Consider the following 57,671-nt stretch of genomic DNA (forward strand, 5'->3'; position numbering starts at 1 on the left):
AATAGTCGGGGTTCACACCACCGATGATCGTGGTCCGCGCGCGGGTCGAGGCTGCATAGTCCGCCACACCGAAGTGCAGGCTCTCATTGCGGCTCGAGGCCGCCGCGATTTCGCTGACATTCTGCATGCCCAGAGCGGTCTCGATGATATGCTCGAACCCGATGCGTTTCTTGTAACCCATCGCGTCTTCGATCTGCGTCACCATCATATCGACGGCATAGACATCTGCCGCTGTGCCGACTTTGGGGATCATGATCAGGTCCAGCCGCGCACCGGCTTGTTCGACTACATCCACAACGTCGCGATACATGTAATGCGTATCCAGCCCGTTGATGCGCACCGACATTGTCTTGCTGCCCCAGTCGATATCGTTCAGGGCTTGAATGATGTTCTTGCGGGCCTGCTCTTTCTCATCCGGGGCTACCGCGTCTTCGAGATCTAGGAAGATCACGTCCACATCCGAGTTCGCGGCTTTTTCGAACATGCTGGGCTGGCTGCCCGGCACGGCGAGTTCGCTGCGGTTCAGGCGCGCGGGGGCCTGTTCGATGGCATAAAAGCTCATGGGTTTTGCTCCTTTGAAGAAGGGTGCGTCAGATCACGCGGTCACGGGGTGGGCGACCAGCGAAGAAGTCGCCCAGATTGTCCAACACGCGAAAGCCCATGGCTTCGCGCGATTCTTTTGTTGCGCTGCCCAGATGCGGCAGCATCACCAAGTTGTCGCATTGCAACAGGTCAGGGTTGATGCGCGGCTCGCCGTCGAACACATCCAGCGCAGCGCCGCCGATCGTGTCGAACATCAGCGACTGTACCAAAGCACGCTCGTCCACCACCTCACCGCGCGCGGTGTTGATCAGGAAGGCGTCGGGTTTCATCAAGTCCAGCCTGCGCCCGTTGATCAGATGCCAGTTCGCGGCCCCGCCGGGGCAATGCAGCGAGACGAAATCGCACTGCGGTAACAGATCGTCCACTGTCTCGACCTGCGTGGCGTTGAATTGCTTCAGTACGTCTGGCGACACGGTGCTGCGGTTCTGTACGAGAATTTTCATGCCGAAACCGTGATGAGCGCGGCGGGCCATTTCCTGACCGATGCGGCCAAAGCCGATGATGCCCAGCGTCTTGCCGCTGACTTTGGTGCCGACCAAATGGGTCGGACGCCAGCCGGTCCAGCCGCCTGCGCGCAGCTCGCGCTCGCCCTCACCGGCGCGACGGGCGACCATCAGAAGCAGGGTCATGGCCAGATCGGCGGTGCATTTAGACAGAACATCGGGCGTGTTGGTGACCGTCATACCCAGATCACGGGCCGCCGGTTCACAGATATGACTGTACCCGACGCCGTAATTGGCCAAAATCTTGGTCTGAGCTGCGGTCACGTCCAGCGCCTCGGCGCTAAGCGTGTCGGTGACGGTGGGCAGAACCGCGTCGTATGTCTTCAACGCGTCGCGGAGTTCAGCCGGGGACATCGGATTGTCCCCGGTATTCAGCACGGCGTTGTAGTTTTCGGCCAGTTGCGCCTCGACGGCGGCAGGCCAGCGACGGGTGACAAGGACCGAAGGTTTGACCATCACGCGGCCTTTCCCATGACACGGGCGATAGTCTCGCCGATCACCGCGGGGTTTTCAGCAACCGTCACACCAGCCGCTGACAGGATTTCCACCTTCTCGCTGGCGCTTTCGCCAAAGGCCGAGATGATTGCACCAGCATGGCCCATGGTCCGGCCCTTGGGCGCGGTCAGGCCCGCGACATAGGCCACAACAGGCTTGGTGACGTGGTCACGGATGTATTCTGCCGCCTCAGCTTCCTGAGGGCCGCCGATCTCGCCGATCATGGCGATGACCTCGGTGTCTTCGTCCTGTTCGAACCGCTCAAGGATATCGCGGAAGGACGAGCCGTTGATCGGATCACCGCCGATGCCGACGCTGGTCGAGACACCGATGCCGCGCTCTTTCAACTGCGCTGCGGCCTCGTAACCCAGCGTGCCCGAACGTCCGATGATGCCCACAGTGCCCGGCAGATAGATATGGCCCGGCATGATGCCCAGCAACGCCTTACCGGGGCTGATGGTACCGGCACAGTTCGGACCGGTCAGCACCATGCGCTTGTCCTTAGGATAGCGGTACATGTAGCGTTTTACGCGGATCATGTCCTGCGCGGGGATGCCGTCGGTGATGCAGACGCAATAGCGAATACCGGCATCTGCGGCCTCCATGATCGAATCCGCCGCGAACGGAGGGGGCACGAAGACAAGGCTAGCCTCGGCGCCAGTGGCCGCAACCGCCTGTTTGACGGTGTCGAATACGGGTACGCCTTCGACGGCCTCTCCGCCTTTGCCGGGAACAACGCCGCCAACGACGTTGGTGCCATATTGCACCATATCCCTGGTATGCAGGCGCGCCATGCGTCCGGTGATGCCCTGAACGATAACGCGGGTGTCGCGGTCCAGAAGAATGCTCATTACACAGCCCTCATCTTGGTGTTTTGGGACAGATCGTTGCGCCATGCACCCACAGCGCGTTCAGCGGCTTCCATAAGGGTTGTCGCGCGGATGATTGGCAGGCCCGATTTGGCCAGGATTTTCTGACCTTCCTCGACATTGGTGCCCGCCAGACGCACGATGACCGGCAGGTCGATTTCCAACTCGCGCAGCGCCTGTACTACGCCCTCGGCCACCCAGTCACAGCGGTTGATGCCTGCGAAGATATTGACCAGCACCGCCTGAACGTTGTCATCGGACAGTACCAGTCGGAACGCTTTGGCCACCCGCTCGGGCGAAGCACCGCCACCGATGTCCAGAAAGTTCGCAGGTTCACCCCCAGCCAGCTTAATGGTGTCCATCGTGGCCATGGCCAAACCGGCACCGTTCACGATACAGCCGATATTGCCGTCCAGTCCGACATAAGACAGTCCGCGATCCGCCGCGCGGCTTTCGCGCGGGTCTTCCTGACTTTTGTCTCGCAATTCAGCAACCTGCGGATGGCGAAACAGAGCATTGTCGTCAAAGCTCATCTTCGCGTCCAGCGCCAGCACACGGTCGTCACCAGTGATGACCAGCGGGTTGATCTCGACCATAGTCGCGTCCAGCTCGCTGAACGCAGCATAGCAACCCTGCAGGGTACGGACCATGTGTTGAATTAGGCGAGGTTCCAGCCCCAGATTAAACGCTATTTCGCGGGCCTGAAACTCCTGCAGTCCAACGGCAGGTTCAACGATTGAGCGGACGATACTGTCGGGGCGCTCAGATGAGATTTCTTCGATCTCCATCCCACCTTCCGAAGAGGCCACGATCATCACCCGCTGACTGGACCGATCCAGCACAAAGCCCAGATAAATCTCGCGATCAATCGGTACGGCGGCCTCCACATAGACGCGGTAGATGCCTTTGCCCTCGGGGCCGGTCTGGTGCGTCACCAGCTTGCGGCCAAACATCTCGTCACAAGCCTCGTATATTTCGCTTTCCGAGTTGCACAGCTTTACACCTCCGGCCTTTCCACGCCCGCCGGCATGGACTTGCGCCTTAATGACCCACTTGTCACCACCCAACTCACGCGCGCGATATGCCGCTTGCTCGGGGCTGTAGGCCAAAGCCCCCGAAGGGACCTCGACGCCGAAATTCGAAAGAAGTTCTTTCGCCTGATATTCATGGATATCCATCTGCATTCCCTCCCGTTATGCAGCGATAGATGTGCCGTAGCGACTTTCCAAAAGTGCTTCGATGGCTTCGAAATCAACCGAGCCGCCCATCTCGCGGATGGCCTGGGCGAACAGCCTGACGATGCGACTGACCGATTGGTGGGTTAGCTGGTTCAGGATGCCGATACGGACTTGAACCGGGGCGCTGAGCGTGGGCCAGATGCCAAAGCCACGGGCGCGGCAGTTCTGTACCAACTCCATCTCACGACCCGCCAGCTCTGCGGGCAGGTTCAGCACCACAAGGCTGGGCATGTCCGATGTGACCTGGCAACCCATCGCGGTGACGGCGTCGCGCAGGACGGCCTCATGCGTGCGATAGGAATGCGCACGTTTGGCCAACCCTTCCTGCAGAGTCAGGCGTAGCGATTCATGGAAGGCGGCGACCGCATAGCCCGAATGGGTACGGTGATAGGTGCCCTTTTCCACGTCTTGCCCGTCAACGATGCCCCAGTGGCGTGCTTCGAAAATCGGGTTGTGGACGTATGTATAGGCGCCGGAAGTCTTCAGCGCGTCGATATAGGCGTCGGTGAAGCTGACCGGCGCATAGGTCAGCGGTAGGCAGCACAGCCCTTTTTGCGGGCACGAGGCCCATCCCGCGACACCCGGATAGTCATCGATGCTGAAATCCGCGATACCCAACGACGATACGGCATCGATCAAACCCATCACATCGTGGCGTTCACAGGCGTCCGAGAAGCCACGCAGGTCGTTGACCCGACCCGACCCGGTTTCCCAATGCGCCATGAAGGCCCACTTCGGTTTGTGCGTGGCCAACACCTCTTCGACCATCTCGCCTGTGACGGGCTGGCCATGAGGAACCTCAATAACGGCGACACTCGCAGCTTGTGGGTCCAGAGGGTTGGTCGCGTGCTCTTCCGGTGTTGCAGCCTTGATCCGCAGAGTCATCGCATCGATGCCCGAGAAGGTGCCATTGGTGAAGGCCACAACCTTGTCACCCGGCATCACCGCCGAGAACATGGTGTCCAGCCCACTCCATCCGGTGCCAGCAACCGCGAAGGTATGGGTGTTGGCGGTGCCCCAGATCAGACGCAGCATGTGCTTGCATTCGATCATGCCACGCAGCACGTCGCTCTGCATGTGGTCGGCAACGCCGGCGCTGGCAAACGCCTGCAAAACACGTGCGTCGGTGTTTCCCGGTCCTGGGCCAGCGGCCAGCGTCTCGGGGATGTCGAGCGTTGGATAAATCTGAAACGTCATGTGCTCCTCCTGTGCGTCGGGTGTGTTCGATACCGCCGATCGCCTTGACCCAGAGGAAAACTGAAACTTGCGCCGGGGCACAACGTAACTTACTACAGCTTTAGCATATCTTGTTAGGCGGGTATTAACCTACCCATTTTGGTAAATATGCCAATGTATACTGAAAGCATCCCCACCAAAATAGGTAGGTTTAGATAAAATCAGACGGGAAAACAATGTCCGACACATCTCAACGCCCCATTGATGTCATGCTGGCCAACAACAACCCTTTGGTGCTGTCGGCCATGTCCGAGATCTTCGAGCGCGACCCGCGATTCTCTCTGGTGGCCACTTCAGCGACCGCCGAGGGATTTCTGGGCACAGTCATGCGGGTGCCGGTTCAGGTGGGGATCGTGTCCTGGGAACTTCCTGCTTTGGGCGCGGCAAAACTGATTGAGGTTCTGCGCGAACAGACCAACGCGCCACGCTTTGTGGTCTATGGGGACGAGGCTGGGGACGTACCGCGTCAGGCTATGCAGGCCGGGGCCGCAGGGTTCGCGCCGCGTTCGGGCGAGGTCGAAGGCTTGCTGGAAACCTGTGTCGATGTCGCTAAGGGCAAAATGGTATTTCCCTATATCGACGTGCGCAAAATGCATCAAAACCCGTTGCAGACTCTGTCGCGCAAGGAACTCGCTATCCTTGAGGCACTGGCGCAGGGCATGTCCAACAAGGAATTGTCGAAAGAGCTGCAGATTTCGACCAACACGGTGAAGTTCCATCTGTCGAACATATACGACAAGCTGTCGATCAAGAACCGCGCGCAGGCGATTGCCTTCTATTACGCTTCAAAACTGGACAACGGAAACTCGTGAGCTTCGAAACCTCGTGGCGTCCGTTGCTAAGGTTTAGATTGTTAAGCGGCTGGTTCAGCGAATTGATGAAACGGACAGATTCCGGGTATGATTTGACCTTTGCGGATCATATGCGTCACTTACCTTTCGTCGAGCGTTACCCCCGCTGATTTGAGCGCGCTGCTCCAGCCGATCTGAGGTTGAGCTTATGAATGACATTTGGGCCATGGACATCGCGTCGGACCGGCTGGCGTAGATCAGGGGCAAACCAGCGGGCTATGCCTACTATGAGGCGTTGTCGCTGTGCACTGAATTTCTGGACGCAGATATACGCTGATGCTCTAGCCCAGATTTTGTGCCCGTAATTCTCGGATATACACGGGACACCAAATTTCTATTAGGCCGCCCAAGGGCAGCGATTCAGTTGGGGGACCCGAACCTGATCGCAACCCTCGTTGCCTTCGTTCTGTAGTAAACTCGGTTCGAACACGGCTTCGAACTCAGAGCCTTTCACCCTGACTTGACTGGTCGAAAAAAAAAGAACTTTTCCATAGTCTTTGCGACCCGACCACCGTGAGCGGATACATCAACGGGCAGTAATAATCGCCTTCGGTTGTCTTTCGAGCATTCTTTCCCGATGTTGCGCTGAATATTTCAATCATGCGCCCTGCGCATTGCCTGCCATCCGCCGCGGCAAATGATCTTGTGCATCAACTAGTTTCAACGATTGAACGCATCAATTAACAATTTTGATAAGCAACATGCCATTGCTACCACTCGACCTCTGACGCAATTAGTTAAAAAAACCGGCTAGGAATAAGAACAAAGCTTTGACGTCGTCAATCTGGATTTGACTAGGGCTTCGGCAAAAGTGACGGCACATGCAACGCCATCTACCACCGGCAGGCCGAACTCTTCGGACAGTTGTGACATCAGATCTGTCATGCCAGCGCAGCCCAGAACAATCGCTTCCGCTCGGTCTTCTTCGATTGCGGCGCGTATCTCTGCCCGTATTATGTCGATGGTCTTTGGGTCGTTTTCCTCCAGCTTCAAAACCGGTACATCCGAAGCCCGAACCCTGACACATCTGCGATCTAAGCCGTATCGCAACAAGTTTGCCTCTAGCCCTGCTAGAGATCGGGACAAAGTGCTGATGACGCTAAATTTTGGACTGATCATGGACGCCGCGTGGCAGGCCGCCTCCCCAACGCCGATGACTTGCGCCGAAGTGACGCAGCGCACGGCGTCGACTCCGGTATCATCGAAACAAGCAACAACAATTGCGTCCGCATCAGCATGCGCCTTCACGACCTCCAGAAGACCGGGAACACAGGTAGAGACATCCAGATAGCCCTGAATGCTGGCGGGGCCTTCTTGCGAATTGGCGGCAATGATCGTGGTTTCGGAATGCGCAGCGGCCCGTGCAGCTTCTTCGATCTTTCGCGTCATGGAGGCGGTGGTGTTGGGATTTACAACAAGCAGTTTCACAGCGTCCTCACACTTCTCCGCCCAGATAGGCGGCTTTGATCCGGGGATCGGTGAGCGAAGAAACCAGAAAACGACTTGCTGCAATTATCCATGTCGAAATTTGAATAAAACCACGGCGCGCTTCACCCCGCTGATTGATCCGCCCGGTCAGACGCTGGATTCCGAAAAATGTAAATCTTTTTCACATCCCCCCCTTGCAACCACCTACCCCCCCTCCCATCTTGGTAATGTGAAAAGCATTTACATCCTAACTGGAGAGAGCACATGACCGCATTGTCCGACCACGCCGTTCCCCAAAATCCGGGATGGCTGCACCGAAGCGAAGCCTGGCTTGATAGCAAGGGCAAAGGCGCCTGGATCGCCGCAATGGTCCTTGGCTTTATCTTCTTCTGGCCCATCGGCCTGGCCTTTCTTGCCTATATGATCTGGAGCAAACGCATGTTCAGCAAATCCTGCAGCCGCCGTTCGTCGTGGAACAGCCACATGAGCGCCATGAAACCTTCGGGCAACAGCGCGTTCGACGCCTACAAGGCCGACACACTGGCGCGTTTGGAGCGTGAACAGAAAGACTTTGAGGCGTTCCTGCACCGCCTGCGTGAAGCCAAGGACAAGGCCGAGTTCGACGAGTTCATGGATGAACGCGCCCGCGATAATCGTGATGACGAAAACGGCGAACAACCTGCCTAATCGTGGCTTGCCCTGTCCCCCCATCGGGACAGGGTGTTTCTGCACAATACCCGGATTACAGTCTATGTCTCATCTGCCTGACCCCGACAGCCAACCCGAATTCTACCAATCCGTAGCGACCAAGCGCTTTTTCGCGTGGCTGTTCGACATCGCCTTTATCTCATTGCTCTGTACAGTTGCGATTCTGCTGACCTTTGGCATGGGCTTCTTCATATTGGCGCTGATCTACGCAGTCATCAGCTTTGTCTATCGCGTCGTTACCATCGCCAACGGCTCGGCCACACTGGGGATGCGCTTCATGGGGATAGAGTTGCGTGACGCCTTTGGCGCCCGAATGGATACGGGGAAAGCCATTGCACATACGGCAGGTTACTTTGTCAGCATGGCGATCCCGGTACTACAGATCATTTCGGTCATCATGATGATGACCAGCGCCCGCTGTCAGGGCCTGACCGATGCCTTCCTCGGCACCGTGATGATCAACCAGCGCGCCTAAAAACACCTGAGTGAAACACTTGGCTGCGTCAAAAACCGTTGCTATCATCGGTTCCGAGGAAATGCGGGACCTTCATGCGACACACGCTGCCAATTGCGCCACAATTCTATGTGACGGCACCCCAGCCCTGCCCTTACCTTGAGGGCAGGATGGAGCGCAAACTGTTCACCGCCCTACAGGGGGAAGGTGCGGATCAATTGAACAATTGCCTTTCACAACAAGGATTTCGCCGCTCGCAGAACGTTTTGTATCGCCCGTCCTGCACCGACTGCGCCGCCTGTCTGTCTGCCCGTATCGATGTGTCAGCCTTTCAGCCAAGCAAAAGCCAAAAACGGGCCCACAAGCGCAATTCCTACTTGATCCGACGTGCAACATCGCCCTGGGCAACGGATGAACAGTTCGACCTGTTCCGTCGGTATCTGGACGCGCGCCATGCGGATGGCGGCATGGCCGATATGGATGTCTTCGAATTCGCCGCGATGATCGAGGAAACCCCGATCCGCAGCCGAGTCGTAGAATATGCCGATCCCGAAACCGGCGAGCTGATCGCCGTCAGTTTGACCGATGTACTGGATGACGGGCTGAGCATGGTTTACTCATTCTACGATCCAGAGTTCCAGCAAAGCTCGCTGGGCACTTACATGATTCTCGACCATATCGAGATCGCGCGCGAGGCTGGGTTGCCCTATATTTATCTGGGCTATTGGGTGCCCGGCAGCCCCAAGATGGGGTACAAGGCCAAATTCGCGGGCTTGCAGGTCTATATGCAGGGTGAATGGCAGCGAATTAAAAATCCCGAGCAGTGTGACCATACGGCCCACCACCCCCTTTCGTCGGCCCCGATTGCCGAGCAGGTGGCCAACATCCAACTGCCTGACCGCCACCCCACCAAAGGTTAATCTATCATGCGTCAGAGCCTTCATGCGGTGACGCTGGTCGTCCCGGATTATGACGCAGCGATCGCGTTCTACACCAAAGTGCTGTGCTTTACTCTGACGCAGGATATTGATCTGGGCGATGGTAAACGCTGGGTGCGGATCACGCCTCCGGGCTCGGATGGTGCTTCGTTGTTGCTGGCCAAGGCGGTGGGCGCGGAACAGATCGCATCGGTCGGCAATCAAACCGGTGGGCGCGTTGGCTTTTTCCTCGAAACAGATGATTTCTACCGCGATCACGCAGCGATGCTGGAAGCAGGCGTAGGGTTTGAAGAGCGCCCGCGCCATGAACCCTATGGAATTGTCGCCGTCTGGCGGGATCCTTTCGGAAATCGTTGGGATTTGATCGAATTTTCAGCACCTGTATCGACAAAATAAATACATTTTTTTCATCACGTTAAACTACCTTCCGCCATGCTGCGCCCAATTGTTAAGCAATCTTAATCGACCTTCCCCCGCCCGTGTGATTGAAAGTTGACGCAAGGTCACCAAATTAGCCGCACTTCTAAACGTCCAGCCCAAACCTGAAACCCGTAGCTCAATCAGACGCTGACCGGGCTGGCTTTATTGTCGCTACGGCAGGCCTCCCACCCTGTCGCAGAGGTTCTGAAGGAGGGGGAAAATGACATATGCCGCACGCCGACTGGTTTCGGCCACGCTGACGACCCAGATCCTGGTCGCGCTCGCCTTGGGCTCGATCTTTGGTCTGGTCTTGAACTATCTCGATATCGCTGCGCTCAACGCAACACTTGTGCAGGGTGTGCTGTCCATGTTTGGGCAAATGTTCCTTAATGCACTTCAGATGCTTGTTGTGCCGCTGGTTGTGTTCTCACTGCTGTGCGGCGTTGTCGGCATTGGCGATGTCAAATTGCTGGGCCGTGTCGGAGGGCTGACCTTCGTTACCTATCTGGCCACCACCGCCTTGGCCGTGACAACTGCCTTGATCTTTGCGGGCCTCATTGGGCCGGGCACAGGATTCACGAGCCTGCATCTGGCCGGTGACAGCGTAAGCGTCGCCAACCCACAGACCACTTGGGAAATACTGGCAAACATCATTCCCAAGAACCCGATCAACGCGTTGGCCAATGGTGAGATGCTGCAGATCATCTTCTACGTAATGGTCGTTGGTATTGCAGTGCTAATGATGGGCAGCCGCGCCAAGGCCTTTGTGGAAGGCTGCGAGTTCATGAATGAACTGGCGATGAAGATCGTCAATATCGTCATGGCCTTCGCCCCCATCGGCGTCTTCAGCCTGATTGCCAAAACCTTTGCGATGGAGGGCTTTGGCTTATTCGGACCGGTGATCGGCTATCTGACCACGATCAGCCTGACGCTGGTATTCCATCTGTGTGTCACGTTGATGGCGCTGCTGTATTTTACGACCGGGCTGAGCCCTCGGGTATTCCTGCGCAAGATGCGCTCGGCGCAGGTGTTTGCGTTCTCGACCTCAAGCTCGAACGCGACAATTCCGGCCAGCTTACAATGCGTGACTCAGAGAGTCGGCGTTGACCGTTCCGTGGCGTCGTTCGGTATTCCCCTAGGGGCGACGATCAACATGGATGGCACCGCAATCATGCATGGAGTGGCGACCGTTTTTCTGGCTAATGCCTATGGCATTGATCTGGGGCTAAGCGGTTATCTGACCGTGATTTCAATCTCGGTTCTGGCCTCAATCGGCACGGCAGGTGTGCCCGGTGTGGGGATAGTGATGCTGGCGATGGTTCTGAACCAGTTGGGTATGCCGCTGGAAGGCATCGGCATCATTCTGGCCGTCGACCGGATCCTCGATATGATGCGGACGGTTGTGAATGTCACTGGCGATGCGGTGGTGACCACCATTGTCGGGCAAACGGTCGGCAAGCTGGACAAGGCCACGTTCGACAATCCCAATGCCGGATTTGTCGAGACCACAGACCTTGCAATCGATCATGCCACTGAAGCGGAGTTCGAAAGGCTGACACACCCACAGCCGAATTCCTGAAAAACAAACGGAGGCCCTAATGGGCCTCCGTATTCGTCAGTCTAAGCGACAGATCAGTTCGGGATCAGGTCAGGAACGATGGTTACAATCGACGGGAAGAACCACAGGATTGCGATGCCCACAACCTGAATGATCACGAACGGTATGATGCCGCGATAGATGTGGCCAGTGGTGACCTCTTTCGGCGCAACACCCCTGAGATAGAACAGCGCAAATCCGAACGGAGGCGTCAGGAACGAGGTCTGCAGGTTCACCGCTACCATGATGGTCACCCATTTCGGATCAAACGATCCGCCATAGATCACGGGGCCCACGATCGGGATCACGATGTAGATGATCTCAAGGAAATCCAGCACAAAGCCAAGAATGAACAGCACCAGCATCACGATCAGGAAGACCGTGAATTCATTATCAAAGCTGCGCAGGAACTGCTGGATATAGTGCTCTCCACCAAAGGAAATCACCACCAGGTTCAGCAGTTGCGATCCGATCAGGATGGTGAAGACCATCGACGTCACCTTCGCTGTCTCACGCACCACCGGTGTCAGAACCCCGCTTGAGAACAGCACCCAGCAGCCGTAGATCAAGCCGAACAGCGCATAGAGGTAGGCCGAATAGGCGATGATGAACGCGATCCAGCTTTCAACCGAAACATTGCCCTGATTGATGCGCAGATCAAAGTTCACTCCCATCACCAGTGCGATGATCACTGCGAAGGTTGACCAGATGATCACTTTGCCCGACCGGTTCTGATCCTGAAGTTTCCGATAGGCCGCTAGCATGATCGCTCCACCCGCCCCCAGTGCCGCAGCCGGCGTAGGGTTGGTGACACCGCCAAGGATCGAACCCAACACCGCGATGATCAGCACCAGCGGTGGGAAGACCACACGGATCAGATCATTGGTCGCGCAACGGGCGGCAGCTTCTTTGCACCCATGCATTGCGAGCGCAAAAGGTATGGCGAGTATCAGGAACGTAGCCCCGGACGAAGTCGTTGGCGCGATCAGCAACACGTCGACCAACAGCATCAGCAACAGGCCAATCGCTCCGACGATCAGAGGCTGCGGCGCTTGCGACGGTGCGATTCCGCGACCCAGCACCAGTGTCAGACCCAGCAGTACCACAATCACGGCGACACCGTTGCCAATTGGCGCTGCAGCGGCGATCTTGGCCTCTTGCGCAGCAGCCAGTTCCTCTTCGCTCAGACGCTGCGCTTCGGACGAACCACCTGCTTCGTCAATCGCTTCCTGCTCGGCCACGGCCTGATCCCAGGCTGATTGCCCATGCAGTTCGATCATCGAAGCCTTACACTCTTCGGACACGTTCGTGCGCAGCGAGGCGCCCTGCCCGATATCCGTAAATGCCGAGACCGAGATGTTCTGGCTGCCAATCACTCCCGCGCTTCCCAAAAGCACCGCGCCAACAATCAGAGCAACCGGAGCACCCAGCAGCCAGGTCAGCCCTTCCGAGCGCGTGATGGTTTCACCCGAGCCTCCCGACAATTCAACAGCCGGGGCCTTTTCCGGGTTCAACAGCGCATAGCCAAAGGCATAGAGCGCATAGAGCAGCGCCAACATGATCCCAGGCAACAGTGCCGCCTGGAACAATGTGCCTACCGAAACAACCGCTGGTTCACCCAGATAGGTCAGCGCGTCGGTGCACCCGGCTTCAACCGCGCGCGTTTCCTGCGCGGTCGAATAGAGGTCACCAGCCAGTGTACCCAGCAGAACGATCACGATGGAGGGTGGAATGATCTGCCCCAACGTACCCGAGGCCGCGATCACACCTGTCGCCAATTCCGGCGAATAGTTGTTCCGCAGCATGGTCGGCAGGGCCAACAGTCCCATGGTAACAACGGTCGCGCCGACGATACCGGTCGAGGCAGCAAGGAACGCGCCCACGACCACAATCGAGACCGCAAGGCCACCGGGCAGCGGGCCAAAGACGCGCGCCATCGTGGTCAGCAGGTCGTTTGCAATTTTTGAACGCTCCAGCGTGATGCCCATCAGAACGAACATCAGCACCGCCAGCAGTGTCTCGATCGACTGCCCGGCCAGAACACGTTCGTTCATGCGGTTCACGATGAAGGAAACATTCCGGTCCAGCGCGGTTTCCCAGCCTTGTACAAAGACCGGCTCGGCGATCCTTGGCAAATCCGGGTATCGGAACACGGATATCACGTCAGGTTTGACGCCAGAATTCACCACGTCGCGGTAGGCTTGCGAGCCGGTGTCGATCGCCTGGTGGATCAACAGTCCGGCACTATCCAATGCAGCGATAATCCCGAACGAAATCACCCCGGCCCCACCGATGGCAAAGGCCACGGGGAAACCCGAAAGAATGCCTCCGAAGAGGCAGAAAAATACGATAATGAGGCCTATCTCGACGCCATCAAGTCCGAATAGCATTGTCTGGTTCTCCGTCCCTAATGCGCGCCTTCGTAGGCTTCTTCACCCTCGCCAAGGCTGTCCTTGTCGAGGTATTTTCCTTCACTTTCCGGCCCTTCCACGTATTCCAGATACGAGCGATACAGGAACGCAATCGCGTGCAGGAACACCATGGCGGCAAAGGCCACCAGCAGGATTTTGAACAGGAAGTAGGCGTTGAACCCGTTAGGACTAAACCCGATGGTTTCCACGTTCCAACGCAGCGCTCGGGACTTGGCCACAAGCCTATCCAGCGTGTCACTGGCCGAGGGTTTCGGCACGATCAGGTGCCGCCACATGAAGTACCATCCATACATCCAGGTCAGAACGGCCATGGGCATCATGAAAAGAACCGCCCCGCACATATCAACGACGCGCTTGGCCTTGTGACTGATGCCTGCATAAATCAGGTCAACGCGCACATGGCCGCCCTGCACGAATGTGTAGGTGCAGCAAAGGCACACAACCATGGCGTTGTAGAGTTTAAGTTCTTCGGCGAACCAACTGATATCCATTTGAAAAGGGATACCCAGCCCAAAGGACATATCCGGCCGTGTGAACACCCGCTGCATGAAGACGATAACGATCTGCTGAATTACCATCAGCAATCCCGCCCACGCAAAGAAGCGGCCAGTGGTATTGGCGAAGCCCTCGAGCCCGCGCACCATTCCCCACATGAAGTTCCGATAGTAAAGACCAATGGCCGTCAGCACCAGAAACAGCGCGAAGATCACGAAGAAGAACTCGACAGACCCGCCATAATAAACAAAGCGCATGATTGCTTCTTTGTTCGACCAGTCCAGCCAGAGCTGCGGATGCGTGATGGCGTATCCGAAATTATAGAAGGCTTCGGCAATGTTCTGAATGAACCAGACCAGTCCATTCCACAGGGCGCCGAAGAACGAGATACCGTTTTCGTCCTGCATGTTGTCCCCAGGTCGCATCGGTTGCACGTTTGGTTATGACGGCATGTCCGGGCCGCTTATGTGCAACAGGAAAGGCTCCCCCGATGACGGGGGAACCGATTGCATTGAGCGGATTGCTTAGCCGCGTACGCGGTCACGCTGCGAGGTGTAGACACCCGACGACAGGTTGTTCCATGCCGACGATGCTGCCATCGACTCCATAGCGCTGTCGTGAATGCGCTTGAACAGCTCATCACCCATGTTTTCGTCCAGAACTTCTTGGCTGGCTGCGCCAAACGCGTCCCAAACGCTGTCCGGGAATTCCATGACCTTGACACCACCGGCCTGCAGACGCTGCAGCGCTGCACCGTTGTTGGCCAGGAATTGTGCCAGGTTCCACTGGTGGCACTCGGCAGCTGCGATCTCGATGATCTTCTGCTGCGCGGCGGACAGGCTGTCATAAACCTCGCGGTTGGTGGCCAGCGACAGACCCGCACCCGGCTCATGGAAGCCCGCAGTGTAGTAGGTTTTGGTGATTTCCTGGAAGCCCGCTTTTTCGTCAGCCCAGGGACCGATCCACTCGGTTCCGTCAATAGCACCGGACGACAGCGCCTGATACACTTCCGACCCCGGAATGTTCTGAACGGATGCGCCCAGTTTGCCCAGCGCCTTGCCACCCAGACCCGGCATGCGGAATTTCAGGCCGTTAAAGTCTTCGGGGCTGTTGATCTCTTTCGAGTACCAGCCACCTGCCTGCGCGCCAGTGTTACCGGCCAGGAAGGATTTCAGGCCGAAGATTTCGCCCAGTTCATCATGCAGCTCCATGCCGCCGGCATGGTAGTACCAGTTCACCAGTTCCTGTGCGGTCATGCCGAACGGAACAGCGGTGAAGAATGCATAGCCCGGGTGCTGACCCACAAAGTAGTAGTCTGCCGCGTGGTACATATCGGCCTGACCGGACGATACCGCGTCAAACACCTCAAAGGCACCAACCAGTTCACCGGCGGCTTTGATTTCAACGTTCAGGTCGCCATCCGACATTGTGGTAATGCTGTCGGCGCAACGCTGCGCGCTGTCGAACACACCTGCGAGGCCACGGCCCCACGAGGTGACCATAGTCAGCGTGCGCTTGCCTTGCGCATAGGCGGGCGCTGCCAGCGTGGTGGCTGCAGCGGCCGAGCCGCCCAGTGCTGATGTTTTCAGAAACTTACGACGATCCATATGAGTGATCCTCCCCTTCATATTCATTCCCCGGGTGATGCCGGGTCGATCGTTTCTAGTGCGCGTTAGCCTAGTTCCACACACATGAATGTGAATACCTACTACTACGTAGCCAGTCGGGTTTTTCCACATTCAAAAGCACAAATCCGGTTGATTTTACCCGCTCACGCCCAAATCACTGTGGCCGAGCACTGTGTTCTTCCAAATTTTTTGCAATTTCCCGGCAGCTTGCGTATCGATTCGAACATGGGAGGAATCCGGAACCTAATCTCGCTAACCTATGCGCAAAAACTGTCGCTGGTTGCCGCAATCCCGCTGATCGCAGCGGTTGCGGCCATTGCAATGGTGGTCGCTTATGAATCGCGCGCGACCGCCGAGAGTGAGATACAGGCGCTCGAGCGCCGCCTGATCGAAGCCAAAAAAGAAGAGCTGCGTAATTACGTGACCCAGGCGCGGAACGGGTTTGCCTATATTTACGGTCGCGCCTCCCCGGATGACGAAATCGCAAAAAACCTCGTGACCCAGATTCTGTCGGCGATGATTTACGGCAAGGACGGGTTCTTCTTTGTCTATGACTATGACGGCAACAACCTCGTCAGCCCGCGCCAGACCGAATTCATCAATCGCAACTGGGCCGATCTGACCGACAGCGATGGCACCCCGATTGTGGATGAGTTTATCACGCTCGCCCGACAGGGTGCAGGCTGGCACAGCTTTATGTGGCAAAAACCATCGACCGGTGAAGAGGCTCAGATGATCGCCTATGTTGTTGGCCTGCAGGACTGGCGCTGGGTGGTGGGCACGGGTGTGTTCATCGATGACATCGTCGCCACCGTCGCCAATGCCCGTGCTGAGGTTGAGGCGCGCGTGCAGCGCACCTTCCTTTATATCGGAGGCATTGTTCTGGCCGCTGTTCTGATCGTCTTTGCCTCGGGCATGTTGCTGAACTTCCGCGAACGGCGGCTGGCTGATGCCAAGCTTAAAGAACTGACACAGCGGGTACTGGACGCTCAGGAAGAAGAGCGCGGGCGCGTCGCCCGCGAATTGCATGACGGCATCAGCCAGATTCTGGTTGGCGTACGCTATGCACTGGACAACGCCCGACGACGTCTGATCCGCGGGAATGACGAGTCGGCGCAGGAACCATTGCAAACAGGTATCGACAATCTGGCAACCGCCATCACCGAGGTTCGCCGCATCAGCCGCGACCTGCGTCCGGGTGTTCTGGATGATCTGGGGCTTGGGCCAGCGCTCAAGGCTTTGACCGACGATTTCAGTGAACGCACGGGTATCGAAACCGATTTCTCAACCGTGGTGTTCCGAAACCGATTGGATCAAGACAGCAAGATTGCCCTCTACCGTATTGCGCAGGAAGCCCTGACCAATATCGAGCGCCACTCGGGAGCAACCCGTGTTACCATTGACCTGCGGGGTCATAAGAAAGGCGCCACGATGCGGATTACAGACAATGGTCGCGGGTTGCGGAACGAACCAGGCCATGTCAGCACCGGGATCGGGCTACGCAACATGCAGGAACGGATCGAACAGCTTGACGGCACTCTACGCATCCTCTCATCGCGCGGCGGGCGCAGCGGCACCGTGATTGAGGTCAGCTTGCCGCTCAGTCATATGCTGCCACCACAGGAAGACCCAACGCCAAAACGAAAGGCCGGTATCTGATGTCCGACTCAATCATCCGGGTCCTTATTGTCGACGATCACCCCATGGTCGCCGAAGGCATTCAGTCTCTGCTGGAAAGCTATGATGAGATCGAAGTTGTCGGCACACTTTCCAACGGACAAGAAGCTGTCGATCGAGCAACCCACCTGCAGCCGGACGTGATCCTGATGGATCTCAATATGCCCGGCTTGAGCGGGTTGAACGCCACCGAGATCATTTTAGAGCGCCTGCCCAAAACCCGCGTTCTGATCCTGTCGATGCATGACAGTCCCGAATACATCTCAACCGCGCTCAGCCACGGCGCCAAAGGCTATATCCTCAAGGACGTTCCCACCGAAGAGATCAAGCAAGCCATCGATGCCGTGATGCGGGGCGAGCGGTATCTTTGTACCGGGGCCAGCGGCTCGCTGGAGCCCAAGGACGGCAACACGCGCGAGGCGCTGACCGGCCGGGAACAGACAATCCTGCTGGAATTGGCGCAAGGTAAATCCAACAAAGAGGTGGCACTGGCGCTGGACATTTCGGTGCGCACGGTTGAGACGCATCGCAAGAACATCAAGCGCAAACTTGGCATCTCCTCCACCGCCGGCTTGACCCGCTATGCCCTGGAGCATGGCGTCCTGCAGGGCACCAGCCCCGGGCTATGACCGCAGCGCGAAACGCGCTGCCCGGCCCAACCGAAGGAGGTGTGCCAACGGCACATTGAAGTCGGGCGGGAGCACTACCCGCTGCCGCGTTCACTGATATCTTCACCAAAGAACACCAAAGTCCCGTCTTCATCGAGGACATGAAATTCGCGCTGCTGATAGGGCTGATCGAATGGCGGGCGCACCCGCCCTTCAGGCAGCTCCTCCAACCCGGGGCGCAGGCTTTCGAACAGGCTGTCGATTCCTTTGACGTCAACATAGAACGACTGCTCATCACCCAATGCGCGCCCATCCTGACGCGGTGGACATTCCAATAATCGGATCGCCACAGGATCACGGCGCAAAAAGGCATAATTGTCCTGCCTGAATGTGCAGGAAAACCCAAGCCGCCGAGTGTAGAACTCAATCTGCGCGTCCAAAGAAGAACAAAGGACAAATGGTGTAAGTTGTAATATCTGCATCAAAACAGCCCTCTTCCAACCTCGGGCCCGAGACTAGCACAAATCAGTCAAGCAGTTGATCACCCCGCAACCCTTCACGCTCATAATGATGCGGCAGCACACGGCCATAGAGTTGACGGGTCCGCTCCACCCCACCACACATGCCTTCGGTTTCGACAAACGAAAAGATACCAACATAGCGTTTCCGTTGTCCTTCAACCGGCGCTACCCGGTGCAAGGCATAGCGCCCCTTGAATATCTGCAGGTCGCCCGGTTGCAGTTCCAGTTGGTGTACGCCCCTCCTGCTGCCATCCAAAATCGCAGCGACGCCTTTGAAATTCTCGTCTTCACTGGTCCGCAGATTGGGTGCGTATTCGAATGCACCGCCCTCCTCGCCATTCTGGATTGCCAGCGTTACGGTGTAATTATTGGTGTCAAAATGCCACGGAAAGCCGCCTCCCTTCTCGACCACATTGATGATCACATCCGCCAACGGGTCATCATATCGGAAGAACCGATCCTCCGGCTCGTTCAAAGCCATGCGGATGAAAGGCATGAAACCTTCATACTCATAAATACGCCGCAGCGGGCTTGTGACAGGGAAGTTGTCAGCCGGAACAAAGGCGTTGGATCGGTCATAAAACCGTCGGATTGGATGACCGATCCCGTAACTGGGATCATCCTGCGTAAAATAGGCATTCGTGCGATTGAACGAGCGATGCGCTTTGGGAGCGACGTGATCGGCCTCAGCGATCAGTTTCCCTAGGCCATCTTTATGCACAAAGCCGGGGAGGACCGCACATCCATCAACTTCCAGATCCCGCCTCAGGTCCGCGATCAGCTGCCTGTACCCGTATGAATCAGGCCGATCGATCGGATAGCGCCCCAGATCCACAAGATCGTGCAGCATGTCTGACCTCCCGATTTAGCGCTGTTTTCACCAGCCTGCCTCAGCATCGGGCGCTGCTCTGGTCTGTTTCAGACATGGGCCTGACGCAATCAGACCACTGTTGATCACCCGATCGCCCACCAATTTGCGGCGAATTTTCGTGGATATTTCTCGACCTGCGTCATTTTGCGCAACAAAATATCAAATCCCACAAGCCCAGACTTACAATATTTTTGTATTTGCCTGTTGACGCCCCTTCCCCTCAACCATAATGTCCCTGCACGCAAAGAAGGAGCCTCTGGCGATGAAAGCGCTAGTCGTAATCGTAGGAAACACGCGCATGGGCCGGTAACGGTAAACCATAATCGAACCCATGCGCCTCCGAAAATCTCGGGGGCTTTTTTTTGGCAACACGCAAGACACATGTCGCGAACGGAGCAAAGCAGATGACACGTGAGATGACCGGCGCAAAGATGGTGGTTCAGGCCCTCAAGGATCAGGGCGTGGACACGGTATTCGGATACCCAGGTGGCGCCGTCCTACCGATCTATGACGAGATCTTTCTGCAAAATGACATCCGTCACATTCTGGTACGGCATGAGCAAGGTGCGGTACATGCTGCCGAAGGCTATGCCCGCTCGACCGGCAAGCCGGGCGTTGCCTTGGTCACATCCGGTCCTGGTGCGACCAATGCCGTGACCGGCCTGACCGATGCGTTATTGGATTCAATCCCGATCGTCGTTCTGACCGGGCAGGTTCCGACCTTCATGATTGGCTCTGACGCCTTTCAGGAAGCAGACACTGTGGGCATTACCCGCCCCTGCACCAAGCACAATTGGCTGGTGAAGGATACGGACTCGCTGGCGGCAACTATGCACGAAGCCTTCCACGTGGCCACTTCCGGTCGCCCCGGCCCCGTGCTCGTTGACATTCCGAAGGACGTTCAGTTCGCCTCGGGTGAATACACGACGCCAAAACCGTCGACCTCTCACTATCAGCCAGTATTGAAGGGCGATCTGGAAGAAATCACGGAGCTTGTTGCAGCAATCGAGACCGCTAAGAAGCCAGTGTTCTACACCGGCGGCGGCGTCATCAACTCGGGCCCGGCTGCCAGCCAGCTGCTGCGCGAACTGGTGGACGCAACCGGCTTTCCGATCACATCGACCCTGATGGGGCTTGGGGCCTATCCGGCCTCGGGCGAAAACTGGATCGGCATGCTTGGGATGCATGGGCTCTACGAGGCCAACATGGCGATGCATGATTGCGATCTGATGATAAACATCGGCGCGCGATTTGATGACCGTATCACCGGCCGGATCGATGCGTTCTCGCCGAACTCGATCAAAGCCCATGTAGATATCGACCCTTCGTCGATCAACAAAGTTATCCGCGTCGACATCCCAATAGTTGGCGATGTTGCCCACGTGCTTGAGGATATTCTGAAAGTCTGGAAAGCACGCGGTCGAAAAACAGACGCTGCAAACATCAAACAGTGGCAAGACCAGATCAATGAATGGCGCAAGGTCAACTGCCTTGCCTTCACAAACAGCGAGAAGACCATCAAGCCGCAATACGCGCTGCAACGGCTTGAAGAGCTGACGAAAAAGTACGACCGCTATGTCACGACCGAGGTTGGGCAACACCAGATGTGGGCGGCGCAATACCTGGGCTTTGAGGACCCCAACCGCTGGATGACATCAGGCGGGCTGGGCACCATGGGTTACGGCTTCCCCGCCTCAATCGGTGTGCAAATGGCACATCCCGATGCGCTGGTCATCAACGTGGCTGGTGAGGCCTCGTGGCTGATGAACATGCAGGAAATGGGCACGGCCGCGCAGTACCGGCTGCCCGTGAAGCAGTTTATCCTAAATAACGAGCGGCTGGGAATGGTACGACAGTGGCAAGAACTGCTGCACGGCGAACGCTATTCGCATTCGTGGTCCGAGGCCTTGCCCGATTTCGTTAAACTCGCAGAAGCTTTCGGCGCAAAGGGTATTCTGTGTTCCGACCCAGCCGATCTGGACGACGCGATCATCGAGATGATCAATTACGACGGTCCGGTCATCTTCGACTGCGTGGTCGAAAAGCACGAGAATTGCTTCCCGATGATCCCGTCGGGCAAGGCCCACAATGAGATGCTGCTGGGCGAAGCCGAAACGCAGGGCGTTATCCAAGCTGGTGGAGCTGTGCTTGTTTGAGCACCGCTTTGCCACATCTAAGTCAAATGCCGGAGCTAAGGTCGCCGCACGTGACATGAAAAAGGGTTAGATCATGCGTGATCTCAGCAGTCAGTTCTCAGCCAGAGCTTCGAGCCCGGAAGAGAATTTGTCGATATTCACCGGCCGTCGCGGTTGGCAAGTGGGGCTCATGGTTCCACTCTTCGTTCTAGCGTTGATATTGTTCTGGGTCGGCACAGGCTGGTATGCCGTTGTTGATCAAGGAAAAATGGCGTTATCCGTTGATTTCAAGGTGTTCTGGGCTGCAGGTCACCTCGCGCATTTAGGCGAACCGCTTGCGGCATTTGATATCGACAGATTGTCGGAAATACACGAAGCGTCCAAGGAAGACGATTGGATGCCTTGGTCTTATCCTCCCTCATTCCTTGTCGCACTCCAACCACTCGGGGCATTGTCGTTTTCTCCGGCTTGGGCGATTTTCACAGCGATTTCAATTGTCGCGATGTTTCTTGCTGTGCGGCCATTTTCCTGCGGAATCGTACCGGTTTGGTTTGCTTTTGCACTCTCCCCCGCCATGTTGCCAAACTTGTATATGGGGCAGACCACAACCCTTTGGGCAGCAGGCCTTCTGGCCGCACTAGCGGCGCTAAAGAACGACCGCTTCGTACTAGCAGGGTTCTTTATTGGATTGCTGACGCTTAAACCCCAACTCGGCCTGCTCATACCGCTTGCGCTTTTGGCAAGCGGTGCGTGGAAGACGATCATATCAGCAACGGTCACGACGGTGGTCTTGTCCGTTCTGGCCACTCTGGTCGTTGGCGTCGAATATTGGACCGAAATGCGCAACATGATGGGCGTTCACTTTGAAGAGATACGAAGCTCAATCCATCTGAATAAGGTCATGCTTAGCCCTTATTCCTTGCTGGCCAGCATCGGTGTGCCAGAAACGCTCGCGCTTGCAATGCAATGGACTTTGACAGTGTTGTCTGGAATTGCAGTCTTCGTTGCTTGGCGCAACCCAAGGGTAGGTTTTGACTTGCGGGTAGCGGTGCTCTTTCTAGGTATTTCTATGTCCACACCATACTTCTGGTTCTATGAATCCGGGCTGCTTGCAATCGTTGCATTGTTCCTGCTTCGAGCTGGCGTGCTGACAACTTCTCCATGGCGTCTGATACTGGCCGCCGCAATGTGGATCGGTATCGGACCAGCAACACATATGGTGCTTTTCAAGATGACCGAGATATTGTCTTTGCGCCTCGTGTTTGCCCCGATCCTAATACTGGCTTGCGTAGTTTGCCTCCAAGCGCTGATCTCTGCGCTACGAAAGCCCGAAGAAACTTATGTCCAAGATGAGGTCTATCAATGACTCCGCTAAACATCGTCAAAGGCTCCACCCGCCATTCTGCATATAACCTACGCCCAACATTCTCGGACGTGCAGGAACAACACACGATCGCGGTGCTGGTTGAAAACGAACCGGGGGTTCTGGCCCGCGTAATTGGTCTGTTCTCGGGTCGTGGCTATAATATTGAAAGTCTAACGGTTGCCGAGGTTGACCATACCGGGCATCTCAGCCGAATTACCATCGTCACCACCGGCACCCCGCAAGTGATCGAGCAGATCAAGGCGCAGCTTGGACGCATCGTGTCGGTCCGTGACGTGCATGATCTGACAGTCGAAGGTGCTTCGGTCGAGCGCGAGCTGGCGATCATAAAGGTTGTCGGTGAAGGCGACAAACGGGTCGAAGCCCTGCGACTGGCCGACATTTTCCGGGCCAATGTCGTCGATAGTACGCTGAATTCGTTCATCTTCGAGATCACCGGTGCACCGGACAAGATCGATGCCTTTGCCGATCTGATGCGCCCTCTTGGCTTGATTGAAATCGCCCGTACCGGAGTTGCAGCCCTGTTGCGCGGTGACTAAGCCCCATTTCCGCCCTGGGACTGAATTCATTCTTGGGGCGGCGGCCTGCTTGGCCATTGTGCCCTGCTAATCTCAAAAAGGTATAATGCGTTCATCATATATGAGCAACAGCATGAAAAAGATCATGCAAATAGGCTGAAAGCCTATTGATTTTGCTTATCATCAGACTAGCCTGTGACGCGTAGCGAGGAGCTTAGCAGCGCCCGTTGGGGTCAACTTGACGATTTCTGAATACTGCGCAGCCGCTGTGCCGCCGCAAACCTGTTTTTGCTGAAGATACAAACGGAAATCTGGGACAGAAGTGACCGACATCAATCGCAGCCCCGCAGAATTGCGCAGCATGTTCGGAGCCAACCTCAGGCAGCTCGCAAACAGTTATCGGTCGGTTTCAGAGCTTTGCCGCCAATTGGGTATCAATCGAACTCAGTTTAATCGCTATCTGTCAGGTGAAAGTTTTCCCAGGCCGGATGTGCTGGACCGGATGTGTCGATTCTTCGATATCGACGCGCGTATCCTGCTGAAACCTTTGGATGAAATAGAACCGGTCGCCGCTCATCCCGCATCAGAAATCATCGATCGATTTCTCGTCACCGGGTCAGAAAAAACTATGGCGACCGGATTTTATCACGCCGCTGAGGCCTCACCAAACCGACGCGAACCAACACTTCACCGGCTACTGTTTATGCGCCGCATTAGGCATTGCACCTTGCTGCGCAGCTATGAACCCTTGTCGCATATGCCGAAATGCTCCGCGCCCATGCGTGAGGTTCAGGGCATCGTTTCTCACATCGGCGGACAAGTCTGCGCATTGATGTCCCGGCCCGGCGCACAGGATTGCAGAATGATGGTTCTGAACCTTCCGCCTGAATGGGCACCTCAGGAATGGTCGGGTTATGTGTATCGGTTGGCCGGTGGCAGTGGATCCGATGTAAGACGGCTTACGCTGCATCACCTTGGGCATGATTTGTCCGCAGCACTGCAATCGGCCCGAAAGGCGCACAATTCATCAGGGCCTGACTTAAACGGACAGATTTAAGAGGGTGTCGGCTGAGCAACCCCGGACGGATCGTTGTCCAAGATCAAGCGATAAAGATGCCAGCTGGCATGCCCCAGCAAAGGCAGGACGATAAACAGGCCCAGGAACCAAGGGATCATCGCCAAAAAAGTGATGATCGCGATGAAGGCCCCCCACGCCAGCATCACACCCATGTTCGCTTTGACATAGGCAAAGCTGGTGATCATCGCGGTCACAAAATCCAGCTCACGATCCAGCAGCATAGGAATCGACAGCACGGTGATCATGTACAGAATGATTGCAAATACGGCCCCGACCAGTGTGCCCAGTACCAACATGCTCAGCCCATTCGGGGTCAGGAACACCTCAAATGATGTTGAAATATTGGTCATCGTCGACAGCCCCATGAACAGCGCAAAGATCATGTGGCCCAGAAAGAACCAGAACAGAAAGATCACCACGATAATGGCGCAGATCGACGGCAGTTGCCTTCGGCTTTGCTGTATGACCACGCCGAATATCGCACCGGGATTCAACGGCTCGCCCAGTTCCAACCGGTGCGAGACCTCATATAATCCCACGGCAGCAAACGGCCCGATCAGGGGAAAGCCGATCGCGGCCAAAACCAGCCAGAACGACGTTCCCGTCTGCAGCGTGACCCACGCCATCAGCCACCCGGCCAGCACGTAGAAGCCTGCGAACAGAAGTCCGAAAAGCGGCGCGCGGCGATAATCCTGCCAAGCTCGGCGTAACGCTTCTTTCAGCATCGCGGTATCAACGGGTTTCAGCGTCGGCACACCAAAGGGTTTGTCCATTCTTGTTTTCTCCTCCCGGGCGGTTGTTCTACATGGCGGGTCGTTTCTGAGGCCAAAGCGTTGCAGAATGATATGCCGCCCCAGTCGACAAGATCCGCGCATCTGCACCACGCGGACCGAACAGCTGCATTCCCATCGGCAGCCCTTGTGCTCCAAAACCGACAGGCGCACCCAGACAGGGCAACCCCAAAAGGCTGACGGGTGTCACGACCTGCATCCAGCGATGGTAGGTATCCATCCCCTGCCCCTTGATTTCGGTTGGGTACGGCGTTTCGAGCTCGAACGGCCAGACCTGCGCTGCGGGCAACACCAAGGCGTCATAGTCTTCGAAAAGCTCCACCGCCCGCTTGTGCCAGTCAGACCGGTTCACACTGGCCCGGTGCACATCCATCGCGCTGAGCGCCAGGCCGCGCTCCAACTCCCATTGCGCGGTATCTTTGAGTGATGATTTCTTCTTGGCCAAAGGCTCCAACCCTGCGGCCACTGACCAGGAGCGCAGAGTAATCCAACTGTCCCAGATCAGGTCCGCGTCAAACGGTGGTGCAAGCGCCTCAACGCGCGCACCGCGTTCTTCGAAAACGTGCAACGCATCGCGGCATAGCGCGAGGATACCCTCTTCGCACGGAAACGCCCCGCCCCAGTCGCCCAACCAGCCTATGCGCATCCCTGTCAGATCAGCCGCTTGAACGGGCGACACGCGCTCGACCTCTGTGCTCAATGGCATCCTTGGATCGGGGCCGGATATGACGTCAAGCAATAGCCCGATGTCTTCAGGGCTGCGCGCCATAGGCCCCAGAGTTGAAAGCTGATGCAGATAACCGTCCCCCACTGGCTCAGACGGAACGCGCCCCCAACTTGGCCTGAACCCGTATACGTTGTTCCATGCGGCCGGGTTGCGCAGGCTGCCCATCATGTCCGAGCCGTCCGCCAGCGCCAGCATTCCCGTCGCCAACGCCACTGCTGCACCGCCCGACGAACCTCCACAGGTTTTCGTGGGATCATAGGGGTTGCGGGTTGCACCATAGACAGGATTGAACGTATGCGAACCCAGTCCGAATTCCGGCGTGTTGGTCTTACCGATCAGAATTGCCCCAGCAGCCCTTAGCCGGGCGGCCAGCAGATCGTCAGTTTGCGGCATATGATCCTTGAACAATGGCGAACCCTGCGTCGAAGTTATCCCTGCCACATTTACCAGATCTTTCACCGCTATCGGCAACCCGTGCAGCGCGCCGCGAGGTGACGCGGCATCCGCCGCCCGCGCCTCGGCCATCAAAGCGTCTTCATCCCGCAGCGCGACAATCGCGTTTACCTCACCGTTCACCTGGGCGATCCGATCCAGCGTCGCGCGCATCAGTTCTGCAGCTGAAAGCTGTCGGCGGGACAAGGCGTCAAGAATGTCCGTCGCGGATGCTCTGGTCAAATCCATGCGGGTTGGTCCTTTGGCTGCTCGTCATCAGCCTAGCGACGTGCTCGGACCATTTAAAGCCACTGTTTAAATGTATCTTTTTAGAATTTCGCGAAGAAGAGCGGCGCAAGAGCGCGCATCATCTGATCCTGAGGTCGATCCGCAAATTGCTGTCGCGGCCCAGCACATTCATCAGACCAAAGACGATCATCACCAGACTAAGCACCAGCCACAACCCGCCCCACATCATGGTGGTTCCGCCGAATTCTTCAGCCAGCATATATGCATCTGATCGCAATCCCGCGCGTCGGATCGTGTCATCGAAAATGTCAAACGGAACGTAGATCATGCTGGTCAGCCCGATGACCCGTAAAATCAGATCACACAGGTTGCGGTTCAGGAACCACGCGGTGGCCAGCATCACCGCTCCACAGCCCGCGCTGAACGCCATGGCAAACGGTTCCCGGATATACAGGAGCGCAACAATCAGCATGACTCCCCCAAAGAGACCAAGCGCAGCCCGATCGGCATTGGTGCGCAGGGCGATCATCAGCAGGCCCATCCCAAGCATCAAGGACCCAAGATATCCCGCTGACAGACTGACAAACCGATTGCCTCCTAGGCCAATAACCAGACCACCTTGTTGTGGAGAGACCGACAAACTTTCAACCGAACCACCGGTCAGTATAATGGCACCTGCATGCGAAAGCTCATGCAGGAACACAACCAGGATTTTCAACGGAAGCACCAGCATCGTGTTCCAGAACACAAACACCAACGCGACAATTGCGATCAATTGCCAGTGGCCCTTGATCAGGTTCACAGCCGAGGTCAGGGACTGCCGCAATTAGCCGTCGCCCTGTGCCTCGGACCGGCTTTTGCCCGAGACATTCAGGGCCAGTGTCGCCGCCATGAAACCATCCAGATCACCATCCAGCACACCCTTGGTGTCCGATGTCTCGTGATTGGTCCGCAAGTCTTTGACCATCTGATAGGGCTGCAGCACGTAAGACCGGATCTGGTTGCCCCAGCCCGCATCACCCTTGGCTTCGTGGGCAGCGTTGATCTCGGCGTTTCTGCGATCCAGCTCTTGCTGGTACAGCCGTGATTTCAGCGCTTTCATGGCAATATCGCGGTTCTGGTGCTGCGATTTCTCGGAACTGGTGACCACGATTCCGGTCGGAATATGCGTAATCCGAACCGCCGAGTCCGTCGTGTTCACGTGCTGACCACCCGCGCCCGAGGACCGGTAGGTATCAACGCGGATATCCGATGGGTTCACCTCGATCTCGATATTGTCGTCCACCACAGGATAAACCCAGACCGAACTGAACGAGGTATGCCGCTTGGCCGCCGAGTCGAACGGAGAGATACGCACCAAACGGTGCACACCGCTTTCCGATTTCAGCCAGCCATAGGCATTGTGGCCAGTGATCTTGTAGGCGGCGGACTTGATCCCCGCCTCTTCCCCCGCTGTCTCGGATTGCAGTTCGACCGTATAGCCCTTTTTCTCGGCCCAGCGGACATACATCCGCGCCAACATCGAGGCCCAGTCGCAGCTTTCCGTACCGCCCGCGCCCGAGTTGATCTCAAGGAAGGTATCATTGCCGTCCGCTTCGCCATCAAGCAGCGCCTCAAGCTCTTTCTTTGCGGCCTTGGTCTGCAGCTTTTTGATCGCTTCTTCGGCGTCGGTCACGACCTCTTCGTCCTCTTCCATCTCGCCCAGTTCGATCAGCTCAATATTGTCGCTGAGATCGGTCTTGATAGATTCGTAGGTCTCGATGGCATCGACCAGCAACTGCCGCTCGCGCATCAATTTCTGCGCGTTCTCGGGATTGTCCCACAGGTTCGGATCTTCAACACGCGCGTTGAATTCCTCCAACCGGTGCGGCGCTGTTTCATAGTCCATGCGCTGCGCCAGCAGCTCCAGCGACTTTTCGATTTCCGCCACAATATTCTGGGTTTCGGCGCGCATGGTCAGGTCCCAACTTGCTCAATCAGGTGTGCGTGATAGCAAGAGGTGCGAGGCACCACAAGACGACTGAGCCGGGAAACTTGGGCGGATCAGTAAAGCCCGCCGCCCTGCAGATCGCCCTGGCTGGCATTGGGGCCAACCGTGATCGTATCCCCGGTTGAGGTGGTCACCTGACGGCCCGAACTTGCCTCTTCAAACAACGGCAGGTCAGATCCCATCGCGAAGCCACCGTCATAGACGCGATCGATAAAACCATCCACGCCATCACGGAAATACTCGGCGACCACATATTCTCCACTCGCGTCTTCTGGCAGGCGCGCGCCGCTGAACCGGTCAATCTTGATGAAATGGCCACCCGGAGGCACCTCGAACGGGCCACCGCCGTATTTCTCGACTGCTTTTTCCATAAAGCTTTGGAACACAGGACCGCACAAGGTGCCGCCGTAGGCTCCTCGGCCCATAGGGCGCGGGCGGTCATAACCGATGTAGCAACCGGCCACGATATTTGAGGTGAAACCGATGAACCACGCATCCTTGGATTCGTTCGTGGTGCCGGTCTTGCCCGCTGTGGGCACGGGCAGGTTCACAACACGTGATGCAGTGCCGCGATCAACCACGCCCTTCATCATCGACGTCAATTGGTAGGCGGTGATGGCATCCATGACCTGGCTGCGATCGGTGAGGATCGTGGGCGATTCATCAGGCTCAAGCCAGCTAGAGTTACAATCGACGCACTGGCGATCGTCATGGCGATAGATGGTCTTGCCAAACCGGTCCTGAATACGGTCGACCAGTGTGGGTTCAACCCGCTCGCCACCATTGGCGAACATCGCATAGGCAGCGACCATTTTGTACAGCGTAGTCTCTTCAGACCCTAGCGAGTTCGCAAGGAACGCACCCATCCGGTCATAAACGCCAAACCGCTCGGCATAGCCTGCGACCACGGGCATTGTGACTTCTTGCGCCAGACGGATGGTCATCAGGTTCCGCGACTGTTCGATCCCGGTACGCAAGGGCGTTGGACCGTAAAACTTGTTCGTCGAGTTCTTGGGTCGCCACAGTCCCTGCGGTGTATTCACTTCAATCGGCGCATCCACAACGATCGTTGCGGGGCTGTATCCGCTGTCTAGCGCCGCTGCATAAACGAACGGTTTGAAGCTCGACCCGGGTTGGCGCTGTGCCTGAGTGGCGCGGTTAAACACGGTATCCTGATACGAGAACCCGCCCTGCATCGCCAGAACACGGCCCGAATTCACGTCCATCGCGACAAAGCCGCCCTGCACTTCTGGCACCTGACGGGCAGACCACTGCCCCTCTTCGCCAGCCATTACCAGAATGACATCGCCGCGTTTGAAATTGTCCTGGAAATTGCCCTGCATCCACTTGATGTCTTCGCGCGGGACGGTGCCATCTGCTGGGCCATCTTCGATCCCGACGGTCAGGGATTGGTCGGCCACGTTCAGAACAACGGCAGGATACCACTGCGTCGGCAGCACCACGTCGCGGGGGATTTCCATGATCGCCAGCGCCTCGCGCCACTGTGCTTCATCCGCCAGCTTCTCCTCGGCGATGACCTCGCCTGTGCCGCGCCACCGCCCACGAGAGCGGTCGTATTTCTGCAGCGCCGTGCGCAGGGCTTTCGCCGCTTCGACCTGCATTTCCTCATCCACCGAGGCGCGTACGGTGAAACCGCCAGTGAAAAACTCACCCTCGCCAAAATCCTCGCTCAACTGGCGACGGATTTCGTCGGTGAAATAGTCACGCGGCGGCAGTGCAGTGCGGAAGCTCTCAAAATCGCCGTTCTGAACCGAACGCAAAGGCATCTCGACTTCGGTCTCATAGGTGGCCTGATCGATATAGCCGTTCTGTTGCATCTCGCGCAGCACATAGTTGCGGCGGTTCAGCAAACGTTCTTTCTGCCGCACAGGATGGTAGTCCGATGGTGCCTTGGGCATCGCCGCCAGCATCGCGGCCTCATGCGGGGCCAGTTCCTGCAGAGTTTTGTTGAAATAGGTCTGCGCAGCAGCGGTCACACCATAAGAGTTCTGACCCAGAAAGATCTCGTTCATATACAGCTCGAGGATCTGTTCCTTGTCCAAGGTATCCTCAAGCCGGGTGGCGAGGATAATTTCCTTGATCTTGCGCTCGGCCCGGCGGTCGCCGGACAGCAGGAAGTTCTTCATCACCTGCTGTGTAATCGTTGATGCACCACGTACGGTTTCGCCCTTGGTGCGCACGGCCTCGACCCCGGCAGCAATGATACCCCGCGGGTCATAGCCCTGATGGGTATAGAAATTCTTGTCTTCCGCCGAGATAAACGCTTGTTTTACCAGATCGGGAATTTCCTCGGACGGCGTGAACAGGCGGCGCTCCTGTGCAAATTCGTCGATCAGCTGGCCCTCACCCGAGTAAATCCGGCTGATCGTCGGTGGTTTGTATTGCGCCAATGACTCGTGGCTGGGCAGGTCTCGGCCATACATCCAGAACACCGCGCCAACGACCAGCGCGGCCATAAAAATACCTAAGGTCACGAGACTGAAAATTGCCCCGAAGAACGAAAGAATGAACCGGATCACGTTACTGCCTTTTACTCGCGATGACGCCTATATAGTGTCGCCCCCGCGCAGGGTCAAAACACGAAAGGCTACAATGGCTGTTTTGCGCCGCTGCGTCATTGTCCGATCAGAGATCGCTTCACCAGATCGTCCCGACGCCAGTTCTCAAGCCCCTGCACAAGCCCATGCGCCATGGATGCGCGCCAGTTCGGATCAGAGATGTTCTTGAAATCGCGCGGGCTGGACAAAAAACCCAACTCAACCAGAACCGATGGGATATCTGCTGCCTTCAACACCGAAAACGACGAAGAACGTAGCGGACGACGATTCATCGGGCCTCCCTGCTGCGTCATTCCATCCACCAGCGAGCGCGCCAGTGCGCTACTGCGTGGCACGGTCTCTTGCCGAGCCAGATCCAGCAACACATCAGCGACCTGATCGTCCGCACCGCTGAGATCAATGCCTGCGATCAAATCACTCCGGTCATGCCGTTCGGCCAGCTTTTGACTGGCAACGTCTGAAGCTTCCTCTGAAAGAGTGTAGACGACCGACCCATGCGCCAGCCCTTCGGAAAGCGAATCCGCGTGCAGTGAGATAAACACGTCGGCCCCGGCCTGATGTGCCAGCGAGATACGGCGTTCGAGCGAGACGAATTGATCGTCAACACGCGTCATCACCACTTCGAAACCGCCGGTACGCAGCAGCGCCTCTCGCAGCTCTCGCGCGAACGTTAGCATCAGTGTTTTCTCATTTGTATCAGCGAATTCTGCCCCGGGATCAATGCCGCCATGCCCGGGATCCAGCATGACCCGTACCGCCCGCACACCGTCGCGCCGTGGCAGTGCCGGTGTCACTGCGGGTTCCGGCAAATCCCAGCCGGGCTGACGGGGGGCACCTGCGCTGGCTGCAAAACTGTCAAAATCAGTGCCTTTTAGGTGCAGCGATAGTTGAGCAGTGCCCGTCGCCTGATCAACCCGCAGATCAGCTGTTTCCACCGCCAGCGGAGCGCCCAGCTCCAACACCAGACGCGACCAACCGGGCACGTATGCCCCGAATTGAACACCGCTGATCCGGCTGGTTTGTAGGAAGGTCTCGCGGTTCAGGCCAGACCAGTCGACCTCTTGGAAATCCAGAACCACGCGGTATGGATCGCGCAGCGTGAACACGCGGTATGGCACGCCTTGAGTCAGCCCAAGTTCGACCCTTACGCCGGTATTACCATCATCGACGATGCCGCTCTGGTCCGGAAGGACGCGTGCGAGCGCGCTGAAGTCCTGCGCGACAGCGACACCGTTCAACGCCCAGATCAGGGCGATTGCGTAGAAAATCCTGCTCATGGCCTCAAGTTATCCCGAGATCGTTTGAGGCAGAGCCTATCGCATGACGCCGCCTTTGTGAACGCTTTAGGCCGATTGCGGGATCGCACCCCGCTTGGCCATAAAACGTTGTAGCCGATCCAGCCCATCCTGAATGTCTTCGGTCGATCGCGCATAGGAAAATCGCAGCGTCGTATGCCCGCGCACTGGGTCGAAATCCAGCCCCGGCGTCACGGCAACCCCGGCTTTGTCGAGAATCTCGGCTGCAAATGCCCGGCTGTCATCGGTCAAGTCTGAGACATCCGCGTAAACATAAAACGCCCCATCCGGCGGTGCGATATTGGTAAAACCGGCCTTGGGCAACCCGTCCAGCATCAACAGACGATTGCGGCGGTATACATCCAGATTTGCCTGCAATTCGTCGTTACAATCTATAGCTGCCAATGCGGCCACCTGACTGGCGTGAGGCGCGCAGATGAACATGTTCTGGGCAATCCGCTCAACCACCCGTACCTGATCCTCGGGCACAACCATCCAGCCAACGCGCCAGCCGGTCATCGAAAAATATTTGGAGAATGAGTTTATCACATAGCACTCATCCGTCAGCTCGAGCGCAGTGACGGCTTTGGCCTCGTATTCCAGCCCGTGATAAATCTCGTCACTGATGAACGATGCACCCTGCGCGTGCGCCGCATCGATCAGCGCCTGCATCGCCGCATGATCCAGCATTGTCCCAGTCGGGTTGGCAGGCGAGGCAACCATCAATCCCTGCAAATCAAGCCCCGTGAAATCGGCGGGCACCGGCTGCAGCCGGTTTTCCGGTGCTGTCGGCAAGTCTACCGGCACCAAACCCAATGCTTTCAGGATTTGCCTATATGAGGGATATCCCGGGGCACCAATCCCCACCCGATCACCGCTGTCGAACAGAGCGGTAAAGGCGAGCAAAAACCCGCCCGATGATCCCGGTGTGATGACCACCCGTTCTGGATTGAGATCAACGCCATACCATTCACCATACATCTGCGCGATCCGCTGACGAAGAGCGGGCAAACCCAAAGCCACCGTATACCCAAGCGGCCCTTGTTCCATGGCCTTCGCCAATGCTTCGGTTGCCCCTTTGGGTGCGCCGGTCCCCGGTTGACCTACTTCCATGTGAACGACATGCCGCCCGGCTTCTTCCGCCTTGCGCGCGGCCTCCATCACGTCCATCACGATGAAGGGATCGACCCCGGAACGGGTTGAGTTTCTCATGGCCATCTCCCATGTTGCAGCCATGGCTTTTGAACGCTTATCCCGGCTGGCGTCAATCCCGGCCGTGTTGCTGCTGGCAGTGACATGGTCGATCAGCGCCATGCAGGCCAGCGCGCAAAGCCTTATCCGCGATCCCGACATTGAACACGGGCTGCAAGAGCTCGCCTTTCCGATCCTGCGGGCCGCTGGCCTGAACACCAACCGGGTGCGCGTACTGATCGTCAATGATGGTACGTTCAATGCCTTCGTGATCGATTACAACACGATCTATATCAACTATGGCTTGATCCTGAGCGTCGATACGCCCGAGATGCTGCAAGCGGTGATCGCACACGAGGCCGCGCACATCGCCAACGGCCACCTGGCCAGACGCTCAGAGAACCTGCGAGCGGCACAACGTAACGCGCAGCTTGGGACGCTTTTAGCGCTTGCAGCCGCAGCCGCAGGTGGCGGAGAAGCTGCAGCAGGAATTGCAGCGGGCACACAAGCCTCGGCGCTGCGCAGCTTTCTGGGCCATACGCGGGCCGAAGAAGCCTCGGCGGATCGAAGTGCTGCCAGCTATTTGCGTTGGGCGGGAGTATCTCCGCGCGGGATGGTCAACCTGCACCGTAAGTTCGCGGGGCAAGAGCTGTTGAACCCCGTCAATCAAGACCCCTACATGCGCTCACACCCAACCAGCCGCGAACGTTTGCGCGCCGCCGAGGCCTTTCTGAACGAATTCGGCGACAAGGCAGAGCAAAACGCAAATGCCGATTACTGGTTTGCGCGGATCAAAGGTAAGTTGTCAGCCTTTCTTCGATCCCCGGCCTGGACCATGCGTCGCGCGGGCGAAGAAAAAGATCGTGACATACGCCTGATGCGCGAGGCATCGGCCCATCATCAAAATCGCGATCTCGCCCGTGCCCGCGCCGCAATCGATGGTGCGCTGGAGATTCGCCCTGACGATCCGTTTTTTTATGAATTGAAGGGCCAGATTCTATTGGAGAACCGGCGCGTGCCCGAAGCTGTGGATGCCTACGGTGCAGCCGTTGATATGGCGCCCAACAATGCCCTGATCCTCGCCGGTTACGGACGTGCTTTGCTGGCGGATGGCAAGACGAAGAAAGCCCTGCAAGTGCTTGAAAAGGCGCGCGCACGCGACTATCGCAATGCCCGGCTGATGCAGGATCTGGGTTCTGCCTATTCGCAGGTGGGCAACAACGGAATGGCGTCTGCGGTGACTGCAGAACGCTATGCGCTGCAGGGCCGACTTGATGATGCGGGCATACATGCTAAACGGGCTGTTGCACAGCTCCCCGAAGGCTCTCCGGGTTGGCAAAGGGCACAGGATGTGTTGATTGCCTCGGAGCGCGCAAAGAAGAAGAAAAAGAGGAAACGGAAATGATCCTGAGACATGCTGCACCGGCCCTATTGGGTCTTTCCCTGATCACTGGTCCTGCGCAGGCGCTGGAATTGAACGCGATGAGCGACGCCGAGAAGGCCGAGTTTGGCGCACAAGTGCGCGAATACCTTCTGGAAAACCCCGAAGTGATCCTCGAGGCGATCAACATCCTTGAGGAACGCAATGCCGTTGCCGAGGCTCAGGCTGACAAGGAGCTCGTCGCGGCCAACGCTGACGAGCTTTTTAATGACGGTTACAGCTGGGTCGGTGGCAATCCGGACGGCGATATTACTCTGGTCGAGTTCATGGACTACCGTTGCGGTTACTGCCGGCGCGCCGTGCCCGAAGTGGCCACCCTGCTGGCCGAGGACGGCAATATCCGTCTTGTGATTAAGGAATTGCCGATCCTGGGCGATGCCTCTGTAGCGTCATCCCGCTTTGCCATCGCAACAAAACAGGTAGCCGGAGACGATGCCTATAAGCAGGTCCATGACGCTCTGCTGGAATTCAGCGGCGAGCCCTCAGAGGTGACCCTGCGCCGGATTTCAGATGGGCTGGGTCTGGACAGCGACGCGATCATCGCGGCAATGAACAGCGATGAGGTCACCGAAGAAATCGCAAAAACCCGCGATCTGGCGCAAAAGCTGCGGATTTCAGGCACACCGTCCTTTGTTCTGGGCACCGAAATGATGCGCGGGTACCTGCCCGCAGACCAAATGCTCCAGATCGCAAATGGAGTTCGGGCAGAACAGGGTTAAGTCATCACTGTAGGTTTCCAGCATGGATCGACGGAACCTCTTACTCACTGGAGGCGCGCTGAGTTTTATGGGCCTGTCTAAGCAAACCCTCGCTCAGCGCACCTCAAACTTCTTTGTACCGGCGGAAGAAGCGCCCCACGAACGCACATTTATGCAATGGCCGGTCAGCCGCAAAGTTTACCGTGACCAGATCTTTCTGGATATGGTGCAACAAACCATCGCGGAAATCGCGAACGCCATTTCCGCCTTTGAACCCGTGACAATGCTTGCGGCGGCAAAGCACCATGCGGATGCGCGTCAAAAACTTTCCTCATCAGTCGAGCTCTGGGATGTTCCAACCGAAGATTTGTGGTGCCGCGACGCAGGTCCAATCTTCGTGATCGACAATCGAGGCGGGATTGCGGTCACTCGTATCCAGTTCAATGGCTGGGGCCGGAAACAGGTGCACAAACACGATGCGCAAATCGCCAGTAAGGTTGCCGATCACCTCGGCCTGCCCCTGCTTCCGTCCGGCTTGAGGGGCGAGGCCGGTGGTGTAGAACAAGACGGGCATGGGTTGATCATGGCCCATGAAAGCTCGTGGGTGAATGAGAACCGCAATCCAGACCTGTCACGCAACGAAATTGAATCCCGATTACTGGCAGCCTATGGGGCTGACCGCATGGTCTGGTCTGATGGGGTCTGGGGCGAGGATATCACCGATTACCACATCGACAGTCTGGCGCGCTTCACCGGCCCTGGGCGCGTTTTGATCAACCTGCCAGACGAGCCGGATATGGATGATCCGTTTCATGTCGCGGCCCTTGATACTCATGACCGTCTCGTCGCCGAAGGATTGCAGGTTGAGGTGATCCCTGAACCCAATAGGCGCCGAGTTAACGATCCCGAATTCGTGGCGTCTTATGCGAATTACTATGCTTGTAATGGCGGCATCGTGATGGCCCAGTTCGGAGACCGCGAAACCGATGAGATTGCACAGATGGCCCTGGCTCGTCACTACCCCGGGCGCGAGATCATTGCATTGAATGTCGACGTATTGGGCGAGCTGGGCGGCGGCATTCACTGCGCAACACAGCAAATGCCTGTTGCATAGGCCTTGTTACTCAGCAGCTTCAGCTGCCGCATCCAACTCTGCTGCCTTCTTTTCGACCTCTTCAACGATGTGATCAATCATCTGGTCGTTTGACATCTTGTGGCTGGCTTTGCCTGCCAGATAGACCATGCCCGAGCCTGCCCCGCCACCGGTGAAACCGACATCGGTCATCAGCGCCTCACCCGGACCGTTCACGACACAGCCGATGATCGACAGGCTCATGGGTGTCTTGATGTGTTCCAAGCGATGCTCCAACGCCTCAACCGTTTTGATTACGTCAAATCCCTGTCGCGCGCAGGAGGGGCATGAGATGATGTTCACGCCGCGATGGCGCAGGCCCAGAGATTTCAGGATCTCATAGCCGACCTTGACCTCTTCCACCGGATCAGCAGACAGGCTGACGCGGATCGTGTCGCCAATGCCCATCCACAGCAGATTGCCCAGACCGATGGCCGATTTGATGGTGCCGCTGACCAGCCCTCCGGCCTCGGTGATGCCCAGATGGATGGGCGCATCCGTCGCCTCGGCAATGCCCTGATAAGCCGCGGCTGACAGGAATACGTCGCTGGCTTTCACACTGATCTTGAAATTGTGAAAGTCGTTGTCTTCGAGAATACGGATATGCTCCAACCCGCTCTCGACCATCGCTTCGGGGCACGGCTCGCCGTATTTCTCAAGCAGGTGCTTTTCCAGGCTCCCTGCGTTCACCCCGATCCGGATCGAGCAATTGTGGTCTCGCGCGGCTTTGATGACCTCTTTCACCCGTTTTTCATCGCCGATATTGCCCGGATTGATCCGCAGACAGGCCGCACCGGCCTCGGCGGATTCGATTCCGCGACGGTAGTGGAAATGAATATCAGCCACGATAGGAACAGGGCTTTCGCGCACGATCTCTTTCAGCGCTTTTGACGAGGCCTCATCCGGGACCGAGACCCGCACGATATCCGCCCCCGCCTCTGCTGCCGCCTGCACCTGTGCCACGGTCGCAGCCACGTCGGTGGTCAGCGTGTTGGTCATGGTCTGCACGGCAATCGGTGCGTCACCTCCGACGGGCACATTGCCAACCATGATCTGGCGGGATTTGCGGCGATAGATATTGCGCCAGGGGCGCACGTGATTGAGCGACATGAGGATCGATCCGGATCAGCCTGAATTGACCCTTAGATAGTTCGCCATCCCTTGGGGAGCAATGCCAAGATCACTCGGCGGGCGCTTCTGCCGCCTCGGTCTGCAGCTCGGCCACCAGTTGCTTGAGTGCGCTGTTCTGATCGGCCTCAAGATCGGCAACTGCGAAGGTTTCTGCAACGGCATCTTTTGACAGAACAACACCTTTGGCCACCGTACCCGGCGCGCCCACAGGACCAAAATGTTCGCCATTCATCGAGAAATAGACCGACCCCGCGGCTCCTGCTCGCAGTTGCGGGGGTTCCTCGGTGAGCGGCACCTCGAACGTGCTGCCCTGCTCAACGGTGCCCAGAGTTCCTTCGAAAATCACGCTGCCATCGGCTGCCGTGACACGCATCCAAGCGGGGTTCACGGCCACGATCTTCAGCGTTGTATCCAGCTTTTCAACCACTTGAGGCAAGGCCGGGCGTTCAACCGTATGCACTTCGGTCACTTTGATTTGCGGAGGTTCAGGCGCGCGGAACGTTCCGACACTGCGCGGATCAAGGGTGGAAATCGGCGCATCCCGCGCCACCAGCACCGGCACATCAAGCGCCTGCGGACGATACAGACGATCCAGCGCTTCAGAGCTTGGCACCTCGGCGCTGGCCAGTTCGGTTCCCTCGGGCCGGGCCTGCGCGGCATCCAGCGGATCAAGGTCTGTAAGCACGACGGGGGCCTGCTCAACCGGGCTGACCTGCACCTGCTGAATGCGGTTCAGAACCGACCAGCCCCCATAACCGATGCCGCCAATGACGGCCAACAGCACCAGCGTCGATCCAATAGCACGCGGTTCAATCTGGCTGACTACGGATTCGCGGCCCGGAATATAAGGCGTACTGGGCGAGACAAACGGATCACGTCCCATCGGCCCGCGTGAGGGCAAACCACCTTGCGCTTTTTTGACCACCGACGCCTCGGCCGACATGCCATGCGCAACCTCGAAACCGCTTTCCTGACAGAAGGTCGCAAAAGTCTCATCGGGGTTCATGCCCAGATAGCGGGCATATGAACGCACATACCCGGCGATGAAGCCGGGTGTGTCAAAGGCATCGGGATCTGCATTTTCGATGGCGGCGATGTAGTTGGCTTTGATTCGCAGTTCACGCTGCACATCCAGAAGCGACTTGCCCATCGTTGCACGTTCGCCGCGCATGACATCGCCAAGCCGTACCTCATAGTCATCAAAACCCTTGGGTCTGACGTCCATGTCTTCTTCGGAATCGCGCTGTGATCTGCGCCCAATCATTCCTGCTGCCCCATCTTTGCCTGTCGCGTGTTACGCGCAAACGTCGAATCGCCCCTATAACGATTCGTCCGCTTCTTTTGTTAGCGTAAGCTTAACACGCAGCAAACTCGTTGCACACTTTAGCGTGAGGTTAACCAGCAAGTTCGGCGCGATTTAGCGCACAATGTGACCAAAGTTCGTCCATCGCCTGCACCAGACGGTTCATTTCGTCGGGTCCATGCACCGGAGATGGCGTAAACCGCAGACGTTCGGTGCCGCGCGGAACGGTCGGGAAATTGATTGGCTGCACATAGATACCATAGTCATCCAGCAGCATATCGCTCAACTTCTTGGTGTGGACGGGGTTGCCAACGATCACCGGCACAATGTGGCTGCCGTGATCAATCAGAGGCATGCCAAGCCCTTTCAGCCTCAGCTTAAGAATGCTGGCCTGGGTCTGGTGCTGCTCGCGCAGTTCAGGCGCGCGCTTGAGATAGGCCACCGAGGCTGCCGCCCCTGCCGCAACCGCAGGTGGCAGCGAGGTAGTGAAGATGAAGCCCGGCGCATAGGACCGGATGGCGTCACACATCTTGGCACTCGCCGCGATGTAGCCGCCCATGACACCATAGGCTTTGGCAAGCGTTCCGTTGATGATGTCAATGCGATGCGCCAACCGATCACGCTCGGTTACGCCCCCGCCGCGGGGGCCGTACATGCCAACCGCGTGAACCTCATCAATATAGGTCAAAGCACCGAATTCATCGGCCAGATCGCAAATCTCTTCAATGGGTCCGAAATCGCCATCCATCGAATAGACCGACTCAAACGCGATCAGCTTGGGGGCTGCAGGGTCATCAGCCTCCAGCAACTCACGCAGATGTGCCACGTCATTGTGGCGGAAGATGCGTTTGGCACCCCCGTTGCGGCGCACGCCTTCGATCATCGACGCATGGTTCAGTGCATCGGAATATATAATCAGGCCGGGGAACAGTTTTGGCAGAGTGCTGAGTGTCGCGTCATTGGCGATATAGGCACTGGTGAATAGCAGTGCGGCTTCTTTGCCGTGCAAGTCCGCCAATTCAGCTTCCAGCCGTTTGTGATAGACTGTCGTGCCTGAAATGTTGCGCGTCCCGCCCGAGCCTGCGCCTGCGGCCTCCACCGCCTCGTGCATGGCCTCCAAAACAACAGGATTCTGACCCATGCCCAAATAATCATTGCCACACCACACGGTGATGTTCTGCTGCGAACCATCGGGACAAGTCCGTACCGCATGCGGAAAATGACCGTTCCGACGTTCAATATCGATAAAGGTCCGATAACGTCCTTCGTCATGCAGCCTGGCAATCGCTGTATCGATCTGAGCAGTATAGTCCAACGGACCCTCCTTGGATGCCCGGTTATTATAGCCCCGGGCGACTTTTTTCGCCACTTCACAAGCCGGGCTGGAAGTATGGCGTCGCGTTCATCTGTCCAACTGGCCTACAGCCGAACAGCCGAACCCAACTTTGATTTGCATCAAATAACGCCAAACGCCTAAACCGACAAGCAAAGTTACGACCACAAGACGCGAGGAAACGCCGCAGGCCTTTTCCCCAGATCCAGCACAGAAACCTGCTGGACGGTACCGCCCATGCTGATAGGCTCTGCCCAATTTCAAGACCTTCCCAGGAGACCCCTATGTCGCTTGACGCTGTACTGAGCCGGATCGATACCGATCTGACCACCTCCATCGACCGCCTGATGGAGTTTCTGCGCATTCCCTCCATCTCGACTGACCCGGCCTTCAAGGACCAAGTCGACCAGGCTGCCGATTGGCTGGTGGCGGATCTGAAAAGTATCGGTATTGCAGCCGAAAAGCGCGAAACTCCGGGACATCCCATGGTCGTTGGCCATGTCGGTGAGGACAGCGGTGGGCCGCATGTTCTGTTCTATGGGCACTATGATGTGCAACCTGTCGATCCGCTGGAGCTGTGGACACGCGATCCTTTCGATCCGGCTTTGGAAGACACTCCACACGGACAGGTGATACGCGGGCGCGGCGCTTCTGACGACAAAGGCCAACTGATGACCTTCGTCGAGGCCTGCCGCGCCTGGAAAGCAGTGCATGGCACCCTGCCCTGCCGCATCACGTTTTTCTTCGAAGGTGAGGAAGAATCCGGGTCGCCCTCGCTCGTGCCATTTCTCAAAGCAAACAAATCCGAGCTTCAGGCGGATCTCGCGTTGGTCTGTGATACTTCGATGGTGTCGCGGGGGGTGCCTTCGATAGCGTCGCAATTGCGCGGCATGCTCAAGGATGAATTCACAATCATCGGTCCCCGCATCGACCTGCATTCGGGCCACTATGGCGGGCCGGGTCTGAACCCGCTGCGGGAACTGTCGCGCATCGTCGCATCCTTCTATGATGAAGAAACCGGCCGCGTCGCAGTCGAAGGTTTTTACGAAGGCGTACACGAAGTCCCGGCCGAGCAGTTGCGCCAATGGGAGAATTGCGGGTTCGATGAAACGGAATACCTGAATTCGGTTGGCTATACCGAGCCGCACGGTGAAACAGGCTATTCCACGCTGGAACAACAATGGGCGCGACCCACGCTCGAAGTGAATGGCCTTTGGGGAGGTTACAACGGCGCGGGCTCCAAAACCGTTATCCCGTCCGAGGCACATTGCAAGATCACCTGCCGCCTGGTCGGCGACATGGACCCGGACGCGCTCCGCAAAAGGATCCGCAAACATGTCGAAGAGCGCCTGTCTACGGATGCTAAAGTGGTCTGGGACAGTGATCTCGAAGGCTCGCCTGCTTCCGTGATGAACCTTAGCCGCCCAGAATTCGAAGCGGCCCGCGGAGCACTTTCGGACGAGTGGAATCGCGAGGCCGTTTTCACCGGGATGGGCGGATCAATCCCGGTGGTTGGATATTTCAATACAGTGTTGGGGCTGGATTCGATGCTGGTTGGGTATGCCAATGACGATGATGCCATCCACTCGCCGAACGAGAAATACGACGTCAAAAGCTTCCACAAAGGCATCCGCTCGTGGGCCCGTATATTGGAAGCAATAAATAAATGAGGATCCTTTGCGAGGCTCTGCCTCGCGCTCCGAGGTATTTTCGGCCAGATGAAGTACGGATCCCCTGCTTCATCTGGCTATAAATATCTCGGGGGAGTCGCGGCTTGCCGCGGCTGGGGCAGAGCCCCCTGGCCTTACATGTGGATCACGCGTCCATAGGCATCCAGCACGCTTTCATGCATCATTTCAGACAGCGTCGGATGCGGGAAGACGGTGTTCATCAGGTCTTCTTCAGTGGTTTCCAACTGGCGACCGACCACATAGCCCTGAATAAGCTCTGTGACTTCGGCACCGATCATGTGTGCACCCAGCAGTTCCCCAGTCTTGGCATCGAAGACGGTCTTGATCAGTCCCTCGGGCTCACCAAGCGCGATGGCCTTGCCGTTGCCGATGAACGGGAAGCGTCCGACCTTGATGTCAAAGCCCAGCTCTTTGGCCTTGGCTTCGCTATACCCAACCGAAGCGACCTGAGGCTGGCAATAAGTGCAGCCCGCGATGCTTTCAGGCTTGACCGGATGTGCGTGTTTGCCCGCGATCAGCTCAGCTACCATCACGCCTTCGTGGCTGGCTTTGTGTGCCAGCCAGGGCGCCCCGGCGATATCACCTATAGCGTAAAGCCCGTCTACCCCAGTGCGGCAGTATTCATCGGTGACCACGTGCGTGCGGTCGATCTTCACACCTAAGGCTTCAAGCCCGAGGTTTTCCACATTGCCGACGATGCCCACGGCTGAGATCACCGTGTCAAAATCGTGTTTCTCAACCTTGCCTTTCACCTCGATATGCGCAGTCACCTTGCCCTTGGCGCGGTCCAATTGTTTAACCATCGCCTTTTCCATGATGGTCATGCCCTGCTTGGTGAAAGCTTTCTTGGCAAATGCACTGATCTCGGCATCTTCGACAGGCAGCACTCGATCCATCACCTCGACCACGGTCGTGTCCGCGCCCAAAGTGTTATAGAAGCTGGCGAATTCGATCCCGATCGCACCCGAGCCGATGACCAGCAGTTTCTTGGGCATCCGCGGCGGTTGCAGCGCGTGTTTGTACGTCCAGACCAGATCGCCATCCGCTTCAAGGCCCGGCAGTTCGCGCGCCCGGGCACCGGTGGCCAGAACGATATTCTTCGCGGTTAGGTCTTCCGTGCCTTTGTCTGTTTTGACGCTGACCTTGCCCTTGGCGGGGATCGATGCCTCACCCATGACAACAGCGACTTTGTTCTTTTTCAGCAGATGACCTATGCCGCCGGACAACTGCGCGGCAACACCGCGCGAGCGCTTCACAACCGCATCCAGATCGTAGCCGACCTTGTCTGCTTTCAAGCCAAAATCCTTGGCACGCGCCATCAGGTGAAACACTTCCGATGATCGCAGTAGTGCCTTTGTCGGGATACAGCCCCAGTTCAGGCAGATACCACCCAGATGTTCGCGCTCGACGACAGCGGTCTTCAGGCCCAGTTGCGCCGCGCGAATAGCGGCTACATAGCCACCGGGGCCAGCCCCGATTACGATCAGATCATAAGATTGTGCAGCCATGTTTCCCTCTCGGCACAGGTCAGTTCAAAAAACTAGTTTACCGTTAAACTATTTTTTACAACGCATCAACATCAGAGCCCGCGACATATGTGACGCGGGGTCAAATCAGGTATTTGGAGCTGAATTCAGCCTATACCCACGTTACCGCAAAGGCTAGAACTGACGAATATGTACTACCAGTTTTTGACCTTCCCGATTTTCGAAAGGCGTATCATGGCTAAAACGCTCAAAGATTTACTGCTCGCTCTTTTGAACGCGACATTGATATTGTTGGCTTTATGCCTGTTTCTGGGGTGGAAACTTGCGCAGTCTGTCGATCAGATTCGGGTCGGGTTTGCTGAGAACCTGCAGGTCGTGGCGCCGCTACGAGATCAGGCGCAGGGAATTCGTGGGGAACTGGCCGCGTTGCGCAGCGATCTTGCAACCCTTAGCAGTCAGGGCACGCAACTCGATGCGGTCACGCGCCAACAGCTGAATGCGGCATTGCGACGTTTGGGTGATCTGGAGGGGAAGCTGGAAGCCACTCAGGCCCGATTGGCGGGCCTGGTCGAAAAACCAGAAGACTTGATCGACTATGCCATCACGACATCCGCCGACACTGTCACCGACCGCCTTCTGATCCTAAAAGGCTGTGAGCCCACGACCTAGGTCGCGGCCTGCAACTCGCGCACAGTCGAACCATATCCGCCATTACTGACATATGCGGCTTCGTGTTCAGTGGTCGCGCGTTCCAGCGCATCGTTTCGATACGGGAAACGACCGAACTTGCGGATCACTTCACGATGAGCGCGCGCATGAAGCAGATTGCTCTCGCCGCCTTCCGGCATCCGTTCGATCATAAGGCGCACACAGCGCTCCTGATCGCACAGATTTTCCGAATGCATCATCGGCAAATAAAAGAACTGCCGCGCCGGTTCGTCGATCTTAAGATCCCAGCCTTTGTCGACCGCGCATTTCGCTGCAGCCAGTGCTGCCCGATCCGATGCAAAGGCCTGTTTGCTTCCTCGGAACATGTTGCGAGGCAACTGATCCATAAGAATAATATAGGCCAGCGAACCGCTAGGATAGGTCAGCCAAAGCGAGAATTTACCCTCACACGCGGCTTCCCATGTTGAAAGAAATTTATCCCGGATCCGCGCATCCAGCGCTTCATCCTGCAGGTACCACCCCTCGGGGCCAACCTCATCTAACCAAAAACTCAATACTTCTTCAGGACTTACCATTGCCCTAGACTCCGTAATTGCCCTCCCCAGGACGTAACGTCATTAAAATCACTTTTACAGATTTGTGACAGTAACATATTGCAACACAAAAGTCACATTTCCGGCGCTCAGGCGGGTTCTTGCGTATCCTGCTCGTCCTGGGCTGCCTCAATGGCGACCTCTTGCGCAACTTCCAGAGCAACGGGCGAAGATGTCGGGTAAATCGGGGCAATCGATCCGGTTTCATCCACGGGTTTGTAGACGCGCTGGGTCATACGATAGGCCGCATAGGCGGCCATGATGAACATCAGCGCCGCGATGAACAGGAAAAAGCCTTGTGGGCCGAGCACGCCAGCCCCCATTAGCCAACCGGTGATAATTGGACCTGCGATAGCGCCCAAGCCGTTAATAAAAACCAGGCCGCCCGAAGCCGCCGACATATCGTCATACTCCAAGTAGTCATTGGTATACGCGATCAACAGAGAATAGAGCGGGCTTGTCATGCCGCCGATGATAAAGGCAGCTACGAGAAGCATGGTGAAAGTGACGCCCAGTATCATGCCTATCAAGGCGCCTACCCCACCAACAGCGGCCACCAGCATGATCAGCAGACGGCGGTCCATTCTGTCGGACATCCAGCCCAACGGATATTGCAGGACTACGGCGCCGATATAAAACACCGCTACGAAGGTCGAAATCTCGACCAGACTCAATCCAACCTGAGCGCCATAAACGGCGCTCATCCCGAATTGCGCTGAAAATATCCCGCCAAGCAAGAACATGCCGACGCAGCCCAGCGGCGATGTTTCCATCAGCTGGCGCAATGTCATCGGTTTGGTGGTATCGAACGCCGGGGTCGGAGAAATGGACAGCAGGATAGGCGCAAATGAGATCGAAACCAATATAGAAGCGATGACAAAGGTCTCATATCCTGCCGGGTCGCCGACCAGCAACAAGGCCTGGGCACTCACCACACCTGTCATCTGCACCATCATATAAAGCGACAGCGCCTGCCCTCGGTTCTCGTTGTTTGCGGCATTGTTCAGCCAGCTTTCCGCGGTCACATACACGCCCGAAAAACAGAACCCGATAATCACGCGGCCAATCGACCATGCAATTGGATCGGTCAGCATCGGATACATGATCATGACAGCCGAGATGAACGAGGCCAGCGCCGCAAACACGCGCACGTGCCCCACGCGGCGGATCATTTCAGGTGCCAGACGCGAGCCGCCAAGGAACCCAAGGAAATAGGCCGACATCACAAAGGACATCTCGAAGGTCGAGAATCCCTCGATTTCTCCACGCACCCCCAGCAACGTGCCTTGCAGGCCATTGCCGACCATCAGCAACCCCATTCCCAGAAGAAGCGCCCAAGCGCTGGAAAGAACCTGAAGCATTCTGCCTATCCAAAATTGCTGGTGTGTTTTGTCCGCTTTGCCGTCAATGACGAAGCACGTCGCGCTTGTCTACGACATTGTAAGGGCGCAGATGGCCAAGATACGACTATGGTATCAGCAGAGACGCGTCGCCGTATGAGAAAAAGCGATATTCTTCTGCGATAGCGTGGTCATAGACCGACTTGACCAGATCCTGCCCAATCAACGCCGAAACCAGCATCAGCAATGTGGATTTCGGCAGGTGGAAATTGGTCATCAGCGCATCAGTGACGTGAAATTCAAAACCTGGGTATATGAAGATATCGGTCTCGCCTTCCCACGGCGCGATCCGGCCGCGTCGTGCTGCGCTTTCGATCAGTCGAAGGGCAGTTGTGCCCACCGGGATAACGCGCCCGCCCGCTTCTTTGGTCGCCGCAATCTCGGCAGCGGCCTGCGCGCTGACCCGTCCCCATTCGGCGTGCATCTTGTGGGTGGTCACGTCTTCCACTTTGACCGGCAGAAATGTGCCTGCCCCCACATGCAGTGTGACATGCGTGAATTCGACACCGCGCTCCGATAGCGCCTGCAAAAGCGCATCATCAAAATGCAAGGACGCGGTTGGGGCCGCTACGGCTCCGGAGTTTCGCGCCCACACAGTTTGGTAGTCGGTCTTGTCCTGTTCATCCGCTGCACGTTTCGCTGCGATGTAGGGAGGCAACGGCATCGCGCCCGCCTGCTCCAACGCTTGATCGAAATCCTCTCCGGTCAGGTTGAAGCGCAGATAGGCTTGGCCATCGGCAACTCGGTCCAGGGTTGCGCTCAGATCGTCGGAGAATACGATCTCTTCGCCCGGTTTGATCTTCTTAAGCGGCTTGATCAGCGCGGCCCAACAACCATCAGATTGCGGGTCCAGCAACGTTGCCTCAATCGCGGCAGATACCGGCCCTTGCGCGCTGTCACGGTGGCGGCGACCGCTGAGGCGAGCGGGAATGACGCGGGTGTCGTTCAGCACCAGACGGTCCCCGGGCTGCAATATGTCCGGCAGATCGAACACGTGCCGGTCCTGAACAGCATCACCCTGCGCAAGCAGCAGTCGCGCTGACGAGCGCGGGCTGACGGGACGCGTGGCAATCAGGTGTTCGGGCAGGTGGAAGTCAAAGTCGCTGAGTTTCATGGCCGCGCCATACATCGGCCCGACAGATTCGGCCACAGCTCAGATCAGCGATCCTCACCACGTGTCTGGAAGGCGGGATTGGGTTCGCCAGATCGATCCGGTGTGGCATTCGGGCCATCCGAGACCGTTGGCGCAGGCTCGCGCAACAGGTTGCGCAGAAACAGAGGTGCGAGACCAGACAGAGGATTGACCGAAACTTGCGGGTCGGACAGCGGTCCGGACAGAGTGTAGTTGAAGGCAAAGATACCTTCCCCCTTTTTGGTCAGAACGCTGCCAATAGCATTGACCAGATAGATCGGTGAAATCGCGCCGCGCAGGTTCAGCATCCCGGCTACAGTGTCGACCGTACCATCAAAGGACAGCCCCATTGATGGACCTACGGCACTACCGCTCAGCACCTTCACCTCGGTCGGAGTGATACGCATTTTGCTGTCGATGGCTGCGAAGAAAATACCTTGCCCCGCCATTTCATCCAGCAACCCCACCAGACTGATCGCGTTCAATATCGCTGCCATGGCCGGGGCGTCCGTGATCCGCGTATTTTTGATTTTCAGGTCGACGTCATAATTTCCAGGCTCTGCGATCGGATCCAGTTGCAATTGCATTGTTCCACCGCGTGCCTGCGTCAGAACCCCCGCTGATCTCAGAACCGCCCCTGCATCGTCCGAGGTTAGACCAACCGCAGATCGGGACGCGCGCGGGGTGACCTGACCGCGGATCGCTGCACCGCCATTGACTTGCGACGCAAAGCTGCCGGTCAATCCGCCAGTGGTTTGAAACGAGCCAGTCAACCCGGTCAACGCAACGGATTCAGTGACTTGTAGTCGGTCCAGCTTCACATCCAGCTTTGGCCCGGGCCCAGCAGCACCACCGCTGCTACCTCCCTCACCGATGGTGGATTTTCCCAGATCAAGCACGCCGCCCAACACACGGATATCTGGCAGCGCGGCACCACGCCCAATCAATTCCGCCGGAACTGCAAGCCAGTCGCCCAGTTCGAACGTGCTGAACCGGACCCTTTCGAACCCGCCATCCCGGAACGAGATCGCTGCAGTTGTCCGCAAACCAGCAGCGTTGATCCGAAGGGAATCGACACTTAGCTGAGCGCCCAGCGTGGCCTCGGCAGTCAGAGAGCCGCCAGTGCTGGCTGATTTGCGCCATCCAAGCTCAGGGATCGCCAACGCCACGCCAACCAAATCGGACTGTGCCGACAAGCGCGGGGGCTCACCCGCACCAAGACTCAGGCTGAAATCGGCGATCCCCTCTCCGGTCAACATGCCACGCGGCAGTCCGGCATTGATTTGTTCCATCAAACGCGGGGAGAGTTCGATTTGACCTGTCAGTTCGCTTTGCTGCGGGGTTTCGCCTCCGATCGGCTGCCGCCAAAGCGCTTCAACCGGTACGACGCCAAACAGCCCCTCGCCCTGGATGGCCACCTGCGTCTGATCCCCGTTCAGGTCCAATCGGTCTGCGCTGACTTCAAATCCGGGTACCAGCTTGCTGCTGTCCAAATTCGACAACTCGCCAATGAAATGGAACCTGGTATCTTCCAGCTTCAGGCCCTTGATCAGCGGCAAGGAAAGCGTTCCACTCAGACTGACCTGACCGTCGGCCAGATCCACCGGCAGATTGGCCTTGGTCAACAGTTGCAGCGGCGGGCGGTCCAGCAATGACATGGCTGCGGTTACACTGCCGCTGGCCTTAATCCGCGCAATGGCCGGGGTGGTTTTTTTGATGCCGGTATCGGGGATGATGAACGAGGTGCCCGAGGCATCAACGGTACCTCCTTCATCCGCGATCACAATCCCCTTTTGCGCCGAGACGGTAAAGCGCCGGTTGAGCAGGCTGGCCTGCCCCTGCGCGTCTTGGATAGTTGGCAACGTCTTGGCGAACCGAATCTCGGTCTTGTCGAATTCGAAATCCGCATAGATGTCCGGCTTTTCGCCGGGCCGTAGACGCAGGGCGAAATCCAGATCGGACATTTCTCCGTGATAGAGGTTATCGGTGACCCAAAGGCGCGGTTTCGGGGCAAGTCGTTCGGGCCAGTAGTTCAACAGCTGATCAGAGCTCATCCGATCAATCTGCGCATCGATGGCTGCGACCCAGCCGTCGTTCAAACCAGCCAGAGACCCGCTGAGCCGTGCGCGATGTGCACCGTCTTCAACCGTCATTTGCCCCAGCTGTATACGGAACGGCGCAAGTTTCATCTGGAAATCAACATCGGCCCGCGTCAGATTCAGTGCTTCGGGGAACAGATTGGCCGGGTTGATCTCAATCCCGCTGAGGCGGAACTGCCCCGACATACTGTCCAACCCGCCAGCTTTGACCCCATGTAGAAAGGCCTTGCCATCTGCCTGCACCGTACCCCAGGCAGACTGGATCGAGACTTCGTTGAAATCCAGCGCCTGTTGTTTCGGGTCGTAGGTAAAATACGTCCGCGCCGCGTCGAATTTGATCGGTGTTGTTTCAGGCGTGGGCTGCACGGCGCCTGCACCCAGATTCAACGTGGCAAAGACCGGCCCCAGCGCGCCCTCAGTATCAATGCCACCCCTCAAAGCACCTGAGATCGGTGTGCGAAGTACCTGCATCCATGCCAGCGCCGGGCTGTGGCCTGCGATATCCTCGGCGGGAAGATCGGTGATCGAGATGCCGAACTGCGCAGCCGGACTGCCCAGCAAACTGGTATAGTTGGCCTCGATCGTGCTGACATAATCGCGACCGGCCAGCACCGAGAAATTGGTGGCCAGACGAATCTCACCCGCGCTGCGGTTGGCCTGAATACGCCCGCCGTCCAGCACCCAGGACCGGCCCAACCGCAGGTCCTGATAGTCCAGCGTAATTGCATCCAGTTCGACCGAGGTCAGCGCTGACAAAATAGGTGCCTGGAACACCTCGTCCGATGATTCAATCAGCTGCGCCAGGTTCCGGGCCTGACCGACCGGCGCACTTCCGGCACCGACCGTCAGCGACAGCGCTCCATCGACACCCCGTGTCAGTGCAATCTGCGCGCCTTGCAATATGATCCGCTTCGGGCGCACATGCCCGCGCAACAGCGGGCGCATCGACAGGCTGGCCCGCAGGTCGGACACTTCGGCAATCTGCCGTCCGTCCGCATCGCTGATACGAACATCGGTCAGTCGCAATCGCGGACGCCAGCCTTCATGAATGATGAAACTGACATCGCCGAACCGAACTTTGACGCCACCCAATGTCTGATCAAGGCGCGCCTCGACCCGGTCGCGCAACCAATCCGGCGCGTGCATGCGCTGGCCGACAACCATAAAGCCGGTGACCAGTGCCAGAAATCCAAGGATGAAGACACCGCGCAATGTCCACAGGCCTGCGGTCCGACGCCGCGACCGACGGCGGGGTTTCTTATCCGCCTTCGTGTCATCCTGCTGTTCTTGCTGGACCAATTTGCGTCTCACGCCTTTCAACCTGTCAACGGAGCCCTATGATATGCGGCAACCGTTAATATCTCAGCCGGAGTTTGAATATGCCCGAAGTCTCAGACATCGCACCCGACTTTACACTGCCTCGCGACGGCGGCGGCGAGGTGACCCTGTCGGAACAGCGTGGCCGCGCGGTCGTTCTGTTTTTCTATCCCCGCGATGATACGCCGGGCTGCACCAAGGAATCCATCGGTTTCTCGGAACAACTACAAGCCTTTGCGGATGCGGGTGCTAACGTTTTCGGCATCTCGCGCGATACCGTGGCAAAGCATGACAAATTTGTCGCCAAGCACGGCCTTACGACGCCGCTTTTGTCCGATGAGGGTCAGAGCGTGTGCGAAGATTATGGCGTCTGGGTCGAAAAGAACATGTACGGACGCAAATCCATGGGCATCGAACGCTCGACCTTTCTGATTGATGCGGATGGAAAAATCGCCCGCGTCTGGCGCAAGGTGAAAGTGCCGGGTCATGTGGACGAAGTGCTGGAGGCCGCACGCGCGCTCTAGCCCTCTCGACCCGCGCGGGCATCAAGGGTATGACCCGCGCGGAGTGCAGCGTAAGGGGGCAAGCGTGTCAAAAACACTGACCGAAATGGCGACCGAGATTCTGACCACATCGGTCGAGCGCGAGAAGACGGCTATGTCCAAACGCTATGCCGCCGAATGGTTTGCCGCCCGAAAAGGCGAAGCACCCGAAATCGCAGTGGGCACTGCCGAGCCTCCGATTTACCCTGCGCGTCCCGATAAACCCGAGCTGTTATCGCCCCGCGATGTACCCCGCCGCAGGCCGGGGTCAGAAGCAGGTCGTATCGCGCTGTTGCACGCCGTTGCCCATATCGAATTGAACGCCGTTGATCTGCACTGGGACATCATCGCCCGGTTCGGGGATGTGCCCATGCCCATCGGCTTCTATGACGATTGGGTGAAATGCGCCGAAGAAGAATCGCGCCATTTTGAGATGGTCTGCGACTGCCTCGAACAGATGGGCAGCCACTATGGCGCCCTGCCCGCCCATGCAGGCATGTGGCGCGCCGCCGAGGACACCTCACAGGATCTTATGGGTCGTCTTGCCGTCGTCCCAATGGTGCTTGAGGCACGTGGGTTGGACGTGACCCCCGGAATGATCGACATTTTCCGCAAGGCCAAGGCTGACGACGCAGTCGCTGCACTGGAAGTGATTTATGCCGAGGAAGTTGGTCACGTCGCCTATGGCTCGAAATGGTTCCACTTCTTGTGCGGGCGCGAGAATGCCGACCCCAAGGATGTATTCCACGCCCTCGTCCGCCGCTACTTCCACGGCGCGCTGAAACCACCATTTAACGAAGAGAAACGGGCCGAGGCCGGACTGCCGCCAGATTTCTATTGGCCCCTGACCGAAGACCTGCCACCACCCGGAGTTGTGTCGGACTGACAGCAAATGCTCGCTATCGGCAAGTTCTCGCCGATCACGTGCGGTAATTCTCCGTTCATAGCTCTTGATTGGTTAACAAACTTGCCCGAATGCCTCGACCGCTTTATGCAATCGCGTCAAGGAGCGGCTACTCACTCACGACCGGCTCCGAGATATGGGGACAATTGAGGTAGGACGCGTGCGGACACGTCTGGCAATTAAACTACACTCACTGCTCGAGCGGCACTTTCCAGAGCGCCGTGTTTTTCTGAAATCTGACAACGACACGCGGTTCATCCGACTGAGTTCTGAAACTCAGATCGCTGCAGTCGCCGGTGTGTCGGTGATGGTCGCCTGGACCGCGATTGCCACGTCAGTTCTGTTGATGGACAGCATCGGATCGGGCAATTTCCGGGAACAGGCCAAGCGCGATCAGGCTACGTATCAAGAACGTCTGAACATCCTGTCGGAACAGCGCGATGCGCGTGCGGCCGAAGCGCTGGCTGCACATGACAGGTTTAACGCAGCTCTGGAACAGATTTCGGTCATGCAGTCCGAATTGCTGGAATCCGAGAACCGCCGGCGCGAGTTGGAAACCGGCATCGAGGTGATCCAAACCACGCTGCGTGCCACTATGAAGCAGCGCGAAGACGCGCGGACCAAACTGGCCGAACTGCAACCCAGCACTGATGCGGACGCGGCTTATGCGATGGCATCGGCAAACCCGGAACAGATGGCATTTATGACCGATGCCCTGGCCCGGACCGCGGCGCAGCGCGACCAGATCGCTGCCGATGCGCAAGGCGCGTTGGACCAGCGTGACGAGCTGGAGCTTGAAATCCGCCTGATGCAGGAGCGCAGCGACGAGATTTTCCGCCAGTTGGAAGAGGCGATGCTGATCTCGGTCGAACCTCTCGACAAGATGTTCCGCAGCGCGGGCATGCCAACAGATCGTATCCTCGACGAAGTTCGGCGCGGATATAGCGGTATGGGCGGTCCGCTGACCCCTTTATCCTTCAGCACCCGCGGTGAGGAGCTGAGCCCCGACCAGATCCGCGCCAATATCCTGCTGGAACAGATGGACCAGCTGAACCTCTATCGCATCGCTGCGGAAAAGGCCCCCTTCGCCAGCCCGGTGCGCGCCGCTGTCCGTTATACCAGTGGCTACGGAACCCGCCGCGACCCAAAGACCGGCGGTCGCCGCATGCATAATGGCGCTGATTTCGCCGGCCCCTCGGGCACCGATATCTTCGCGACTGCTGATGGTGTTGTCACTCATGCCGGCTGGCAATCGGGTTTCGGACGGCTGGTAAAGATCAAGCACGCCTTTGGGATTGAGACACTTTACGCTCATAACACCAAGGTACGCGTAAAGGTTGGTCAAAGGGTCTCGCGCGGGGATCATATTGCTGATATGGGTAGCACCGGACGGTCGACCGGCACACACCTGCACTACGAGGTCCGTGTGAACGGAAAACCTGTTAACCCAATGACTTACATCAAGGCTGCGAGAAATGTTTTCTAAGAGCAAAATCAACGAACCCGGATCGAAAGAGACTGAGGCAGCGAAACCGGCCGCTCCGGCCACTCCGGCGGCCCCTGCACCGGCTGAAACCAAGGCAAGCACCCCGCCCAAGCCAAAGCCGCCCGCGTCGGTCCTATCCTCGGATCTGCACATCACCGGCAATCTGAAAACCTCAGGCGATATTCAGGTTGAGGGCACCGTCGAAGGCGACATCCGTGCCCACCTGCTGACCATCGGCGAGACGGCCACCATCAAGGGAGAAGTCACCGCTGACGACGTTGTTGTCAATGGCCGCATCGTGGGTCGCGTCCGTGGCTTGAAGGTGCGCCTGACTTCGACTGCACGCGTTGAAGGCGACATCATCCACAAGACTATCGCCATCGAAAGCGGTGCCCATTTCGAAGGGTCTGTCCAGCGTCAGGACGACCCGCTGAACCCTGGCCGCAGCGGCAAATCCGGTGCCAACCCGGCGGCGGAAGTGAAGCAGTAAGCCTCTGTCGAGAAGACAAATTGACAGCGCCGCAGGATACCCTGCGGCGTTTTTTTTGTTTTGGGTTGTTCGTCTAAATCTAACAATGACCTCAATGCGGGACGAAGCGGCCTTACACCGCGCAAGTGCCGCAATGCGCTTGGTTGATCAGGAGGGCTTGGTCTGCGTTGCCCCCGCTACTCGTACTGCACGATCATCGAAAGAAAATCATCATCGCTTGTTACAACTGTGTGGTGGCCTTTGCCGTGTTTGTCTTCCATATGCCAGACGTCACCCGGACCAATATCTCTGAATTCCCCGTCGCTCGCGGTCACGCGCACTGAGCCAGAAAGACAAATGAGCTTTTGAGCGACAGGTGTGGGATGAATTGGCTCATCCCAACCCTTCTTGAGTCTCAAGAACATGGTTTGCTTGACAGCTTCTGGCTTTGAAATCTCGATTGCTTTCGCAGGTGGTGCAAAGCTTTGCTCTTCAAGTTCGACTTCGATGTCTTTCCAATGGCTTTCGCCTTGAGCATCCGAATACAGTTTTTTGAACTTCACTTTGATACCCCCGCCACATCACAAGCCCAAAACCGATACCGGACATTGGGGCGCAAAGGAGAAAAACGCAAGTTGGGCCGAGTGTGTCGTTCTTAATCGCCAACACACCGGAATAAGCATATTCCCTAACAGCCCCCCTATCTGACGTGTCTTGAAGGAAAATTCCCCGCATTCTCACAGTTTCACAAAAAGCGTTTTTTGAATTAACCTAAAAGTCATTGATTTCTGGAGGGCTTTTCATGTCATCAAAACTCATGGCCGAATTCTTCGGTACATTCTGGCTGGTACTCGGCGGCTGCGGCAGCGCGGTACTGGCTGCAGGTGTGGCCGATGTGGGTATCGGCTGGCTGGGCGTTTCGTTCGCTTTCGGCCTAACGGTGCTGACCATGGCCTACGCGGTCGGTCATATCTCGGGCGGGCATTTCAACCCGGCGGTCAGCCTTGGGCTGATGATCGGCGGGCGGTTCGATGCCAAGGATCTGATCCCCTACTGGATCGCGCAGGTGATCGGAGCGATCGCCGCAGCAGCGGTGCTGTACCTGATCGTCAGTGGCGCGCCCGGATTCGAAGGTGTCGGAGGATTTGCTTCGAACGGGTATGGCGAGGCGTCACCCGAAGGCTATTCGATGATGTCGGCCTTGGTGATCGAAATCGTCATGACGGCGTTCTTCATCGTGATCATTCTCGGTGCGACCTCCAGCGGCGCGCCTGCCGGGTTCGCCCCGATCGCGATTGGTTTGGGATTGACGCTGATCCACCTGATTTCGATCCCGGTGACGAACACCTCCGTAAATCCTGCCCGGTCAACCGGCGTGGCGTTGTTTGCTGATGGTCCGGCACTGGCGCAGCTGTGGCTCTTCTGGGTGGCACCTTTGATCGGCGGTGCGATTGGCGCACTGATCTGGCGGGCGATGTCGGACGACGATTGACCCGGCCGCATCAAGAACCCCCGGCCCGCAGAAGCGCGCCGGGGTTTTCTTTTATTCGGTCACAGTGACCTTTTTCATCGCATCCGGTTGTCCGATCACTGCGCCATTAGGGCCATCGCCCCGCTTGATCGCATCGACCACGTCCATCCCTTCTGTCACCTGACCGACAACCGTGTACTGACCATTCAGGAACGGGCCGGGCTCGAACATAATGAAGAATTGCGAGTTCGCGCTGTCTGGATCCTGCGCCCGCGCCATGCCGACAACACCCCGGTCATAATTGAAATCCGAGAACTCGGCAGGCAGATCAGGGCGATCCGATCCACCCGTACCCGCACGACGCATGTCGCCACCGACACGGCCAAACTCAACATCGCCGGTCTGCGCCATGAACCCATCGATCACACGGTGGAACACAACCCCATCGTACTGACCAGCAGCGGCCAGAGCGGTGATCTGCTCTACATGCTTGGGTGCAATATCCTCGAATAGATCAACGGTGACGGTGCCATTGGCGCCCTCGCCCTCGATCTCGATCTCAAGCCCGGTTGCCAGCGCAGGGCTGGCCAGCAAGGCAAAAACTGCAGCCAGCTTATGCATCAGCAGCCACCTTAACGCTGATCATGCGGTCGGGGCTCGCTGGCGGCTCACCACGCACAATCGCGTCTACATGCTCCATCCCGTCGATGACGCGGCCATACACGGTGTACTGGCCGTTCAGGAAATGGTTGTCCTTGAAGTTGATGAAGAACTGCGAGTTTGCCGAATCCGGGTTGGCCGAGCGTGCCGCACCCAACGTGCCGCGATCATGAGGCAGTTTCGAGAACTCGGCAGGTACGTTCGGCAGCGACGATCCACCGGTGCCTGCCATACGAATGTTGAACCCGTCTTCCATGTCGCCATGCTGCACATCGCCGGTTTGCGCCATGAACCCGTCGATCACACGGTGGAAGGCGACGTTGTCATATTCACCACCACGCGCCAGCTCTTTCATGCGGGCCGAGTGCTGAGGGGCCACATCAGGCAGCAATTCGATGACGACATTGCCGTCTTTCAGCTCAATGATGATCGTGTTTTCGGGGTCTTTGATCTCGGCCATCTGGCCCTCCTGTCTTTGAAACTTGCGCAAATACCTATGACGCGGGCGCGCGAATGCCAAGTGACGCATTGACCTGAACGCAAAATGCAGGAAAAGAACCGCTGAAATTGGATGCAATGGGCAAGGATGAGCGCGATGGGCTGGAAATCTCTGGACGATATGGATCTTGGCGGTAAGCGGGTTCTGGTGCGCGTGGATATCAACGTACCGGTCGCGGATGGCGTGGTGACCGACGACACCCGCATTCAACGGATCGTGCCAACCGTGCGCGATATCCTCGCCGCAGGCGGTAAACCCATCCTGCTGGCCCAT

The 57,671-nt window shown here is 57.3% G+C and carries 52 protein-coding genes (2 of these 52 only partly in view); 23 read left to right on the top strand and 29 right to left on the bottom strand.

Annotated elements, in window-relative coordinates; translation table 11 throughout:
- The 5 genes in view from ACR0JG_RS12500 to ACR0JG_RS12520 are tightly spaced (at most 28 nt apart) and all read right to left on the bottom strand, a layout consistent with a single transcriptional unit that may run on beyond the window.
- Nucleotides 1–562, bottom strand: partial view of an HpcH/HpaI aldolase/citrate lyase family protein gene (locus ACR0JG_RS12500; protein WP_480570130.1) — the 5' portion only. Its footprint begins 416 nt before the window's first position; the window shows 562 of its 978 coding nt (coding positions 1–562); it begins with the start codon at nt 560–562; its stop codon lies beyond the left edge, outside the window.
- A 28-nt stretch (nt 563–590) separates the two neighbouring features.
- Nucleotides 591–1,562 (bottom strand): 2-hydroxyacid dehydrogenase, encoded by a 972-nt coding sequence (locus tag ACR0JG_RS12505; protein ID WP_480571110.1) that lies wholly within the window; start codon nt 1,560–1,562, stop codon nt 591–593.
- Entirely contained in the window at nt 1,562–2,452 is an 891-nt protein-coding gene (sucD, locus tag ACR0JG_RS12510; RefSeq protein WP_480570133.1) for a succinate--CoA ligase subunit alpha, read from the bottom strand. Before sucD ends, ACR0JG_RS12505 begins: the two co-directional genes overlap by 1 nt.
- Nucleotides 2,452–3,648 carry a malate--CoA ligase subunit beta gene (locus tag ACR0JG_RS12515; protein WP_170396612.1) on the bottom strand — a complete coding sequence of 399 codons (1,197 nt, stop codon included), beginning with the start codon at nt 3,646–3,648 and terminating at the stop codon, nt 2,452–2,454. Before ACR0JG_RS12515 ends, sucD begins: the two co-directional genes overlap by 1 nt.
- A gap of 15 nt (nt 3,649–3,663) precedes the next feature.
- Entirely contained in the window at nt 3,664–4,905 is a 1,242-nt protein-coding gene (locus ACR0JG_RS12520) for a pyridoxal-phosphate-dependent aminotransferase family protein (protein ID WP_480570136.1), read from the bottom strand.
- 215 nt (nt 4,906–5,120) lie between these two features.
- Here ACR0JG_RS12520 and ACR0JG_RS12525 point away from each other — a divergent pair, with 215 nt between their 5' ends.
- On the top strand, nt 5,121–5,756 hold the full coding sequence (locus tag ACR0JG_RS12525) for a response regulator transcription factor (RefSeq protein ID WP_255612072.1): 636 nt from the start codon (nt 5,121–5,123) through the stop codon (nt 5,754–5,756).
- A gap of 789 nt (nt 5,757–6,545) precedes the next feature.
- On the opposite strand, the gene ACR0JG_RS12530 is transcribed toward ACR0JG_RS12525, so the two are convergent.
- Entirely contained in the window at nt 6,546–7,223 is a 678-nt protein-coding gene (locus ACR0JG_RS12530) for an aspartate/glutamate racemase family protein (RefSeq protein ID WP_480570140.1), read from the bottom strand.
- Between the two features lie 264 nt (nt 7,224–7,487).
- Here ACR0JG_RS12530 and ACR0JG_RS12535 point away from each other — a divergent pair, with 264 nt between their 5' ends.
- The 5 genes from ACR0JG_RS12535 to ACR0JG_RS12555 all read left to right on the top strand — a co-directional run bounded on the left by ACR0JG_RS12535 (nt 7,488) and on the right by ACR0JG_RS12555 (nt 11,322).
- Entirely contained in the window at nt 7,488–7,910 is a 423-nt protein-coding gene (locus ACR0JG_RS12535) for a DUF2852 domain-containing protein (RefSeq protein WP_170396606.1), read from the top strand.
- A gap of 64 nt (nt 7,911–7,974) precedes the next feature.
- Nucleotides 7,975–8,406, top strand: a complete 432-nt coding sequence (locus tag ACR0JG_RS12540) for an RDD family protein (protein WP_170396604.1) — start codon at nt 7,975–7,977, stop codon at nt 8,404–8,406.
- Between the two features lie 74 nt (nt 8,407–8,480).
- The gene (locus ACR0JG_RS12545; protein WP_170396602.1) at nt 8,481–9,305 is read left to right on the top strand and encodes an arginyltransferase; all 825 of its coding nucleotides are present in this window, start codon (nt 8,481–8,483) and stop codon (nt 9,303–9,305) included.
- A gap of 6 nt (nt 9,306–9,311) precedes the next feature.
- Nucleotides 9,312–9,719 (top strand): VOC family protein, encoded by a 408-nt coding sequence (locus tag ACR0JG_RS12550; RefSeq protein WP_170396600.1) that lies wholly within the window; start codon nt 9,312–9,314, stop codon nt 9,717–9,719.
- Between the two features lie 244 nt (nt 9,720–9,963).
- Nucleotides 9,964–11,322, top strand: a complete 1,359-nt coding sequence (locus tag ACR0JG_RS12555) for a dicarboxylate/amino acid:cation symporter (protein WP_480570143.1) — start codon at nt 9,964–9,966, stop codon at nt 11,320–11,322.
- 53 nt (nt 11,323–11,375) lie between these two features.
- Here ACR0JG_RS12555 and ACR0JG_RS12560 read toward each other — a convergent pair whose 3' ends face one another.
- The 3 genes from ACR0JG_RS12560 to ACR0JG_RS12570 all read right to left on the bottom strand — a co-directional run bounded on the left by ACR0JG_RS12560 (nt 11,376) and on the right by ACR0JG_RS12570 (nt 15,874).
- Nucleotides 11,376–13,730: a TRAP transporter large permease subunit gene (locus ACR0JG_RS12560; RefSeq protein WP_170396596.1), complete on the bottom strand. Its 2,355-nt coding sequence runs from the start codon at nt 13,728–13,730 to the stop codon at nt 11,376–11,378.
- A 17-nt stretch (nt 13,731–13,747) separates the two neighbouring features.
- The gene (locus ACR0JG_RS12565; protein ID WP_170396594.1) at nt 13,748–14,674 is read right to left on the bottom strand and encodes a TRAP transporter small permease subunit; all 927 of its coding nucleotides are present in this window, start codon (nt 14,672–14,674) and stop codon (nt 13,748–13,750) included.
- Nucleotides 14,675–14,791: 117 nt separating this feature from the next.
- Entirely contained in the window at nt 14,792–15,874 is a 1,083-nt protein-coding gene (locus ACR0JG_RS12570; RefSeq protein WP_170396967.1) for a TRAP transporter substrate-binding protein, read from the bottom strand.
- A 246-nt stretch (nt 15,875–16,120) separates the two neighbouring features.
- Between ACR0JG_RS12570 and ACR0JG_RS12575 the strand changes: the two genes are divergently transcribed.
- Together ACR0JG_RS12575 and ACR0JG_RS12580 are read left to right on the top strand one after the other, a co-directional pair.
- Nucleotides 16,121–17,554: a cache domain-containing protein gene (locus tag ACR0JG_RS12575; RefSeq protein WP_170402995.1), complete on the top strand. Its 1,434-nt coding sequence runs from the start codon at nt 16,121–16,123 to the stop codon at nt 17,552–17,554.
- On the top strand, nt 17,554–18,201 hold the full coding sequence (locus ACR0JG_RS12580) for a response regulator transcription factor (protein WP_170396590.1): 648 nt from the start codon (nt 17,554–17,556) through the stop codon (nt 18,199–18,201). Before ACR0JG_RS12575 ends, ACR0JG_RS12580 begins: the two co-directional genes overlap by 1 nt.
- A 74-nt stretch (nt 18,202–18,275) precedes the next feature.
- Here ACR0JG_RS12580 and ACR0JG_RS12585 read toward each other — a convergent pair whose 3' ends face one another.
- Complete coding sequence (locus tag ACR0JG_RS12585) at nt 18,276–18,662, bottom strand: bleomycin resistance protein (RefSeq protein WP_480570147.1); 387 nt, start codon at nt 18,660–18,662, stop codon at nt 18,276–18,278.
- Nucleotides 18,663–18,705: 43 nt separating this feature from the next.
- Entirely contained in the window at nt 18,706–19,551 is an 846-nt protein-coding gene (locus ACR0JG_RS12590) for a HalD/BesD family halogenase (protein WP_480570150.1), read from the bottom strand.
- A 425-nt stretch (nt 19,552–19,976) separates the two neighbouring features.
- Between ACR0JG_RS12590 and ACR0JG_RS12595 the strand changes: the two genes are divergently transcribed.
- The 4 genes from ACR0JG_RS12595 to ACR0JG_RS12610 all read left to right on the top strand — a co-directional run bounded on the left by ACR0JG_RS12595 (nt 19,977) and on the right by ACR0JG_RS12610 (nt 24,666).
- On the top strand, nt 19,977–21,728 hold the full coding sequence (locus ACR0JG_RS12595; RefSeq protein WP_223117913.1) for an acetolactate synthase 3 large subunit: 1,752 nt from the start codon (nt 19,977–19,979) through the stop codon (nt 21,726–21,728).
- Between the two features lie 73 nt (nt 21,729–21,801).
- On the top strand, nt 21,802–23,073 hold the full coding sequence (locus ACR0JG_RS12600) for a glycosyltransferase family 87 protein (protein ID WP_480570153.1): 1,272 nt from the start codon (nt 21,802–21,804) through the stop codon (nt 23,071–23,073).
- On the top strand, nt 23,070–23,630 hold the full coding sequence (gene ilvN / locus ACR0JG_RS12605; protein ID WP_170396580.1) for an acetolactate synthase small subunit: 561 nt from the start codon (nt 23,070–23,072) through the stop codon (nt 23,628–23,630). Before ACR0JG_RS12600 ends, ilvN begins: the two co-directional genes overlap by 4 nt.
- Nucleotides 23,631–23,970: 340 nt before the next feature.
- The gene (locus ACR0JG_RS12610) at nt 23,971–24,666 is read left to right on the top strand and encodes a helix-turn-helix domain-containing protein (protein ID WP_170404700.1); all 696 of its coding nucleotides are present in this window, start codon (nt 23,971–23,973) and stop codon (nt 24,664–24,666) included.
- Here ACR0JG_RS12610 and ACR0JG_RS12615 read toward each other — a convergent pair.
- From ACR0JG_RS12615 to ACR0JG_RS12645, 7 genes are all read right to left on the bottom strand, one after another.
- Nucleotides 24,663–25,460, bottom strand: a complete 798-nt coding sequence (locus ACR0JG_RS12615; RefSeq protein WP_170663664.1) for a DUF2189 domain-containing protein — start codon at nt 25,458–25,460, stop codon at nt 24,663–24,665. The genes ACR0JG_RS12610 and ACR0JG_RS12615 overlap by 4 nt on opposite strands.
- A gap of 28 nt (nt 25,461–25,488) precedes the next feature.
- Nucleotides 25,489–26,886: an amidase gene (locus tag ACR0JG_RS12620; RefSeq protein ID WP_480570156.1), complete on the bottom strand. Its 1,398-nt coding sequence runs from the start codon at nt 26,884–26,886 to the stop codon at nt 25,489–25,491.
- A 118-nt stretch (nt 26,887–27,004) separates the two neighbouring features.
- Nucleotides 27,005–27,712: a M50 family metallopeptidase gene (locus ACR0JG_RS12625; protein WP_480570159.1), complete on the bottom strand. Its 708-nt coding sequence runs from the start codon at nt 27,710–27,712 to the stop codon at nt 27,005–27,007.
- Nucleotides 27,713–28,840 (bottom strand): peptide chain release factor 2, encoded by a 1,128-nt coding sequence (gene prfB, locus ACR0JG_RS12630; RefSeq protein WP_170566005.1) that lies wholly within the window; start codon nt 28,838–28,840, stop codon nt 27,713–27,715.
- Between the two features lie 89 nt (nt 28,841–28,929).
- Nucleotides 28,930–31,416 (bottom strand): PBP1A family penicillin-binding protein, encoded by a 2,487-nt coding sequence (locus ACR0JG_RS12635; protein ID WP_170396564.1) that lies wholly within the window; start codon nt 31,414–31,416, stop codon nt 28,930–28,932.
- Nucleotides 31,417–31,511: 95 nt separating this feature from the next.
- Nucleotides 31,512–32,732, bottom strand: a complete 1,221-nt coding sequence (locus tag ACR0JG_RS12640) for an N-acetylmuramoyl-L-alanine amidase (RefSeq protein ID WP_170626681.1) — start codon at nt 32,730–32,732, stop codon at nt 31,512–31,514.
- Between the two features lie 66 nt (nt 32,733–32,798).
- Nucleotides 32,799–33,962 carry a pyridoxal phosphate-dependent aminotransferase gene (locus tag ACR0JG_RS12645; protein WP_480570162.1) on the bottom strand — a complete coding sequence of 388 codons (1,164 nt, stop codon included), beginning with the start codon at nt 33,960–33,962 and terminating at the stop codon, nt 32,799–32,801.
- Here ACR0JG_RS12645 and ACR0JG_RS12650 point away from each other — a divergent pair.
- Genes ACR0JG_RS12650 through ACR0JG_RS12660 form a run of 3 tightly spaced genes read left to right on the top strand, consistent with a single transcriptional unit; the run spans nt 33,961 to nt 37,194 of the window.
- On the top strand, nt 33,961–35,346 hold the full coding sequence (locus ACR0JG_RS12650; RefSeq protein ID WP_170646602.1) for a M48 family metalloprotease: 1,386 nt from the start codon (nt 33,961–33,963) through the stop codon (nt 35,344–35,346). The genes ACR0JG_RS12645 and ACR0JG_RS12650 overlap by 2 nt on opposite strands.
- Nucleotides 35,343–36,101 carry a DsbA family protein gene (locus ACR0JG_RS12655; RefSeq protein WP_170396556.1) on the top strand — a complete coding sequence of 253 codons (759 nt, stop codon included), beginning with the start codon at nt 35,343–35,345 and terminating at the stop codon, nt 36,099–36,101. Before ACR0JG_RS12650 ends, ACR0JG_RS12655 begins: the two co-directional genes overlap by 4 nt.
- A 22-nt stretch (nt 36,102–36,123) precedes the next feature.
- Nucleotides 36,124–37,194 (top strand): agmatine deiminase family protein, encoded by a 1,071-nt coding sequence (locus tag ACR0JG_RS12660; RefSeq protein WP_480570167.1) that lies wholly within the window; start codon nt 36,124–36,126, stop codon nt 37,192–37,194.
- A 6-nt stretch (nt 37,195–37,200) separates the two neighbouring features.
- On the opposite strand, the gene ispG is transcribed toward ACR0JG_RS12660, so the two are convergent.
- The 3 genes from ispG to hemA all read right to left on the bottom strand — a co-directional run bounded on the left by ispG (nt 37,201) and on the right by hemA (nt 40,961).
- Complete coding sequence (gene ispG, locus ACR0JG_RS12665; protein ID WP_170396552.1) at nt 37,201–38,322, bottom strand: flavodoxin-dependent (E)-4-hydroxy-3-methylbut-2-enyl-diphosphate synthase; 1,122 nt, start codon at nt 38,320–38,322, stop codon at nt 37,201–37,203.
- A 70-nt stretch (nt 38,323–38,392) separates the two neighbouring features.
- Nucleotides 38,393–39,607: a helix-turn-helix domain-containing protein gene (locus tag ACR0JG_RS12670; RefSeq protein WP_480570170.1), complete on the bottom strand. Its 1,215-nt coding sequence runs from the start codon at nt 39,605–39,607 to the stop codon at nt 38,393–38,395.
- 130 nt (nt 39,608–39,737) lie between these two features.
- Nucleotides 39,738–40,961, bottom strand: a complete 1,224-nt coding sequence (hemA, locus tag ACR0JG_RS12675) for a 5-aminolevulinate synthase (RefSeq protein WP_170612342.1) — start codon at nt 40,959–40,961, stop codon at nt 39,738–39,740.
- A gap of 302 nt (nt 40,962–41,263) precedes the next feature.
- Here hemA and ACR0JG_RS12680 point away from each other — a divergent pair, with 302 nt between their 5' ends.
- The gene (locus tag ACR0JG_RS12680; protein ID WP_480561363.1) at nt 41,264–42,649 is read left to right on the top strand and encodes a dipeptidase; all 1,386 of its coding nucleotides are present in this window, start codon (nt 41,264–41,266) and stop codon (nt 42,647–42,649) included.
- A 134-nt stretch (nt 42,650–42,783) separates the two neighbouring features.
- Here the strand turns inward: ACR0JG_RS12680 and lpdA are convergent, their stop codons facing one another.
- A complete protein-coding gene (gene lpdA, locus ACR0JG_RS12685) occupies nt 42,784–44,178 on the bottom strand; it encodes a dihydrolipoyl dehydrogenase (RefSeq protein WP_480570174.1) in 1,395 nt (464 codons plus the stop codon).
- A gap of 213 nt (nt 44,179–44,391) precedes the next feature.
- Here lpdA and ACR0JG_RS12690 point away from each other — a divergent pair, with 213 nt between their 5' ends.
- Nucleotides 44,392–44,826, top strand: coding sequence for a hypothetical protein (locus ACR0JG_RS12690; RefSeq protein ID WP_480570177.1), 435 nt, complete (start codon nt 44,392–44,394; stop codon nt 44,824–44,826).
- Here the strand turns inward: ACR0JG_RS12690 and ACR0JG_RS12695 are convergent.
- From ACR0JG_RS12695 to ACR0JG_RS12710, 4 genes are all read right to left on the bottom strand, one after another.
- Nucleotides 44,823–45,401 (bottom strand): DUF924 family protein, encoded by a 579-nt coding sequence (locus ACR0JG_RS12695; RefSeq protein ID WP_480570180.1) that lies wholly within the window; start codon nt 45,399–45,401, stop codon nt 44,823–44,825. The two genes, ACR0JG_RS12690 and ACR0JG_RS12695, sit on opposite strands and share 4 nt — an antisense overlap.
- Before the next feature lie 107 nt (nt 45,402–45,508).
- Nucleotides 45,509–46,780, bottom strand: coding sequence for an MFS transporter (locus ACR0JG_RS12700; protein WP_480570182.1), 1,272 nt, complete (start codon nt 46,778–46,780; stop codon nt 45,509–45,511).
- 106 nt (nt 46,781–46,886) lie between these two features.
- On the bottom strand, nt 46,887–47,933 hold the full coding sequence (gene queA, locus ACR0JG_RS12705) for a tRNA preQ1(34) S-adenosylmethionine ribosyltransferase-isomerase QueA (protein WP_480571113.1): 1,047 nt from the start codon (nt 47,931–47,933) through the stop codon (nt 46,887–46,889).
- A 44-nt stretch (nt 47,934–47,977) separates the two neighbouring features.
- Nucleotides 47,978–51,361 (bottom strand): YhdP family protein, encoded by a 3,384-nt coding sequence (locus tag ACR0JG_RS12710; RefSeq protein WP_480570185.1) that lies wholly within the window; start codon nt 51,359–51,361, stop codon nt 47,978–47,980.
- A 68-nt stretch (nt 51,362–51,429) separates the two neighbouring features.
- Between ACR0JG_RS12710 and ACR0JG_RS12715 the strand changes: the two genes are divergently transcribed.
- The 4 genes from ACR0JG_RS12715 (at nt 51,430) to ACR0JG_RS12730 (ending at nt 54,789) form a co-directional block, all read left to right on the top strand.
- A complete protein-coding gene (locus tag ACR0JG_RS12715; RefSeq protein ID WP_170396533.1) occupies nt 51,430–51,891 on the top strand; it encodes a peroxiredoxin family protein in 462 nt (153 codons plus the stop codon).
- An 85-nt stretch (nt 51,892–51,976) separates the two neighbouring features.
- A complete protein-coding gene (locus tag ACR0JG_RS12720) occupies nt 51,977–52,795 on the top strand; it encodes a ferritin-like domain-containing protein (protein WP_480571116.1) in 819 nt (272 codons plus the stop codon).
- Between the two features lie 178 nt (nt 52,796–52,973).
- The gene (locus tag ACR0JG_RS12725) at nt 52,974–54,299 is read left to right on the top strand and encodes a DUF5930 domain-containing protein (protein WP_480570188.1); all 1,326 of its coding nucleotides are present in this window, start codon (nt 52,974–52,976) and stop codon (nt 54,297–54,299) included.
- Nucleotides 54,289–54,789, top strand: a complete 501-nt coding sequence (locus ACR0JG_RS12730) for a polymer-forming cytoskeletal protein (protein ID WP_170585092.1) — start codon at nt 54,289–54,291, stop codon at nt 54,787–54,789. The genes ACR0JG_RS12725 and ACR0JG_RS12730 overlap by 11 nt, the downstream gene beginning before the upstream one ends.
- A 176-nt stretch (nt 54,790–54,965) precedes the next feature.
- On the opposite strand, the gene ACR0JG_RS12735 is transcribed toward ACR0JG_RS12730, so the two are convergent.
- Nucleotides 54,966–55,331, bottom strand: a complete 366-nt coding sequence (locus ACR0JG_RS12735; protein WP_008758336.1) for a cupin domain-containing protein — start codon at nt 55,329–55,331, stop codon at nt 54,966–54,968.
- Nucleotides 55,332–55,570: 239 nt separating this feature from the next.
- Here ACR0JG_RS12735 and aqpZ point away from each other — a divergent pair, with 239 nt between their 5' ends.
- Entirely contained in the window at nt 55,571–56,260 is a 690-nt protein-coding gene (gene aqpZ / locus ACR0JG_RS12740) for an aquaporin Z (RefSeq protein WP_170396526.1), read from the top strand.
- A gap of 51 nt (nt 56,261–56,311) precedes the next feature.
- On the opposite strand, the gene ACR0JG_RS12745 is transcribed toward aqpZ, so the two are convergent.
- On the bottom strand, nt 56,312–56,860 hold the full coding sequence (locus tag ACR0JG_RS12745) for a peptidylprolyl isomerase (RefSeq protein ID WP_170512043.1): 549 nt from the start codon (nt 56,858–56,860) through the stop codon (nt 56,312–56,314).
- Nucleotides 56,853–57,359 carry a peptidylprolyl isomerase gene (locus ACR0JG_RS12750; protein ID WP_170396522.1) on the bottom strand — a complete coding sequence of 169 codons (507 nt, stop codon included), beginning with the start codon at nt 57,357–57,359 and terminating at the stop codon, nt 56,853–56,855. The genes ACR0JG_RS12745 and ACR0JG_RS12750 overlap by 8 nt, the downstream gene beginning before the upstream one ends.
- A gap of 135 nt (nt 57,360–57,494) precedes the next feature.
- Here ACR0JG_RS12750 and ACR0JG_RS12755 point away from each other — a divergent pair, with 135 nt between their 5' ends.
- Nucleotides 57,495–57,671 carry the start of a phosphoglycerate kinase gene (locus ACR0JG_RS12755; protein WP_480570192.1) on the top strand. The gene runs 1,014 nt beyond the window's last position, so the window shows 177 of its 1,191 coding nt (coding positions 1–177); its start codon is at nt 57,495–57,497; its stop codon lies beyond the right edge, outside the window.

This window comes from Ruegeria sp. AD5 (genome assembly GCF_056542345.1).

What these genes read in the sequence shown, in the direction of transcription:
- ACR0JG_RS12505 (WP_480571110.1), bottom strand. Translation starts at nt 1,562, where the DNA reads ATGGTCAAACCTTCGGTCCTTGTCACCCGTCGCTGGCCTGCCGCCGTC.
- sucD (WP_480570133.1), bottom strand. Translation starts at nt 2,452, where the DNA reads ATGAGCATTCTTCTGGACCGCGACACCCGCGTTATCGTTCAGGGCATC.
- ACR0JG_RS12515 (WP_170396612.1), bottom strand. Translation starts at nt 3,648, where the DNA reads ATGGATATCCATGAATATCAGGCGAAAGAACTTCTTTCGAATTTCGGC.
- ACR0JG_RS12520 (WP_480570136.1), bottom strand. Translation starts at nt 4,905, where the DNA reads ATGACGTTTCAGATTTATCCAACGCTCGACATCCCCGAGACGCTGGCC.
- ACR0JG_RS12525 (WP_255612072.1), top strand. Translation starts at nt 5,121, where the DNA reads ATGTCCGACACATCTCAACGCCCCATTGATGTCATGCTGGCCAACAAC.
- ACR0JG_RS12535 (WP_170396606.1), top strand. Translation starts at nt 7,488, where the DNA reads ATGACCGCATTGTCCGACCACGCCGTTCCCCAAAATCCGGGATGGCTG.
- ACR0JG_RS12540 (WP_170396604.1), top strand. Translation starts at nt 7,975, where the DNA reads ATGTCTCATCTGCCTGACCCCGACAGCCAACCCGAATTCTACCAATCC.
- ACR0JG_RS12545 (WP_170396602.1), top strand. Translation starts at nt 8,481, where the DNA reads ATGCGACACACGCTGCCAATTGCGCCACAATTCTATGTGACGGCACCC.
- ACR0JG_RS12550 (WP_170396600.1), top strand. Translation starts at nt 9,312, where the DNA reads ATGCGTCAGAGCCTTCATGCGGTGACGCTGGTCGTCCCGGATTATGAC.
- ACR0JG_RS12555 (WP_480570143.1), top strand. Translation starts at nt 9,964, where the DNA reads ATGACATATGCCGCACGCCGACTGGTTTCGGCCACGCTGACGACCCAG.
- ACR0JG_RS12560 (WP_170396596.1), bottom strand. Translation starts at nt 13,730, where the DNA reads ATGCTATTCGGACTTGATGGCGTCGAGATAGGCCTCATTATCGTATTT.
- ACR0JG_RS12565 (WP_170396594.1), bottom strand. Translation starts at nt 14,674, where the DNA reads ATGCAGGACGAAAACGGTATCTCGTTCTTCGGCGCCCTGTGGAATGGA.
- ACR0JG_RS12570 (WP_170396967.1), bottom strand. Translation starts at nt 15,874, where the DNA reads ATGGATCGTCGTAAGTTTCTGAAAACATCAGCACTGGGCGGCTCGGCC.
- ACR0JG_RS12575 (WP_170402995.1), top strand. Translation starts at nt 16,121, where the DNA reads ATGGGAGGAATCCGGAACCTAATCTCGCTAACCTATGCGCAAAAACTG.
- ACR0JG_RS12580 (WP_170396590.1), top strand. Translation starts at nt 17,554, where the DNA reads ATGTCCGACTCAATCATCCGGGTCCTTATTGTCGACGATCACCCCATG.
- ACR0JG_RS12585 (WP_480570147.1), bottom strand. Translation starts at nt 18,662, where the DNA reads ATGCAGATATTACAACTTACACCATTTGTCCTTTGTTCTTCTTTGGAC.
- ACR0JG_RS12590 (WP_480570150.1), bottom strand. Translation starts at nt 19,551, where the DNA reads ATGCTGCACGATCTTGTGGATCTGGGGCGCTATCCGATCGATCGGCCT.
- ACR0JG_RS12595 (WP_223117913.1), top strand. Translation starts at nt 19,977, where the DNA reads ATGACACGTGAGATGACCGGCGCAAAGATGGTGGTTCAGGCCCTCAAG.
- ACR0JG_RS12600 (WP_480570153.1), top strand. Translation starts at nt 21,802, where the DNA reads ATGCGTGATCTCAGCAGTCAGTTCTCAGCCAGAGCTTCGAGCCCGGAA.
- ilvN (WP_170396580.1), top strand. Translation starts at nt 23,070, where the DNA reads ATGACTCCGCTAAACATCGTCAAAGGCTCCACCCGCCATTCTGCATAT.
- ACR0JG_RS12610 (WP_170404700.1), top strand. Translation starts at nt 23,971, where the DNA reads ATGTTCGGAGCCAACCTCAGGCAGCTCGCAAACAGTTATCGGTCGGTT.
- ACR0JG_RS12615 (WP_170663664.1), bottom strand. Translation starts at nt 25,460, where the DNA reads ATGGACAAACCCTTTGGTGTGCCGACGCTGAAACCCGTTGATACCGCG.
- ACR0JG_RS12620 (WP_480570156.1), bottom strand. Translation starts at nt 26,886, where the DNA reads ATGGATTTGACCAGAGCATCCGCGACGGACATTCTTGACGCCTTGTCC.
- prfB (WP_170566005.1), bottom strand. Translation starts at nt 28,840, where the DNA reads ATGCGCGCCGAAACCCAGAATATTGTGGCGGAAATCGAAAAGTCGCTG.
- ACR0JG_RS12640 (WP_170626681.1), bottom strand. Translation starts at nt 32,732, where the DNA reads ATGAGCAGGATTTTCTACGCAATCGCCCTGATCTGGGCGTTGAACGGT.
- ACR0JG_RS12650 (WP_170646602.1), top strand. Translation starts at nt 33,961, where the DNA reads ATGGCCATCTCCCATGTTGCAGCCATGGCTTTTGAACGCTTATCCCGG.
- ACR0JG_RS12645 (WP_480570162.1), bottom strand. Translation starts at nt 33,962, where the DNA reads ATGAGAAACTCAACCCGTTCCGGGGTCGATCCCTTCATCGTGATGGAC.
- ACR0JG_RS12655 (WP_170396556.1), top strand. Translation starts at nt 35,343, where the DNA reads ATGATCCTGAGACATGCTGCACCGGCCCTATTGGGTCTTTCCCTGATC.
- ACR0JG_RS12660 (WP_480570167.1), top strand. Translation starts at nt 36,124, where the DNA reads ATGGATCGACGGAACCTCTTACTCACTGGAGGCGCGCTGAGTTTTATG.
- ispG (WP_170396552.1), bottom strand. Translation starts at nt 38,322, where the DNA reads ATGTCGCTCAATCACGTGCGCCCCTGGCGCAATATCTATCGCCGCAAA.
- ACR0JG_RS12670 (WP_480570170.1), bottom strand. Translation starts at nt 39,607, where the DNA reads ATGATTGGGCGCAGATCACAGCGCGATTCCGAAGAAGACATGGACGTC.
- ACR0JG_RS12680 (WP_480561363.1), top strand. Translation starts at nt 41,264, where the DNA reads ATGTCGCTTGACGCTGTACTGAGCCGGATCGATACCGATCTGACCACC.
- lpdA (WP_480570174.1), bottom strand. Translation starts at nt 44,178, where the DNA reads ATGGCTGCACAATCTTATGATCTGATCGTAATCGGGGCTGGCCCCGGT.
- ACR0JG_RS12690 (WP_480570177.1), top strand. Translation starts at nt 44,392, where the DNA reads ATGGCTAAAACGCTCAAAGATTTACTGCTCGCTCTTTTGAACGCGACA.
- ACR0JG_RS12695 (WP_480570180.1), bottom strand. Translation starts at nt 45,401, where the DNA reads ATGGTAAGTCCTGAAGAAGTATTGAGTTTTTGGTTAGATGAGGTTGGC.
- ACR0JG_RS12700 (WP_480570182.1), bottom strand. Translation starts at nt 46,780, where the DNA reads ATGCTTCAGGTTCTTTCCAGCGCTTGGGCGCTTCTTCTGGGAATGGGG.
- queA (WP_480571113.1), bottom strand. Translation starts at nt 47,933, where the DNA reads ATGAAACTCAGCGACTTTGACTTCCACCTGCCCGAACACCTGATTGCC.
- ACR0JG_RS12715 (WP_170396533.1), top strand. Translation starts at nt 51,430, where the DNA reads ATGCCCGAAGTCTCAGACATCGCACCCGACTTTACACTGCCTCGCGAC.
- ACR0JG_RS12720 (WP_480571116.1), top strand. Translation starts at nt 51,977, where the DNA reads ATGGCGACCGAGATTCTGACCACATCGGTCGAGCGCGAGAAGACGGCT.
- ACR0JG_RS12730 (WP_170585092.1), top strand. Translation starts at nt 54,289, where the DNA reads ATGTTTTCTAAGAGCAAAATCAACGAACCCGGATCGAAAGAGACTGAG.
- aqpZ (WP_170396526.1), top strand. Translation starts at nt 55,571, where the DNA reads ATGTCATCAAAACTCATGGCCGAATTCTTCGGTACATTCTGGCTGGTA.
- ACR0JG_RS12745 (WP_170512043.1), bottom strand. Translation starts at nt 56,860, where the DNA reads ATGCATAAGCTGGCTGCAGTTTTTGCCTTGCTGGCCAGCCCTGCGCTG.
- ACR0JG_RS12750 (WP_170396522.1), bottom strand. Translation starts at nt 57,359, where the DNA reads ATGGCCGAGATCAAAGACCCCGAAAACACGATCATCATTGAGCTGAAA.